This window comes from Microlunatus antarcticus, from assembly GCF_014193425.1.
GTDB lineage: Bacteria > Actinomycetota > Actinomycetes > Propionibacteriales > Propionibacteriaceae > Microlunatus > Microlunatus antarcticus.
Genome location: NZ_JACHZG010000001.1, coordinates 2,049,648 through 2,105,233, shown reverse-complemented (window position 1 = coordinate 2,105,233; position 55,586 = coordinate 2,049,648). Strand labels below are relative to the sequence as shown.

60 protein-coding genes and 1 pseudogene (2 of these 61 cut by a window edge) are annotated in these 55,586 nt (G+C 71.1%); 34 read left to right on the top strand and 27 right to left on the bottom strand.

Annotated elements, in window-relative coordinates:
• On the top strand, positions 1-192 hold the 3' portion of the coding sequence (locus FHX39_RS09795) for a sulfatase family protein (protein WP_183337959.1). Its footprint begins 1,320 nt before the window's first position; 192 of the gene's 1,512 nt are visible here — the last part of the coding sequence; its start codon lies beyond the left edge, outside the window; the stop codon is at positions 190-192.
• Positions 193-229: 37 nt separating this feature from the next.
• On the opposite strand, the gene FHX39_RS09790 is transcribed toward FHX39_RS09795, so the two are convergent.
• Positions 230-1,324 (bottom strand): sulfite oxidase, encoded by a 1,095-nt coding sequence (locus FHX39_RS09790; RefSeq protein WP_198423339.1) that lies wholly within the window; start codon positions 1,322-1,324, stop codon positions 230-232.
• A gap of 49 nt (positions 1,325-1,373) precedes the next feature.
• Positions 1,374-1,715 carry a YidH family protein gene (locus FHX39_RS21755; RefSeq protein WP_183337957.1) on the bottom strand — a complete coding sequence of 114 codons (342 nt, stop codon included), beginning with the start codon at positions 1,713-1,715 and terminating at the stop codon, positions 1,374-1,376.
• A 476-nt stretch (positions 1,716-2,191) separates the two neighbouring features.
• Between FHX39_RS21755 and FHX39_RS20685 the strand changes: the two genes are divergently transcribed.
• Both FHX39_RS20685 and FHX39_RS09775 read left to right on the top strand, forming a co-directional pair.
• Entirely contained in the window at positions 2,192-2,701 is a 510-nt protein-coding gene (locus FHX39_RS20685; protein WP_198423338.1) for a DsbA family protein, read from the top strand.
• On the top strand, positions 2,698-3,678 hold the full coding sequence (locus tag FHX39_RS09775) for a cytochrome c biogenesis CcdA family protein (RefSeq protein WP_183337953.1): 981 nt from the start codon (positions 2,698-2,700) through the stop codon (positions 3,676-3,678). Before FHX39_RS20685 ends, FHX39_RS09775 begins: the two co-directional genes overlap by 4 nt.
• On the opposite strand, the gene FHX39_RS09770 is transcribed toward FHX39_RS09775, so the two are convergent.
• The 5 genes from FHX39_RS09770 to FHX39_RS09750 all read right to left on the bottom strand — a co-directional run bounded on the left by FHX39_RS09770 (position 3,565) and on the right by FHX39_RS09750 (position 7,114).
• Positions 3,565-4,455, bottom strand: coding sequence for a sulfite exporter TauE/SafE family protein (locus FHX39_RS09770; protein WP_183337951.1), 891 nt, complete (start codon positions 4,453-4,455; stop codon positions 3,565-3,567). The genes FHX39_RS09775 and FHX39_RS09770 overlap by 114 nt on opposite strands.
• On the bottom strand, positions 4,452-4,784 hold the full coding sequence (locus tag FHX39_RS09765) for a rhodanese-like domain-containing protein (protein ID WP_183337949.1): 333 nt from the start codon (positions 4,782-4,784) through the stop codon (positions 4,452-4,454). The genes FHX39_RS09770 and FHX39_RS09765 overlap by 4 nt, the downstream gene beginning before the upstream one ends.
• The gene (locus FHX39_RS09760; RefSeq protein WP_232530608.1) at positions 4,781-5,596 is read right to left on the bottom strand and encodes a GntR family transcriptional regulator; all 816 of its coding nucleotides are present in this window, start codon (positions 5,594-5,596) and stop codon (positions 4,781-4,783) included. The genes FHX39_RS09765 and FHX39_RS09760 overlap by 4 nt, the downstream gene beginning before the upstream one ends.
• A gap of 160 nt (positions 5,597-5,756) precedes the next feature.
• Positions 5,757-6,620 carry a sulfurtransferase gene (locus tag FHX39_RS09755; protein WP_183337944.1) on the bottom strand — a complete coding sequence of 288 codons (864 nt, stop codon included), beginning with the start codon at positions 6,618-6,620 and terminating at the stop codon, positions 5,757-5,759.
• Positions 6,621-6,652: 32 nt separating this feature from the next.
• Entirely contained in the window at positions 6,653-7,114 is a 462-nt protein-coding gene (locus FHX39_RS09750; RefSeq protein WP_183337942.1) for a hypothetical protein, read from the bottom strand.
• 235 nt (positions 7,115-7,349) lie between these two features.
• Between FHX39_RS09750 and FHX39_RS09745 the strand changes: the two genes are divergently transcribed.
• From FHX39_RS09745 to FHX39_RS09715, 7 genes are all read left to right on the top strand, one after another.
• The gene (locus tag FHX39_RS09745) at positions 7,350-7,844 is read left to right on the top strand and encodes a DUF2243 domain-containing protein (RefSeq protein WP_332836758.1); all 495 of its coding nucleotides are present in this window, start codon (positions 7,350-7,352) and stop codon (positions 7,842-7,844) included.
• A gap of 78 nt (positions 7,845-7,922) precedes the next feature.
• Positions 7,923-8,849 carry a cytochrome c oxidase assembly protein gene (locus FHX39_RS09740; protein WP_183337940.1) on the top strand — a complete coding sequence of 309 codons (927 nt, stop codon included), beginning with the start codon at positions 7,923-7,925 and terminating at the stop codon, positions 8,847-8,849.
• Positions 8,846-10,675, top strand: a complete 1,830-nt coding sequence (gene ctaD / locus FHX39_RS09735) for an aa3-type cytochrome oxidase subunit I (protein ID WP_183337938.1) — start codon at positions 8,846-8,848, stop codon at positions 10,673-10,675. Before FHX39_RS09740 ends, ctaD begins: the two co-directional genes overlap by 4 nt.
• Positions 10,672-11,067 (top strand): cytochrome c oxidase subunit 4, encoded by a 396-nt coding sequence (locus FHX39_RS09730; RefSeq protein WP_183337936.1) that lies wholly within the window; start codon positions 10,672-10,674, stop codon positions 11,065-11,067. The genes ctaD and FHX39_RS09730 overlap by 4 nt, the downstream gene beginning before the upstream one ends.
• Positions 11,068-11,367: 300 nt before the next feature.
• Positions 11,368-12,573 carry an NAD(P)/FAD-dependent oxidoreductase gene (locus FHX39_RS09725; protein ID WP_183337934.1) on the top strand — a complete coding sequence of 402 codons (1,206 nt, stop codon included), beginning with the start codon at positions 11,368-11,370 and terminating at the stop codon, positions 12,571-12,573.
• Between the two features lie 82 nt (positions 12,574-12,655).
• A complete protein-coding gene (locus FHX39_RS22105; protein WP_183337932.1) occupies positions 12,656-14,032 on the top strand; it encodes an MBL fold metallo-hydrolase in 1,377 nt (458 codons plus the stop codon).
• 485 nt (positions 14,033-14,517) lie between these two features.
• Positions 14,518-15,111: a rhodanese-like domain-containing protein gene (locus tag FHX39_RS09715; protein WP_183337930.1), complete on the top strand. Its 594-nt coding sequence runs from the start codon at positions 14,518-14,520 to the stop codon at positions 15,109-15,111.
• A gap of 126 nt (positions 15,112-15,237) precedes the next feature.
• On the opposite strand, the gene FHX39_RS09710 is transcribed toward FHX39_RS09715, so the two are convergent.
• The 3 genes from FHX39_RS09710 to FHX39_RS09700 all read right to left on the bottom strand — a co-directional run bounded on the left by FHX39_RS09710 (position 15,238) and on the right by FHX39_RS09700 (position 16,909).
• Positions 15,238-15,903, bottom strand: coding sequence for a class I SAM-dependent methyltransferase (locus FHX39_RS09710; RefSeq protein WP_183337928.1), 666 nt, complete (start codon positions 15,901-15,903; stop codon positions 15,238-15,240).
• Positions 15,904-16,022: 119 nt separating this feature from the next.
• Positions 16,023-16,589 carry a hypothetical protein gene (locus FHX39_RS09705; RefSeq protein WP_198423337.1) on the bottom strand — a complete coding sequence of 189 codons (567 nt, stop codon included), beginning with the start codon at positions 16,587-16,589 and terminating at the stop codon, positions 16,023-16,025.
• Complete coding sequence (locus tag FHX39_RS09700; RefSeq protein ID WP_183337926.1) at positions 16,586-16,909, bottom strand: hypothetical protein; 324 nt, start codon at positions 16,907-16,909, stop codon at positions 16,586-16,588. The genes FHX39_RS09705 and FHX39_RS09700 overlap by 4 nt, the downstream gene beginning before the upstream one ends.
• A 265-nt stretch (positions 16,910-17,174) precedes the next feature.
• On the opposite strand from FHX39_RS09700, the gene FHX39_RS09695 reads away from it, so the two are divergent.
• The 5 genes from FHX39_RS09695 (at position 17,175) to FHX39_RS09675 (ending at position 20,415) form a co-directional block, all read left to right on the top strand.
• Positions 17,175-17,858, top strand: a complete 684-nt coding sequence (locus FHX39_RS09695) for a hypothetical protein (RefSeq protein ID WP_183337924.1) — start codon at positions 17,175-17,177, stop codon at positions 17,856-17,858.
• Between the two features lie 26 nt (positions 17,859-17,884).
• The gene (locus tag FHX39_RS09690) at positions 17,885-18,397 is read left to right on the top strand and encodes a sigma-70 family RNA polymerase sigma factor (protein WP_198423336.1); all 513 of its coding nucleotides are present in this window, start codon (positions 17,885-17,887) and stop codon (positions 18,395-18,397) included.
• Positions 18,394-19,050 carry an anti-sigma factor family protein gene (locus FHX39_RS09685; protein WP_183337922.1) on the top strand — a complete coding sequence of 219 codons (657 nt, stop codon included), beginning with the start codon at positions 18,394-18,396 and terminating at the stop codon, positions 19,048-19,050. Before FHX39_RS09690 ends, FHX39_RS09685 begins: the two co-directional genes overlap by 4 nt.
• A gap of 134 nt (positions 19,051-19,184) precedes the next feature.
• Positions 19,185-19,547 (top strand): DsrE family protein, encoded by a 363-nt coding sequence (locus FHX39_RS09680; protein WP_183337920.1) that lies wholly within the window; start codon positions 19,185-19,187, stop codon positions 19,545-19,547.
• Positions 19,534-20,415: a molybdate ABC transporter substrate-binding protein gene (locus tag FHX39_RS09675; RefSeq protein ID WP_183337918.1), complete on the top strand. Its 882-nt coding sequence runs from the start codon at positions 19,534-19,536 to the stop codon at positions 20,413-20,415. The genes FHX39_RS09680 and FHX39_RS09675 overlap by 14 nt, the downstream gene beginning before the upstream one ends.
• 62 nt (positions 20,416-20,477) lie before the next feature.
• Here the strand turns inward: FHX39_RS09675 and FHX39_RS09670 are convergent, their stop codons facing one another.
• A complete protein-coding gene (locus FHX39_RS09670) occupies positions 20,478-21,146 on the bottom strand; it encodes an OBAP family protein (RefSeq protein ID WP_198423335.1) in 669 nt (222 codons plus the stop codon).
• A 615-nt stretch (positions 21,147-21,761) separates the two neighbouring features.
• Between FHX39_RS09670 and FHX39_RS09665 the strand changes: the two genes are divergently transcribed.
• Positions 21,762-22,091, top strand: coding sequence for an HAD family hydrolase (locus FHX39_RS09665; RefSeq protein WP_183337914.1), 330 nt, complete (start codon positions 21,762-21,764; stop codon positions 22,089-22,091).
• A 66-nt stretch (positions 22,092-22,157) separates the two neighbouring features.
• Here the strand turns inward: FHX39_RS09665 and FHX39_RS09660 are convergent, their stop codons facing one another.
• From FHX39_RS09660 to FHX39_RS09640, 5 genes are all read right to left on the bottom strand, one after another.
• The gene (locus tag FHX39_RS09660) at positions 22,158-22,301 is read right to left on the bottom strand and encodes a hypothetical protein (protein WP_183337912.1); all 144 of its coding nucleotides are present in this window, start codon (positions 22,299-22,301) and stop codon (positions 22,158-22,160) included.
• A 164-nt stretch (positions 22,302-22,465) separates the two neighbouring features.
• The gene (locus FHX39_RS09655; protein WP_183337911.1) at positions 22,466-23,155 is read right to left on the bottom strand and encodes an SDR family NAD(P)-dependent oxidoreductase; all 690 of its coding nucleotides are present in this window, start codon (positions 23,153-23,155) and stop codon (positions 22,466-22,468) included.
• Positions 23,156-23,314: 159 nt separating this feature from the next.
• Positions 23,315-24,634, bottom strand: coding sequence for an SGNH/GDSL hydrolase family protein (locus FHX39_RS09650; RefSeq protein ID WP_183337909.1), 1,320 nt, complete (start codon positions 24,632-24,634; stop codon positions 23,315-23,317).
• A gap of 467 nt (positions 24,635-25,101) precedes the next feature.
• Positions 25,102-25,317, bottom strand: coding sequence for a hypothetical protein (locus tag FHX39_RS09645; protein ID WP_183337906.1), 216 nt, complete (start codon positions 25,315-25,317; stop codon positions 25,102-25,104).
• A 32-nt stretch (positions 25,318-25,349) separates the two neighbouring features.
• The gene (locus tag FHX39_RS09640; protein ID WP_183337904.1) at positions 25,350-26,192 is read right to left on the bottom strand and encodes a prenyltransferase; all 843 of its coding nucleotides are present in this window, start codon (positions 26,190-26,192) and stop codon (positions 25,350-25,352) included.
• A gap of 20 nt (positions 26,193-26,212) precedes the next feature.
• Between FHX39_RS09640 and FHX39_RS09635 the strand changes: the two genes are divergently transcribed.
• Positions 26,213-26,908, top strand: a complete 696-nt coding sequence (locus FHX39_RS09635; protein ID WP_183337902.1) for a carotenoid biosynthesis protein — start codon at positions 26,213-26,215, stop codon at positions 26,906-26,908.
• Positions 26,905-28,398, top strand: coding sequence for a phytoene desaturase family protein (locus FHX39_RS09630; protein WP_183337900.1), 1,494 nt, complete (start codon positions 26,905-26,907; stop codon positions 28,396-28,398). Before FHX39_RS09635 ends, FHX39_RS09630 begins: the two co-directional genes overlap by 4 nt.
• A 39-nt stretch (positions 28,399-28,437) precedes the next feature.
• On the opposite strand, the gene FHX39_RS09625 is transcribed toward FHX39_RS09630, so the two are convergent.
• A complete protein-coding gene (locus FHX39_RS09625) occupies positions 28,438-30,030 on the bottom strand; it encodes an FAD-dependent oxidoreductase (protein WP_408631486.1) in 1,593 nt (530 codons plus the stop codon).
• A gap of 343 nt (positions 30,031-30,373) precedes the next feature.
• Entirely contained in the window at positions 30,374-32,047 is a 1,674-nt protein-coding gene (locus FHX39_RS09620; RefSeq protein ID WP_232530606.1) for a ribonuclease J, read from the bottom strand.
• 385 nt (positions 32,048-32,432) lie between these two features.
• On the opposite strand from FHX39_RS09620, the gene FHX39_RS09615 reads away from it, so the two are divergent.
• Positions 32,433-34,277 (top strand): hypothetical protein, encoded by a 1,845-nt coding sequence (locus tag FHX39_RS09615; RefSeq protein ID WP_183337898.1) that lies wholly within the window; start codon positions 32,433-32,435, stop codon positions 34,275-34,277.
• 89 nt (positions 34,278-34,366) lie between these two features.
• Positions 34,367-35,038, top strand: a complete 672-nt coding sequence (locus FHX39_RS09610; protein WP_183337896.1) for a DsbA family oxidoreductase — start codon at positions 34,367-34,369, stop codon at positions 35,036-35,038.
• A 267-nt stretch (positions 35,039-35,305) separates the two neighbouring features.
• Here the strand turns inward: FHX39_RS09610 and FHX39_RS09605 are convergent, their stop codons facing one another.
• Both FHX39_RS09605 and FHX39_RS09600 read right to left on the bottom strand, forming a co-directional pair.
• Positions 35,306-35,896: a DUF1349 domain-containing protein gene (locus tag FHX39_RS09605; RefSeq protein WP_183337894.1), complete on the bottom strand. Its 591-nt coding sequence runs from the start codon at positions 35,894-35,896 to the stop codon at positions 35,306-35,308.
• A 66-nt stretch (positions 35,897-35,962) separates the two neighbouring features.
• A complete protein-coding gene (locus tag FHX39_RS09600; protein ID WP_232530605.1) occupies positions 35,963-36,274 on the bottom strand; it encodes a winged helix-turn-helix transcriptional regulator in 312 nt (103 codons plus the stop codon).
• Positions 36,275-36,324: 50 nt separating this feature from the next.
• On the opposite strand from FHX39_RS09600, the gene FHX39_RS09595 reads away from it, so the two are divergent.
• Positions 36,325-38,445 carry a beta-galactosidase gene (locus tag FHX39_RS09595; protein WP_183337890.1) on the top strand — a complete coding sequence of 707 codons (2,121 nt, stop codon included), beginning with the start codon at positions 36,325-36,327 and terminating at the stop codon, positions 38,443-38,445.
• 11 nt (positions 38,446-38,456) lie between these two features.
• Here FHX39_RS09595 and FHX39_RS09590 read toward each other — a convergent pair whose 3' ends face one another.
• Positions 38,457-38,939 (bottom strand): hypothetical protein, encoded by a 483-nt coding sequence (locus tag FHX39_RS09590; RefSeq protein ID WP_183337888.1) that lies wholly within the window; start codon positions 38,937-38,939, stop codon positions 38,457-38,459.
• A 166-nt stretch (positions 38,940-39,105) separates the two neighbouring features.
• Between FHX39_RS09590 and FHX39_RS09585 the strand changes: the two genes are divergently transcribed.
• Both FHX39_RS09585 and FHX39_RS09580 read left to right on the top strand, forming a co-directional pair.
• Positions 39,106-39,780, top strand: coding sequence for a response regulator transcription factor (locus FHX39_RS09585; protein WP_183337886.1), 675 nt, complete (start codon positions 39,106-39,108; stop codon positions 39,778-39,780).
• A 65-nt stretch (positions 39,781-39,845) separates the two neighbouring features.
• Positions 39,846-41,258, top strand: a complete 1,413-nt coding sequence (locus tag FHX39_RS09580; RefSeq protein WP_198423334.1) for a sensor histidine kinase — start codon at positions 39,846-39,848, stop codon at positions 41,256-41,258.
• On the opposite strand, the gene FHX39_RS09575 is transcribed toward FHX39_RS09580, so the two are convergent.
• The gene (locus FHX39_RS09575; RefSeq protein ID WP_183337884.1) at positions 41,211-41,774 is read right to left on the bottom strand and encodes a TetR/AcrR family transcriptional regulator C-terminal domain-containing protein; all 564 of its coding nucleotides are present in this window, start codon (positions 41,772-41,774) and stop codon (positions 41,211-41,213) included. The two genes, FHX39_RS09580 and FHX39_RS09575, sit on opposite strands and share 48 nt — an antisense overlap.
• A gap of 67 nt (positions 41,775-41,841) precedes the next feature.
• Between FHX39_RS09575 and FHX39_RS09570 the strand changes: the two genes are divergently transcribed.
• Positions 41,842-43,542 carry an FAD-dependent monooxygenase gene (locus FHX39_RS09570; RefSeq protein ID WP_183337882.1) on the top strand — a complete coding sequence of 567 codons (1,701 nt, stop codon included), beginning with the start codon at positions 41,842-41,844 and terminating at the stop codon, positions 43,540-43,542.
• Positions 43,543-43,614: 72 nt separating this feature from the next.
• Here FHX39_RS09570 and FHX39_RS09565 read toward each other — a convergent pair whose 3' ends face one another.
• Positions 43,615-44,355: a TetR/AcrR family transcriptional regulator gene (locus tag FHX39_RS09565; RefSeq protein WP_183337880.1), complete on the bottom strand. Its 741-nt coding sequence runs from the start codon at positions 44,353-44,355 to the stop codon at positions 43,615-43,617.
• On the opposite strand from FHX39_RS09565, the pseudogene FHX39_RS09560 reads away from it, so the two are divergent.
• Positions 44,249-45,685, top strand: a pseudogene (locus FHX39_RS09560) (MFS transporter); the annotation flags it as partial. The gene FHX39_RS09565 and the pseudogene FHX39_RS09560 sit on opposite strands and share 107 nt — an antisense overlap.
• A 112-nt stretch (positions 45,686-45,797) precedes the next feature.
• Here the strand turns inward: FHX39_RS09560 and FHX39_RS21110 are convergent.
• Positions 45,798-47,054, bottom strand: a complete 1,257-nt coding sequence (locus tag FHX39_RS21110; RefSeq protein WP_332836757.1) for a benzoate/H(+) symporter BenE family transporter — start codon at positions 47,052-47,054, stop codon at positions 45,798-45,800.
• A gap of 45 nt (positions 47,055-47,099) precedes the next feature.
• Here FHX39_RS21110 and FHX39_RS09555 point away from each other — a divergent pair, with 45 nt between their 5' ends.
• The 6 genes from FHX39_RS09555 (at position 47,100) to FHX39_RS09535 (ending at position 50,820) form a co-directional block, all read left to right on the top strand.
• Positions 47,100-47,642 carry a helix-turn-helix domain-containing protein gene (locus tag FHX39_RS09555; RefSeq protein ID WP_183337876.1) on the top strand — a complete coding sequence of 181 codons (543 nt, stop codon included), beginning with the start codon at positions 47,100-47,102 and terminating at the stop codon, positions 47,640-47,642.
• A 201-nt stretch (positions 47,643-47,843) separates the two neighbouring features.
• Positions 47,844-48,458 (top strand): RNA polymerase sigma factor, encoded by a 615-nt coding sequence (locus FHX39_RS09550; RefSeq protein WP_198423333.1) that lies wholly within the window; start codon positions 47,844-47,846, stop codon positions 48,456-48,458.
• Between the two features lie 165 nt (positions 48,459-48,623).
• On the top strand, positions 48,624-48,857 hold the full coding sequence (locus FHX39_RS09545; RefSeq protein ID WP_183337874.1) for a hypothetical protein: 234 nt from the start codon (positions 48,624-48,626) through the stop codon (positions 48,855-48,857).
• 99 nt (positions 48,858-48,956) lie between these two features.
• Entirely contained in the window at positions 48,957-49,589 is a 633-nt protein-coding gene (locus FHX39_RS20680) for a hypothetical protein (protein WP_198423332.1), read from the top strand.
• The gene (locus tag FHX39_RS21105; RefSeq protein WP_198423331.1) at positions 49,586-50,203 is read left to right on the top strand and encodes a molybdopterin-dependent oxidoreductase; all 618 of its coding nucleotides are present in this window, start codon (positions 49,586-49,588) and stop codon (positions 50,201-50,203) included. The genes FHX39_RS20680 and FHX39_RS21105 overlap by 4 nt, the downstream gene beginning before the upstream one ends.
• Positions 50,200-50,820, top strand: a complete 621-nt coding sequence (locus tag FHX39_RS09535; protein WP_183337872.1) for a hypothetical protein — start codon at positions 50,200-50,202, stop codon at positions 50,818-50,820. Before FHX39_RS21105 ends, FHX39_RS09535 begins: the two co-directional genes overlap by 4 nt.
• Positions 50,821-50,836: 16 nt before the next feature.
• On the opposite strand, the gene FHX39_RS09530 is transcribed toward FHX39_RS09535, so the two are convergent.
• Together FHX39_RS09530 and FHX39_RS09525 are read right to left on the bottom strand one after the other, a co-directional pair.
• Positions 50,837-51,865: an LLM class flavin-dependent oxidoreductase gene (locus tag FHX39_RS09530; RefSeq protein WP_183341196.1), complete on the bottom strand. Its 1,029-nt coding sequence runs from the start codon at positions 51,863-51,865 to the stop codon at positions 50,837-50,839.
• Between the two features lie 35 nt (positions 51,866-51,900).
• The gene (locus tag FHX39_RS09525) at positions 51,901-52,515 is read right to left on the bottom strand and encodes a TetR/AcrR family transcriptional regulator (RefSeq protein ID WP_332836756.1); all 615 of its coding nucleotides are present in this window, start codon (positions 52,513-52,515) and stop codon (positions 51,901-51,903) included.
• A 105-nt stretch (positions 52,516-52,620) separates the two neighbouring features.
• Between FHX39_RS09525 and FHX39_RS09520 the strand changes: the two genes are divergently transcribed.
• On the top strand, positions 52,621-53,034 hold the full coding sequence (locus FHX39_RS09520) for a nuclear transport factor 2 family protein (protein WP_183337870.1): 414 nt from the start codon (positions 52,621-52,623) through the stop codon (positions 53,032-53,034).
• A gap of 89 nt (positions 53,035-53,123) precedes the next feature.
• The gene (locus FHX39_RS09515) at positions 53,124-53,780 is read left to right on the top strand and encodes an alpha/beta hydrolase (protein WP_183337868.1); all 657 of its coding nucleotides are present in this window, start codon (positions 53,124-53,126) and stop codon (positions 53,778-53,780) included.
• A gap of 128 nt (positions 53,781-53,908) precedes the next feature.
• Here the strand turns inward: FHX39_RS09515 and FHX39_RS09510 are convergent, their stop codons facing one another.
• Positions 53,909-54,598: a TetR/AcrR family transcriptional regulator gene (locus tag FHX39_RS09510; protein ID WP_183337867.1), complete on the bottom strand. Its 690-nt coding sequence runs from the start codon at positions 54,596-54,598 to the stop codon at positions 53,909-53,911.
• Between FHX39_RS09510 and FHX39_RS09505 the strand changes: the two genes are divergently transcribed.
• On the top strand, positions 54,597-55,586 hold the 5' portion of the coding sequence (locus tag FHX39_RS09505) for an amidase (protein WP_183337866.1). It continues 510 nt past the right edge of the window; only the first 990 of its 1,500 coding nucleotides appear in the window; its start codon is at positions 54,597-54,599; its stop codon lies beyond the right edge, outside the window. The two genes, FHX39_RS09510 and FHX39_RS09505, sit on opposite strands and share 2 nt — an antisense overlap.

The window sequence follows — 55,586 nt, the reverse complement described above, 5'->3', positions numbered from 1 at the left end:
GCGATCACCAACAACCGGCTGACCTACGTCGAGTACACCGACGGAGAGCGCGAGTACTACGACAACGCCCGCGACCCGCAACAGCTGCTCAACCGCTGGCAGGACCTCTCCGCGGCGCGACGAGCCGAGCTGAAAGCCGCCCTGCACGACCTGCAGACCTGCAGAGGAGCCACGGACTGCTCGACGAGCTGACCATGACGTCGCGAGAACCTGGCCAAGCGGCCATGCGTCAGACGACGTCGAGCTGCAGGCGGTCCCACGAGGTGTTCGCGTAACCCTTCGGGTTCCACACCGCTTCGGGTGACTGCGGCTGTTGGGCGCCGGTGTTGTCCCAGGCCCGCACGGCGAGGACGTGTCGGCCCGGCTCGAGGTCGAGGTCGAGGTCGAGGGTCCACGTGGTCCAGGTCCAGCGGTCGTCGGAGTGGGTGAGCTCGGCCTGGGTCCAGGTGGCGCCGTCGTCGGCGGAGACGTCGACCCGGGCGACGGTGCGGTCGCCGCCGGCGTAGGCGTATCCGCTGATGTGGGTGCGACCGGCAGGTGGGTGGCTGCTGTCGGCGGGTGTGAGGATCGCGGCGTTCACGGGGACGGGGCCGAGCGAGATGCCGTCGGCGGGGCCGGCGTGCTTGGGGTCGGCGTCGGGCGGCACGATCCGGTACGCGGTGGCTTGGAAGTAGTTGTCGGACGGTCCGGGCTGGACGGTGACGTGCTGGACCCACTTGACGCTGCGCGCGCCGATGTAGCCGGGCACCACGACACGCACCGGGGCGCCGTGGACCTGGGTGAGGGGTTCGCCGTTCATCGCCCAGGCCAGCAGCACCTCAGGACCTCGTGCCTTCGTCAGCGGCACCGAGCCGCCGTACGGCTGGGGCGGGTCGGCGATCGGAGAGACGTCGGGTGCGTCGAACGCCACGTGCCCGTCGGTCAGGGTCGGGTCGAGCCCGGCGGCGTCGAGGACGTCACGCAGCCGCACGCCGGTCCACGTCGCGGTCGAGGTCGCGGCGCGTCCCCAGGGGTGCTCGCCGGGGATGTCGCGGACGCGGATGAGGTCGGCGCGTCGGTTGCCGGCGCACTGCAGGGTCGCGCTCAGGGTCACGTGCTCGAAGGCCTGCAGCTGGTCGAGGGTCAAGGTGAGCGGCCGCGACACCTGGCCGTCGACGCGCAGCGACCAGGTCTCGGGGTCGAGGTCGGGGATTGGTCCGTGGTTGCGGCTGTAGAAGACGTCGGTCGGGGTGATGAAGGCGTCGGCGAGCAAGCCGGGCGGCGGCTCGGCGTTGTACGGGTCCTGCTCGTGGACGATCATCTCCGCCCGCTTGCCCCAGCTCATTGCCGTCCTGCTCCTTCCGTCGTGCTGATGTTGTCGACCCGCGCCCGCTTCACAGCAGGAGCAGCAGCACCAGCGCTGCGGCCACGGTGAGGACGAGCACGGTGGAGACGACGGTCATGGCCCGGCCGCTGTCGCGGCCGGCGATGTCACCGCGCTCGATGAGGGCCGCGGCCACGCGGGACCTTCGGGTGGCGTAGGCGACGCCGACCGCGCCAACGGCGGTGAGCAGGATTCCCGCGACCAACGGCCCGATGTGACCGGGGTCGAGCAGCCGGGCCACGGCGAGACCGACGACCATCAGGCTGACGGCGGTGCGCAGCCACGCGAGGTAGGTCCGCTCGTTCGCCAGCAGGTCACGGGTCAGGGTGCCCAGGTGCTCGCTCTCACTCACAATGCGGCTCCTGCCTGGTCGTGACCTCGCCGGTCCGTTCATCGGCCTCCTTCGCCGGTCCTTCGGTCTCACTGTCGCACCGCCTGTTCTTATCCGTGGCGCGCGTCAGCGACTGGGAGCTGGAATGTCCGTACACCTATGGTGGCGTGATGGTTGAGCAGAGCGACACGGGGGGCCCGGGCGTCCGGACCGGTGGCCGAACGACGCGGCGGTACTGGGTCATCGCTGCGATCGCCGTGGTGGCGGCGCTGCTGGTGGTGGTGAGCCTGCTGCGTCCGTCACCCTCTCCCGGGGCAGACAGCCCTGCGACGGGAACGAGCCAGGCGAGCAGCCCGTCGCCGGCCCCCTCGCAGGCACCGACAGACGAGGTGGCGCCGGACGGGTCGAGCACGTCGGACGAGGGGTCGACGGAGGCCGGCTCATCGGCGCGTCCCGGGGAGGACCAGGACCTGTCGCGTCGTGTCGAGGGGGACCCGATGGCGCTGGGCAGCGTGAACGCGCCAGTGGTCCTGGTGGAGTACGCCGACTTCCGGTGCCCCTTCTGCGGGGTGTTCGCGCGGGAGACGAAGCCGGCGCTGATGCACTACGTCGAGGCGGGCACGTTGCGCATCGAGTTCCGTGACATGCCGATCTTCGGCGAGGAGTCGGCGCAGGCGGCGCTGGCGGGTCGGGCGGCGGCGGACCAGGGCCGGTTCTGGCCGTTCTACGACGCCGTCTACGCAGCCGCCCCGGCGCGGGGGCACGCGTCGCTGACCCGGGCGAAGCTGGTGGACCTGGCCCGCACGGCGGGGGTGCCGGACCTGGCTCGGTTCGAGTCCGACCTGGACGGCCAGACCGGGATGGCGGGGGTGCAGGCCGACGAGGACGAGGCGGGGCAGCTGGGGGTGCCGAGCACGCCGGCGTTCTTCGTGAACACCGAGACGGTGCTGGGTGCGCAGCCGACGGCGGTGTTCACCGAGAAGATCGACCGACTGGCGCGTTCGTGACCACGATCGGGTACGCCGGGGCTCTGCTGGGCGGGTTGTTGACCGTGCTCAGCCCGTGTGCGGCCCTGCTCGTGCCGAGCTTCTTCGCCTACGCGTTCACGGCCAAGACGCAGCTGCTGGGCCGGACGGCCGTGTTCTTCGCGGGGCTGCTCGTCACGATGGTGCCGCTGGGGCTGGCGGCGGGGGCGTTCGGGATGGTGGGAGGTCCGCGGCGCACGGTCGTGGTGACGGTGCTGTCGTGCGTCGTGATCGTGCTCGGCGTGCTGCAGGCGTTCCAGGTCCGACGCCCGCGCCTGCCACGCTGGGCAGCGATCCGGGGCCGGCGGTACTCGCCACCCGTACCGGACCAAGAGCGACGTCGTGACCCGCGGGGGGTGGTGGCGGTGTTCGTGCTGGGCGCGACGTACGGGGTGGCGGGCGTGTGCTCGGGCCCGGTGCTGGGATCGGTGCTGGCCGTCGCCGCCGTCGGGGGCGACCCGGCCTACGGGGCTGCGGTCCTGGCCGTCTACTCGGTCGGCATGGTCGTGCCGGTCTTCTGCCTGGCGCTCGTGTGGCCGCGCTGGACGTCGGCGCGACGGTGGCGTTGGCTCCGTCCGCGCACGGTGCGGGTGCTGGGCCAGACCACCACGGTCGTCAGCCTGGTCTCAGGAGCCCTGTTCGTCGCGATCGGTGTGCTGCTGCTGGCGACCGGCGGGACCGCGGACCTGGGCGGCCTGCTCGGTGTCGACGCGCAGTTCCGGTTGGAGTCGGCGTTGCTGGGGTGGACCGCCCGGGTGCCCGACGTGCTGGTCGTGGCGGGAGGGGTGCTGCTGGTGTTGGTCGTCTTGGCCGGGCGCCACTGGTCCAAGCGCCGATCGAGCGGGTCAGATGAGCCCGCGGACCCCCATGTAGAGGGCGACGAGCAGGACGAGCATCGCGAAGGCGCGACTCAGGACGCGTTGCGGAAGACGGTCAGCGACCCGTTTGCCGGCGAGTGAGCCGAGGACGGCCGCCAGGCTGACCGGCACGATCACCGACCAGTCGAAGTGCTGGTGCCCGACCCGCGACATCAAGGACACCGCCGAGTTGAACACGATGATCAGCAGCGAGGTGCCGACGGCGACGCACATCCGGTAGCCGAGCAGCATCGTCAGGGCGGGCACGATCAAGAACCCGCCACCGACGCCGAGGAAGCCGGTGAGGAAGCCGACGACGACGCCGGCCACGACGAGCTGCACCGCGCTCAGCCTACGGGCCCGGCGCGCGTTGTCCGCCCTCGCCTCCGCGCTGTCGGGGGCTCCAACGGCAGACCGGGTCTCCAGCACGGGGAGCGTGGATCCCGAGGTCGCGGCCGAACCGGCCCGTCCGGCGGTGACGAGGTCGCGGGCCAGGACGGGACGCCGGGTGGCCGGGCGCCGCAGGCTCTTGACCAGCATCGCGGCGCCGGCGAGCAGCATCAGCCCGGCGAAGGCGAGGAGCAGGAGGTTCTCCGGGACGCTGCGGTTCAGCAAGGACCCCGCATAGGAGGCGCCGGCACCGGTGACGCCGAAGAGCAGCCCGGTGCGCCAGCGCACGTGGCGGTCGCGGGAGTAGGACGCCACGCTGATCGCGGAGCTGATTCCGACGATGACGAGGCTGGCGGTGGTCGCGTCCTGGCCCGACTCCCCGAGCACGTAGACCAGGGCCGGCACGGTCAGGATCGACCCGCCGCCGCCGAGCGCGCCCAGGGTCAGTCCGATCACCAGCCCGATGAGCAGCCCGAGGGCGAGGCTCACCCGAGGGTCCCGGGCTGTCCCGCGTCGTCGACCAGGGGCAGACCCTGCTCGGCCCACGCGGTCAGCCCGCCGGCGACGTTGCGTACCTCGTGGGTGCTGCTCAGGCGGTCGGCGGCCTGGCCGGAGCGCCTCCCCGAGCGGCACACGGTGAGCACGGGCCGGTCGTCCGGTACAGCATCGGCCGTGACGTCGCCGAGCGGGAGGTGGTCGGCCCCCTCGGGGTGTCCGTTGGCCCACTCGTGGGGCTCGCGGACGTCGAGCATGCGGATCTCGCCGCGGCGCAGCAGGTCGAACGCGTCCTGCGGGTCGAGGTCGGCCTCGCGACTCATGGGTTCTCCGATCCACAGAACTGGTTGGTGCCGGGCTGGCCAGGGGCGTCGGCGCCGGCAGCCGAGGAGCTCGGCTGGGTGCCGAGGTGCAAGGTGTAGCCCGACCCGGGACTGAAGCGGCTGAGGAGACGGAAGCGGTCCCCGCGGATCACGGTGTGACGCCACTCGAGCGGGGCGCCGCGGTGGCAGCCGAGCCGGGACAGGGCGAACGCGGCTGCGCCGATCCGTGTGTCCAGCCGTGCGGCCTCGGTGCGGTTCAGGGTGACGGCGACGATCTCCTCCTGCCCCCCGCCCAGGTGTAGGCCGAGTCGTCGGAACATCTCGGCGTAGAGGGCGGTGTGGGTGAAGTCCACGTCGAGCAGCGGGCGGGCCAGTCGGGCCGGCAGCCAGACCTGGTCGACGGCCAGGGGTTCGTCGTCGGCCAGGCGCAGCCGCTCCAGAAAGACGAGAGGCTCCGTCGCCGGGAGCCCGAGGTGGGTGGCCGCGACCGCGTCGGTGCGTTCGTCCAGGGCAAGGACCACGCTGCGCTGGGTCCGTCCCGAGGCCTCGACCGACGCGAACAGGCTGTACAGGGTGCCCATCGGCTGGGAGATGGTGTGCACCACCTGCGGCGGCTTGCCCTTCTCCGCGCTCAGCACTCCGGCCTCGCGCAGGCTGCGCAACGCCAGACGCACGGTCTGGCGGCTGACCTGGTACTCCTCGGCCAGCGCATGCTCGCCGGGGAACGCGTCGTCGTACTCGTGGGCGTCGATGCGGGCGCTGATGTCGTCCTGGAGCTGCGCCCACAGCGGCCGGCTCGACGTCCGCTCCAACCGAGGAGGCTGAGCGGCACCGGGCTCCGACGTGGTCACTGCACTGTCTGCTGGCACACCTCCATGATGTACGTACATTTCCTCTCGTGCAAGGAGCCCGAGCCTCGAGCCGGAGAAGGAGTCCTGCGCGGCCCTGATGCAGACCCGCTCAGCCGACCGTCTACCAGGGGGTCGGGCCGGCGAGGTCGGGAAGGTGTCCCGGGTCGGGGCCGAGCTGGATGGGCATCCCGGTCATGCTTCCCCTCTCGGTCCACGACCCTTCGTAGTTGGTGGCGTTGCGGTAGCCGAGCAGGTCGTGCAGCAACAGCCAGGTGTGGGCGCTGCGTTCACCGACGCGGCAGTAGAGCACCAGCGGCCGGTCGCGGGTGACGCCGGCGCCGGCGAACAGCGACTCCAGCTCGTCCTCGGGACGGACCAGGCCGTCGGGAGTGATCATGGCGTCCCAGGGCAGGTTGCGGGCCGCGGGGATGTGCCCAGGTCGGTGGGCGGCCTCCCCTGGGTACTCGGGCTCGGTCAGCCACTCCCCGACGTACTCCTGCGGCGTGCGGACGTCGAGCAGGGCGCCGTGGCGGGCGGCGTCGACGACCTGGGCGCGGGTGGCGCGCACCGTCGGGTCCAGTCGTGGGACGGGTACGGGGCCCTCGTCCGCGGGGTCGGGCGGCCGGGTCGTGAGCGGCAGCGCCTGCGCGATCCAGCTGCCCCGTCCGCCGTCGAGGAGACGGACGTCGGCGAGACCGTAGGCGCGGAAGAGCCAGCAGCCGTAGGCGGCGAGCCAGTTGTGCAGGTCGCCGTAGAAGACGACGGTCGAGGTGGCGCGGACACCGACCCGACGCCAGAGGGAGGCGATCGCCTCCGGGGTAGGCAGGTCTCGACGAACAGGGTCCTGGAGGTCGCGGGCCCAGTCCAGGAGTTGCGCCCCGGGCAGGTGGCCGCGGTGGTTCAGCGCCGGCCGGTCGTCGACCTCGAGCAGCACCACGGACGGGTCGTCGAGGTGGTCCACCATCCAGGCGGCGTCGACCAGCACCCGCGACCTGTCGACTTGCGTCGAGCCGGCGGTCACGAGGCGTCGTTGAGGTAGCGGTCCAGCAGCCGGTGGCCTTCGGCGCTGAGCTGCACGCCGGCGGCGACGTGGGCGTCCGCGGGCTCCGCAGAGGCTGATCCGGCGGTGAGGGCGGTGGCTCTGGTGGGAGGTCGGCGTAAGGGCGCTCGTCCGCCGACGAAGAACCCGCCGAGACCCCGGGCGTCGTAGCCGCGCTCACGACCCAGAGCGGCGAACACCTCGGCAGGGACGCCGTGCCGGCCGCGCTCGTAGACGTCGACGAGGAGCTGGTAGTAGCGCTCCGGCCGGCGGACGGACGTGATGCTGCCGGGCTCACGCTTGGCTGCTTCCATCGCCGTCAAGGCCGCCTCGGCCCGGTCCAGGATCCGGTGCGCTTCGCTGAGCTCGAGCCGCAGAACCGCGCCGGGCGTGGGGACGGCACTTCGAGCGGACGACGCGGGCAACCTCTGCTTTGCCATCAGCGAACGCTACCGGCGTCCGCAATCCGTGCTCTCTTGACTCTTCGGCGATCGCTGGGATCAAATGTACGTACACCACGCATCTCGCCGGGGCGCGCTCCCGCGCCGCAACCTGCTTGGTGCCTACGATGGCCTCTTGCTCGCTCGATAGCAAACGTTATGGTGAGAGCAAGTTGGTTCTTCCGGCCAGCTCTTCTGCCCGTCCGACCGCTTCGTCCCCCCAGGAGGGTTTGCTGTGACCTCAGCTTCTTTGCTGCGGCGGCAGACGAGTGCAGCCAGCTCGCTGTCGCACAAGGCGCGCAACACGGCCTCCGGCACCCTGGCCGGGATCGGGCTGGCTGCCTTCATCGACGAGACGGTGTTCCACCAGCTGCTGCACTGGCACCACTTCTACGATAAGTCCACCCTCGAGGTCGGGCTGGTCTCCGACGGGCTGTTCCACGCCCTGGGGTTCTTCGCCGTGGTCGCGGGGCTGTTCCTGCTCGCCGACCTGCGTCGTCGTCAAGGCCTGTGGTGGACCCGCTGGGTCGGAGGAGTGCTGATCGGCACCGGCGGCTTCCAGCTCTACGACGGCCTCGTGCAGCACAAGTTGATGAAGCTGCACCAGATCCGCTACGACGTCGATCTGTTGCCTTACGACCTGACCTGGTCGCTCACCGCAGCGGTGATGGTCGCGATCGGGACGGTGCTGACCGTACGCACTCGGGCCGGCGACAGCCGCCAGCGGTGAGCCCAGCAGGCCGGGTGCCGAGCCGGAGGACCGTCTCGGTGCTCCGCACGCTCCTCGTGGCGCAGTAGGCAGAGGGCCATGGATCAGCACGCGATGCACTCCATGGCTTCCGGGGCTGCTGTCCTGGAGGTCCTTGGCCTGGCCGCGGCCGTCGTCGGGACGGTCGGTTATCTGTGGCTGGTGACGGCGAGCCGTGAACGGGGTTGGCCGGCCGGGCGGACGGTGTCCTGGCTGGGCGGCACGCTGCTCGGTCTGGCGGCCGTCACCGGCCCGCTGGCTGCTGCGGCGCAGACCAGTTACGTGGCGCACATGGCGGCGCACCTGCTTCTCGGCATGGCCGCACCTGTGCTGCTGGTCCTCGGGGCGCCGGTGACGCTGCTGCTGCGTGCTCTCCCGGTGCCCGCTGCCCGACGGGTCAGCGCCGTCCTGTCCAGCCGGCCGGTGAGGGTGCTGACCGAGCCGGGCGTGGCCGCGGTGCTCGACGTGGGCGCGCTGTGGCTGCTCTACACCACCGGGCTCTACCCAGCGATGCACCGCCACGCCTGGCTGCACGTGGTCGTGCACGTGCACATGTTGTCGGCCGGGTACCTGTTCAGCGCCGCGATCGTCAGCGTCGACCCGATGCCGCACAGGCGCGGCTACCCGCACCGTGCCCTGGTTCTCGTGCTCGCGCTCGCCGCGCACGACATCTTGGCCAAGCTGCTGTACGCCGGCCCGCCCGAGGGCGTGGCGCCAGCTGCGGGGCGGACCGGCGCGATGCTCATGTACTACGGCGGGGACGCCGTCGACCTGGCCCTGATCGTGCTGCTGTGCGCACGCTGGTACCGCTCGACCCGGCCCCGGGCACACCGCGCCGACCCGACGCCGGCACCTGCTGCGACGGACCTCCTCGCTGCCCACCGACGCGTGAACACCTCGGCCCCATGGCCTCGCTCGAACGACATCGTCACCACCTCGAGGGTCTTCCCCGAGGCCGCGCCCGGCCGGCAGGAGATCAGCAGATGACCACGTTGCAGCGCACCGCGACCGAGGTCGCCATCCCCCGACGCCAGCTGGGCACGGTGTCGTGGAAGTGGATGGTCACCACCGACCACAAGGTGATCGGGAACCTCTACTTCGTCACCACGTTCGCGTTCTTCCTGCTGGGCGGTCTGCTGGCGCTGGGGATCCGCGCCGAGCTGGCCTACCCGGGCATGCAGTTCATGTCGTACGAGACCTACAACCAGTTCTTCACGATCCACGGCACGATCATGCTGCTGCTGTTCGCGACCCCGCTCTTCGCCGGCTTCGCGAACGCGATCATGCCGCTGCAGATCGGCGCTCCCGACGTCGCCTTCCCGCGGCTGAACATGTTGTCGTACTGGTTCTACCTGTTCGGTGCGCTGGTTGTGGTCTCAGGTTTCCTCTCGCCGTCGGGCGCGGCCAGCTTCGGCTGGTTCGCCTACGCGCCGCTCAGCGACGCGGTCAACTCCCCTGGTGTCGGCGGGGACCTGTGGGTCATGGGCCTGTACATGTCGGGGATCGGCACGATTTTGGGCTCGGTCAACTTCATCACCACGATCGTCACGATGCGCGCGCCCGGGCTGACGATGTTCCGGATGCCGATCTTCACCTGGAACGTGCTGGTCACCTCGGTGCTGGTGCTGGTCGCGTTCCCGATCTTCGGCGCCGCCCTGCTGGTCCTGGAGGCCGACCGCAAGCTCGGCGCGCACGTGTTCGACGCCGCGAACGGCGGCCCGATCTTGTGGCAGCACCTGTTCTGGTTCTTCGGCCACCCCGAGGTTTACATCATCGCGCTGCCGTTCTTCGGCATCATCACCGAGATCCTGCCCGTGTTCAGCCGCAAGCCGGTGTTCGGCTACGTCGGTCTGGTCGGGGCGACGCTGTCCATCGCTGCTCTGAGCGTGGCGGTGTGGGCGCACCACATGTACGTGACCGGTGCGGTGAACCTGCCGTTCTTCTCGTTCATGTCGTTCCTGATCGCGGTGCCGACGGGGGTGAAGTTCTTCAACTGGATCGGCACAATGTGGGGCGGCAACATCGCCATGAGAACACCGATGCTGTGGGCCATCGGGTTCTTGATCACGTTCTTGTTCGGGGGTCTGACCGGGGTGGTCCTGGCCTCGCCGCCGCTGGACTTCGCGCTGTCCGACTCCTACTTCGTGGTCGCCCACTTCCACTACACCGTCTTCGGGACGGTGGTGTTCGCGATGTTCGCCGGCTACTACTTCTGGTGGCCCAAGTTCACCGGCAGGATGCTGGACGAGCGGCTCGGCAAGATCCACTTCTGGCTGCTGTTCATCGGCTTCCAAACCACGTTCATGGTCCAGCACTGGCTCGGCGTCGAGGGCATGCCCCGCCGCTACGCCGACTACCTACCGAACGAGGGCTTCACCGTCCTCAACCAGGTCTCCTCGGCCGGCGCGTTCCTGCTCGGTGCCTCGATGCTGCCGTTCATCTGGAACGTGTGGAAGAGCCTGCGCAGCCCGATGGTGGGCGTCGACGACCCGTGGGGCTGGGGCCGTTCGCTGGAGTGGGCGACGTCGTGCCCGCCGCCGCGGCACAACTTCACCTCGATCCCGCGTATCCGATCGGAGTCCCCCGCGTTCGACCTCCACCACCCCGAGGTCTCCTTGTCCGAGTACAACGACATGGAGGGCGAGCTGCGCGACACCCTGGTCGACTCCGCCGACGACACCGGGCGACGGGCGCTGCTCGAGGAGCGCGTCAGCGGCCAGTCGGATGATCCGGTCGAGGCGTACGACGACGAGCACCCGAACCAGTCACCGCCCTCGTCCGACATCAACGACGACGAGGCCGGGCGCGGATGAGAGCCGAGAGCTGGGTCTTCGTGGCCCTGACCGTCTTCTACGCCGCCATCACCCCGATCTACTGGCTCATGAGCAGCGACCCCGCCGGCACCGCGGCCCTGACCCTGACCTTCTTCCTGTCGTTGATGATCGCGCTCTACCTGAGCCTGATCTCGCGCCGCATCGACCCCCGCCCGGAGGACAAGAAGTCCGGCGAGATCGCCGAAGGCGCCGGCGAGCTCGGCTTCTTCCCCCCGCAGAGCAAGTGGCCGCTGTTCGTGGCCCTGACCTTCACCCTGGTGATCCTCGGCCCGGTGTTCGGCTGGTGGTTGATGATCCTTGGGTTCGGGTTCGGGGCCGTCACGCTCAGCGGGTTGATCTTCGAGTTCTACCGGGGAGACCACGCCCACTGACACTTCCGCAGCCCGAGATCGAAGCGGGAAGTTCTGACCAGGGCGGCCCCGACGGCGATCCAGGCCGGTGGCTGTCCTGCCGCCTGCGGCTCACGTGGTTCTCGATCCACCGCATTGCCCGCCTGTCGATGCCTTGCCCCAGCTGGTCCCAGCGCTCCTCTTGCCCCAACGCCGACGTGTGCGTACATTTAGAGTTAGATGTACGGACATTTCAACTGTGTGCGTCGCGTCGCCCGCGGAGCGGGCTCACCAGCAGGACGCGCAGGTCGACAAGCCATCGAGCACGAGGACGTGAGCAGCATGAGCCAGGCACCGATGCACCACGAGGTTCTGATCGTCGGGGGCGGGAACGCCGGGATCTCGGTCGCGGCACGTCTGCAGCGCGAGGGCGTCACCGACATCGGGATCATCGAGCCGAGCGACTCGCACTACTACCAGCCGCTGTGGACGCTGGTCGGCGGCGGGTGCGCCCCGGACTCGGAATCACGGCGTACGCAGGCCTCGGTGATGCCGCGCGGCGTCGGCTGGGTGAAGGACCGCGCGGTCGACATCGACCCCGACCAGCAGCAGGTCACCACCGCGTCCGGCGCCCGGGTCGGCTACGACTACCTCGTCGTGTGCCCCGGCACCCAGCTGGACTGGGGCGTCGTGCCCGGCATGGCCGACGCGATGACTAGCCCGGCTGCGTCCAGCAACTACACGTACGACCTCGCGCCGAAGACGTGGGAGAACATCAAGGCCCTCAAGTCCGGCCGTGCGCTGTTCACCCAGCCGTCCGGACCCATCAAGTGCGCGGGGGCACCGCAGAAGATCGCCTACCTCGCCGCCGACTACTGGCGCCAGCAGGGCGTCCTCAAGGACATCGAGATCACCCTCGTGCTGCCGACCCCCGGCATGTTCGGGGTCAAGGTCTTCTCCGACGAGCTCGAGCGCGTCGTCGCGCACTACGGCATCAACGTCCGCAAGAGCAGCGAGATGGTCGAGGTCGACCCCGACTCCCGTCGCGCGATCATCGCCGACAACGCCAACCAGACGAAGGAGTCGCTGGACTACGACCTGCTCCACACCGTCCCGCCGATGTCGGCGCCGGACTGGCTGAAGCAGACCTCGCTGGCCGACCCCGAGAACCCCGCCGGCTACGTCCAGGTCGACAAGAACACGATGCAGCACACCCGCTACCCCAACGTCTTCGCCCTCGGCGACGCCGGGTCGACGCCGAACTCCAAGACCGGCGCGGCCATCCGCAAGCAGGCGCCCGTCGTCGTGGCGAACCTCGACGCGGTGATGAAGGGCAAGGACATGCCGGGCAGCTACCAGGGCTACGCCTCCTGCCCCCTGACCACGGCGCGGGACAAGATGCTGCTCGCCGAGTTCGACTACTCGATGCAGCCGGCGCCGTCGTTCCCCATCATCGACACCACCCGCGAGCGCAAGGACATGTGGTTCCTCAAGCGCCGCGGGCTGCCGTTCCTGTACTGGAACTTCATCCTCAAAGGCCTCGCCTAACCCCCGCCCGGGCCTGCACGATCATCCGACAGGCACGGCCCTCGAGCAGAACCCGTACCACGACTGAAAGAAGGGACCCTCAGTGAAGGTCGACGTCATCTCCACCGCCGATCTCGGTGACCGCAGCTACCTCATCGCCGCCGGCGACACGGCAGTGGTGGTCGACCCGCAGCGCGACATCGACCGGGTCGAGACGCTGCTGGCCGAGCGGAACCTGCGCTGCGTCGTGGTCCTCGAGACCCACATCCACAACGACTACGTCACCGGCGGCTTCGAGCTCGCCCGCCGCACCGGCGCGGCCTACGTCGTCAACGCCGCCGACCCGGTCACCTTCGAGCGGACCGCCGTCGTCGACGGCGACACGATCACCGCCGGGCCGATGACCATCACCGCGGTCGCGACCCCAGGACACACCCTGTCCCACCTCGCCTACGTCATCACCGACCCGACCGACGACAGCACCGCGGTCTTCACCGGCGGGTCCCTGCTCTACGGAAGCGTGGGTCGGACCGACCTGCTCGGCGACCACCTGACCCGCGAGCTCACCCACCACCAGTTCCACTCAGCGCACCGGCTCGCCGACCTGCTCGACGACGCGACGCCCGTCTACCCCACGCACGGCTTCGGCAGCTTCTGCTCCGCCGGCTCCGCCACCGGTGGCGACGCCTCGACGATCGGCGACGAGAAGCGCATCAACGACGCGCTGACCACCGCGGACGAGGAGACCTTCGTCGACACGCTCATCGCCAACCTGACGGCCTACCCGGCCTACTACGCCCACATGGGGCCCGCGAACCTCGCCGGTCCCGGGCCGGCGAACCTGGCCGCGCCCAGCACCCTCGGCCCGGACGAGCTGCGCAAGCAGCTCGACGCCGGTGAGTGGGTCGTCGACCTGCGCGACCGCACCGCGTACGCCAGCGACCACCTCGCCGGGACCGTGAGCATCGCCCTCGGCACCCAGTTCTCGACCTACCTGGGCTGGCTGATGCCGTGGGGCAGCTCGTTGACCCTGATCGGCGACACCCCCGAGGACGTCACCGCCGCGCAGCGCCAGCTCTCCCGCATCGGCATCGACGACCTGACCGGCGCCGCCACCGGCTCGCTCGACCAGATCGCCGGCGACCACGAGCACAGCCACTACCCCGAGGTCACCTTCGCCGACCCCGCCTTCCAGCCGGGCTCCACGCTGCTCGACCCCGAGGTCACCGACCAGGTCGTCCTCGACGTCCGTCGTGACGACGAGCGTGCCGGGGGCTTCATCGAGGGGTCGGTGCACGTCCCGTTGCACGCACTGCTCGAGCGCCTCGACGAGCTCCCGGCGGCCCAGCTGTGGGTCCACTGCGCCAGCGGGTTCCGGGCCAGCATCGCCGCCAGCCTGCTCGACCGGGCCGACCGCGACGTCGTCTACATCAACGACAACTACTCCGCGGCCGTCGACCGCCACCTCACCACCACCTGAGGTCCTTCGGCCCGGCAGTCCGAACACCTCCGCCTACGTCGGCTCCACGCCGAGGCACGTCCTTCTCAGAACCTCACGTCCCACGAAAGTCGAGCCACCACGATGTGCCGAGCAGTGACCTGCCGAGAGTGCGGCAAGACGACCTGGGCCGGTTGCGGCCAGCACATCGCCAAGGTCGAGCAGAAGGTGCCGGCCGCCGACTGGTGCGGACACCCCGACGGCGGAGCCAGGCGCGGCGGGGCGGGCCTGCTCGGGAGGATCTTCGGTCGTCGGTAGGACGACGTCCGTGAGCCGACCTGGTGCTCGTCAGGGCTGACGTCAGCAGGGGATGAGGAACGCTCGGCGCCATCACTCGTCGGCTGCGCGTACCCCGAGCACCTGCGGGCACTCTTGGGCTCAGCACGACGTGGGGGCACCGCATCGCGCCGAATCCGCCCCACCCTCAGACCGTCGCGCAGCGAGACCGACCCCAAGGAGACATGACCATGCCCACGACACCCACTGCCGACCAGATCGACGCGACCACTCTCCTCGCCTGGATGCGTGACCTCGGGTCCGTCAGCGTCGTCGACGTCCGCAGCCCTGCGGAGTTCGAGACCCGTCACATCGCCGGCTCGTACAACGTGCCGCTCGACCTCGTCGACGAGCACGCGCCGCTCCTCGCCGAGCGGCTCGAGGGCAAGGTCGTCCTCGTCTGCCAGTCGGGCGTACGGGCGGAGCAGGCCCGCCAGCGCCTCAGCGGCAGCGGCATGGACGACCTGCACGTCCTCACGACCGGTGTCCCCGGCTACGCCGCGGCCGGCGGCCAGGTCGTCCAGGGCCAGAGCCGCTGGGCGCTCGAGCGGCAGGTCCGCCTGGTCGCCGGCGGTCTCGTCCTCGTCGGGGTCCTCGCCAGCCGCTGGGCACCCAAGGCCGTCCTGCTGGCCGGTGGCATCGGCGCCGGGCTCACCGTCTCAGCCCTCACCGACACCTGCACCATGGGCCGGCTGCTGTCCGCACTGCCCTACAACCGCAGCGTCCAGACGAACCCCGAGCACCTGCTCGACCAGCTCCCGACCTCGAGCGGGACGAGGTCCTGACACCGAGCCTGCTCGCCACGGACTGAGCGGCCACCCTGGTGGCCTTCCGTGAGGGGAGGCCACCCCCGGGCATCGTTTTCTCCCACGTCGCCCAAGCGCGAGCGCCCATGGACGAGCAGCGAGCAGTCAGGGCTTCCTCGCGGTCAGACTGACGTGGAACGACACCGGGCTGGCGCGTCGGGGCAGCCGGTAGGGCTCTTCGGAGACGATCTCGAAGCCGCCTCTGACCAAGGCGGCACGGGGATCGCGGCCGAGGTGGCATCCACCGCTGATCCGCGGCCAGATCGTGGCGTCGAGCACATCCTGCACCCGGGCCCATCCCCGGCCTGGCGCGCGGACGTGCTCGGCGAGGACCAGTCGTCCGCCGGGGCGCAGGACGCGGAACGCCTCGTCGACGGCGCGGTCGAGCTGGTTCACCGAGCAGAGGACGAGCGTGAACACGACCGCGTCGGCGCGGGCGTCGACGATCGGCAGATGCTCGGCGACGCCCGCCACCACGACGACGGGGACCGGCGCACGAGACCCCGCCGATCCGGCCGCTGCCCGGAGTCGGGGTTCCGGCTCGACCGCGACCACCTGGGTGACCGCTGCCCTGTAGTGGGCGAAGTTGCCGCCGTCGCCGGCCCCGACCTCCACCACCACTCCACCCAGCTCCGCGAGCAGGCGCTGGCGCCGCGCGGCGAAGCCGGCACGGTCGAGGATCCGCCTTACCGGCGCGTAGAGCCGGGCGAACACCGGGTGCGCGGCGTTCCCCCGCAGGTCGGGTGCGGCTGACCGCCCGCTGCTGGGCATGTTCACTTCTCGGTCTCGTGCGCTGGTGCGACCACGGGGCCTCGGCTGAGCATGACGGAACCGTGCTCAGTCCGAGCGACCGGGCAGGAACGAAGGCCGTCGCCCGGTTCCGGCGGTTCTCACCGCCGGCACACCCCGCTCCCTCTCGACGGAACGCACCGGCCCGCGCTGAGCCGACGGACGAGGGCCCAACCGAGCAGGAGCACCGACGCGGCCGCGATGAACGGCTGCAGGGGCTCGAAGAAGGTGACGGTCCCGGAGCTTCCCAGCACCATCAGCACCACCTTGTTGCACACGGGGCAGCCGACCGCCAGGAAGGTGAGGACACCGCCGACCATGCCGCCGCGCTGGCCCTCGGACCGGGGTGCCTCTCGCGCGGTGAGGCTGCTCAACCCGATCAGCAGACCGCCCAGCGCCGAGGTCACCACCCAGACCGGGTAGGACCACGTCGTGGGCGGGATCTCCCGGCTGAACCAGGGGGTGTCGATCAGGTCCGTCGGGACCCCCACCACCACGGCGATGAGCACGCTGCTCGCGGCCACCACCAGCCAGCCGCGCCCCCGAAGGGCGCTCAGGGACGACCTGGCCGCCTCGACCCGCCCCGAGGTCGCCGGCCGTGGCTCTGCGTCCCGCGGCCCACGGGTCAGCTCGACGGCGGTCAGCGACCCGTCCTCCTCGGCGATCACCGGTCCCGCTCGTCGTCGACGAGCTCGCGGCGGGATGACTCGACCTCGGCCTCGTCGAACGTGGCCGGAGCACACCCCGACAAGACCCCGCAGAAGGGGCAGGGGAAGTCGGCGTGCTCCACGAGCACGACCGGAGCCTGGACCGCTTCCAGAGCCATCGGGTCGTTCTCCCAACGCCTCGCCGGATCCACGCCGATGCCGTACGGGCTCTCGCTGCCCACCGAGGCCGCAGGAGCCTCCGCGCCCTCGGTCGCCGCGGAGGGGTTCGGTCGCAGCACGGTCGTCAGACCCAGGGCCAGGACGACCATCACGAACACCACGCTCTGATCAGCGCAGATCCCCGTCGCCCCGCCATGGAACCTCCCTCGACGCCGGTCCAGACCGACCAGCACTCAGTGCCATCACTCTAACGAGGTGTACGTACATTCGGCTTAGGGGTGACCTCCCTTTCTCCTCGGTGTTCCTCAGGCGGGCCACCGAGATCGCCGGCAGCGCATCGACCGAACCGCGGGGCCCCTGGCGACGTACACGAGGGTGGAACCGGATCCACCAGCGACCCGGGCCACCACGCGACGGAGCCCACGCATGAAGCTTCACCTCTCCACCCGACTGGCCGCATCGCTCGCGGGCGGTACGGCCGCGGTCCTCGGCCTGACCGGCGTCGTTCCCGCGGTCAGCTCCGCCTACGCGCACGGCCACCGGCCGGTCACGGTCGAGATCACGACTCCCAGCCGTCACGACGACGCGGGGATCTCCGGGGCGGCGTGGCTGGTCGACCTGAAGCTGGACTACCGCGGGAAGGACCCGCTGAAGAGCGCGGGGTTCACCGCACCTCAGCTGACCGGACCGGCCGCCCACAACAACACGGCCCCGTTCCCGGGCTCGTTCTCGACCGGTCCTGACGACCGGCTGCCCGGGCTGGTCGTGCTCACCTCCACGACGAACGCCACGCTGCCCGGCTTCTCGGGGCCGGGCACGAACCTGGCCAACCTGTTCAACCTCACCGGCGTCACCGACCGCTCGGGTCGGTCCGCGCAGATCGGTGACAGCTGGGTCGTCGGCGCGCCGATCGCCGGCCGCGACGTCGACACCGTCCTCACTGTCGCCGTCGTCGCCGACCTGAACCACAACGGGGTCTACGACGACGCCCCGGCCGTGGTGGTCGACGCCAACCACGACGGCAAGGTCGACTCGCGCGACCTGAAGGACCTCGGCGTCGCCTCAAACGTCGAGACCGTCCGGTTCCACATCAACGGCGCCGCGGTCTGACCGGCCGGCGGGCGGCGGAGGACACCGTGACGGAGCACGTCGACGAGCAGCTGATGGCCGCCCTGTGCGACGCCCACGCCGACGCGCTGCTCTCCTTCGCCCGCCGCTACACCACCGACGTCGCCCAGGCCGAGGACGTCGTGCAGGAGACGTTCCTCCGCGCCTGGCGGCACCTCCACCGGCTCGACCCCCGCGCCAACCCGCGGGCCTACCTCTTGACGACCGCCCGCAACGTCATCACCGACCAGTGGCGCAAGGACCGCCGGCGACCTCGCCTCGTGACCGACGAGACCGTCCTGTCCAACCAGCCCGCACCGGAAGACCTGGCGACCGCGATGCAAGGCTGGGTCGTGGCGGAGGCCCTCGCCCGGCTGAGCAAGGACCACCGCGCCGTGGTGCAGGCCCTGTACTACGACGGCTGCACCGTCAACGAGGCAGCGCTGCGGCTCGGCGTGCCGGCGGGGACGGTGAAGTCACGCAGCTACTACGCGGTCCGCGCCCTGCGAACCGCGCTCGAGGAGATGGGAGAGCTCCGATGAGCCAGGACCACCGCGAGATCCGCCACCTGCTCGGCGCCTACCTGCTCGGCGGCCTGGAGCCTGCCGACCGCGACGTCTTTGAGGCCCACCTCCCCGACTGCCCCTCGTGCCGCGACGAGCTCAGCCGGTCCGCCTCGCTGCCCGGCCTGCTGCGGCGCGCCGCCCCGACCGTGCCGCAACCCCCGGACGAGCTGGCAGCAGCAGCCGACGCGCGCCAGCACCGCCTCCTCGCCCAGCTGACGGCACGACGGCTGAGGCGGCGACGCCGGACCCTGCTCGGCGTGGTCGCGGCCGCCGTCCTCGCCGCCGCACTGGTCGTCACCCCTCCCCTGCTGCGACCACCCGCCACCACGGCGACTGCCGCCGTCATCGAGCTACGCCCCGCGACCAGCGGTGCGGCCGGAACCGGCACGGCCCTGCTCGACCCACGACCCTGGGGGACGTCCGTCACGCTGACGGCCACAGGACTGCCGGCGACCGGACCGTTCACCCTCGAGATCACCGACCGGTCCGGCGGTCACGAACGCGCCGCGTCGTGGGGAACGACCGCCGACGGGCACGTCCAGGTCACGGGCGCGACCTCGGTGACCCCCCAGTCCATCAGCCGGATCCAGGTCGTCGGACCCGACGGCGTCATCACTCAGTCCCCCTGAGCCCGGTCTTCGCCCTCCGGGCCGACGTCAACCCCCAGAGTGGGTGTACGTACATTTAGGTCGTGGCTGCAGGGACCGTACTCGACGGCACTCGTGGCCCTCGACCGACGAGCACCACTGAGGGAGTACCCATCGTGACCAGCGCACCCCACCACGCGACCCCGGGGGTCGTCTTCCACCTCGACGAGGGTGACCCCGCCAAGCACGAGTCGGTGCTCCGCAACGTCGCGAACGTCCTCGACGCCCTCGGGGACGGCACCGTGGTGGAGCTCGTCACCCACGGACCTGGCCTGCGGGCCGTCCTCGCCGGCGCCCCGCACGAGACCGCGCTCCGGACGCTGATCGAACGCGGGGTCCAGGTCGACGCGTGCGCGAACACGATGCGCCGCGAGCACGTCGGCGAGGACCAGCTCGCCGCCGGGGTGACCATCGTGCCCGCCGGCATCGTCCAGCTCATCCACCGCCAGCGTGACGGCTGGTCCTATGTCCGGCCCTGAACACCGGCCCGCCCCCGACCACGAGCCCGCCTCGACGCACCGGTCCGCCGAGCCGGTCGAGTTCCAGGTCGAACCTCACGACCACGTCGAGGACCTGGTCGGCGACCCCCTCCACGCCGACCTGCGCCTGCTGGTCGCCGGCAACCAGTTCATGGCCATGCCCGACCTCGTCGCCGGCTTCATCGCCGGACGCGACCCCACCCCGACGGTCTTCTACGAGACGCTCCCGCCCGGCATCCTCGTCCAGCAGCTCCGACGCGGCAGCCTCCGGATGGGCACGCTGCTGCTGCCGTTCACCGCCGACGTGATCGCCGCCAGCCCGGCGGTGCTCGCCGAACTGCACAGCGACGGGCTGACCGACGTCGCCCGCCCCTACGCCAGCAACGGCCTCTCCCTGCTCGTGCAGCAGGGCAACCCCAAGGACGTCACCGACTGGCGCGACCTCGCCCGCCCCGGCGTGCGGGTCGCCTTCCCCGATCCGAGGACCGAAGGGATCGGTCAGCTCGCCATCACCGCGCTGGAGACGCTCGGCGGCACCGGCCTGCGTGACGCCGTCCTCGACGAGGCCGTCCGACGCGGCGACGTGCGGCTCACCGCCATCCACCACCGTCAAGGGCCGCGGTGGCTGCTCGACGACGACACCGACATCGCAGTGGTCTGGCAGACGGAGGCGCTGCACCACCTCCACCTCGGGCGCCCCCTCGCCGAGGTCGCCTTGGCCGCACCGGCCAACCCGACCGGTCACTACGCGGCAGCTGTCGTGACCGACGCCCCTCACCACGACCTCGCGGTCAGTCTCGTCGAGCACCTCGTCGGACCCGACGGTCAGCGCGCCCTCCGCCGCCACGGGTTCTCACCCCCCGGCTGACCCCGTCGCTGCCTTTGCGCAAGAGCGGCTCCCCGTGGCGGGGGCGACCCGCTCGTGCCTTCCTACCGCTTGAAGTCGACCTGCTCGAGCCTGGTCTGCACGCTCTTCCCGCTCGTCCAAGGGTTGGCGCCGGGCACCACCTGCGGCGTCGGGATGTCGGCGCGGGACTGCCGGGTGTGCGGGGTGGAGACACCCAGCCGGCGGTCCCGATCCGCGATCGGGCCCTCGACGGCCTGGCCGTCCTCGGTGAGCGCCATCATCAGCTGCGGGATGCCGTACGGGAAGTCGTCACGGTCGTACTGCCAGGTGTGGAACGTCTTCCCGTACGTCGTGACCAGGTCCTCGAAGTACCAGTGCTCGGCCCAGCCCGGGACACCCGGAGTGGTCAGGATCCCCGACTTCGTCTCGTAGTTGTGGCTGTGCCACAGCTGCTTCTCCTCGTCCGGCAGGCTGCGGAACCGGTCCTCGCTGATGATGTACTCGATCCCGATCAGCCGGGCGTCCGCGGCGTTGCTGTCGAAGATCACGCACTGGTGCAGGTCATGACGCAGGTGGATGCAGAAGTGGGTCGCCTCGACCTGGCGGCCCATCTCGTCGGCGTAGATGTGGAAGCCGTTCAGGTACGTGCTCATCGCGTCCAACGGGTACTTGTGCTGCAGCAACGCACACGCGAGGTCGAGCACCCGGTGCTTCAGCGAGTGGCCCTTCCCCACCTTCAGGGTACCGACCACCTTGTGCCCGACCCCCACGCCAAGTCCGAGCACGATCCCAGCTGCTAAGCCGGCACCGTAGCCACCCGCCCGAACCCGCTGGCGAGCCGGAATCACCTTGTCTAGTACAGAATCCATATCTGGCACCTACCCATCGCGCGACGGTGCGACACCACAAGGGGCGTCACGCCCACGACAGCAGCAGATGGCGATCGGCGGTGTCGTGCGACCAGAGACCGCGAACTCATACCGTGCATCCCGCACCTGCTCCCAACCGGCGAATCGGTTAGCGGCACTCCCCCGGCTACGCCCGGGCAACCGTCCGTATGGCCGTCGCCGACTGTCCCGTAAGACTCCGGCGAAGCGTTTCGGTTGAGGCGGTCGTGCGCCATCACCAGATGACCCTTCCACACCATGGTCGTCCGGCTAGTGACAACTTGGCTGTCAGAGATTCCGTGTGCTGACAACTTGCCTGTCACGGAACCAGCCGGAGGCCACCTCCGAACTTGTCAGCGTGAGCAGGAGGTCGCTGACAAGCTCGATGGCAACGGACAGGAGGACAGCTTCGCCCGCGTCCCGCCGCACCTCGATATAGCGCCGGGCGTCCGCCACCTGGCAGCCGCAGGTCTCCGCCTCGTGTCGCTGTCCAACGGCTCCGCGGCGACCACCACCAAGCTGTTCGAGGCCGTCGGCATCGGCGAGCACTTCGAAAAGGTGCTGTCGGTGGAGGACGCACCGCCGTGGGAGACCGGCGCAAGCTCGTACTGGTGGGCGGCTAAGAGATGCGACGTGGGCCTGTCGGACACGATGCTGGTCGCCGTACATCCGTGGGACAGCCACGGTGCCCACCACGCCGGTCTCCGCACCGCCTGGATCAACCGGGACCACCGCAGCCACCCGTCCTACTTCGCCCCGGCCGAGCTCCAGGTGTCGTCGGTGGCAGCCCTTGCACGGCAGGTGATCTGAAGCAGCGGGCGGACTGCGTTGTCGACCTGCTCGTCAGCACACGGGGGGGCGGGTGCGGCGACGACCTCAGCCGTGGGCGCGGGGGTTGGTCACGGTCATCACCGTCAAGATCATGTTCCCGGCGAGGCCGGTTAACGCCACGGTCAGCAACAGCCGACCCTGGTCCAGCAACGACCGGCGGGCGGGGCGGGCGGGCAAGGTGGAGGTCACGGTGCGGGCTCCTGATTGTGCGAACTGACTCACGACCGCATGGCCCCCGACGGCTGTGCAGGACGACCGTACGACAACCTGGATTTGTCTGCGTGGGCTTGCAGTCACTCACACGATTGCTTTAGATGAGGGCAGTGTTGGGACGCTACGGGCAGCGCACCCTGCTACCAGGGTGTGCTGCCGTGGCGATCCATGAAGCGGCCGGTCGGGCCCGCGGTGTCCAACGCAGCGGAGACGATGACGTCAGAGCCCTCTTCAACCGAATGGCCGGCGTTGTCGGTGAACTCCGTGGCAGTCAGCCCGGGATCGACGGCAGTGACGAGCACGTCGGGCAGCGCTTTGGCGTACTGCACCGCGAGCATGTTGAGGGCCGCCTTGGATGCCGGGTAGGGAAGGTGCGCGATGTCGCGGTAGGTGTCGTCGCTCGACTGGAGCGTGAGTGAGCCCATCCCGGACGACACCATCACCAGCCGTGGCCGGTGACCACGCCGCAGCAGCGGCAGGAACGCCTGGGTGACCCGAACCGGACCGAGCAGGTTCGTGGCCAGGACGTGGGCGAAATCTGCGGGCTGCACCTGCTCGGCGGGCGCCCAGGTGCCCGGGATACCGGCATTGTTGACGAGGACGTCGAGGGAACCGACGGCCTCCTCGACCTCACGAACGGCAGCGGCGACGGAGTCGTCATCAACGACGTCGAGGCCGATCGGGCGCATGTCGAGCCCGCTCGAGCTCGGCCGGCCGGAACGATCGGGCTTGCGGCTGGCCGCGAACACGGTGCACCCCTGCCCGGCGAGCCGCTGAGCCGTCCGTGCCCCGAGTCCACGACTCGCCCCGGTGATCAAGACGATGGTCATGGCCCCAGCCTGCCCGACGGACTCTCTAGATCGCTGGGCCTCGGGGGTCACCCCGTTGCTGTGCAGCAGGCGGCCGAGCGCTATCCAGGTCCCCCGGGAACTCCGGGAGCCCGTCCAGGTGATCCACACCCCAATCGGTCGTGCCGGCTGGGATTGCGGTCAGGCTGCGGCCGCGTAGTCGCCGCGCGAGGTGACGCCGGCCTGGGTCTTGCTGGTCGAGGTCGTCGTCCAGAAGTAGGTCCCGGGGCCCGTCACGATCACCTTGGTCGACAGGTTGCCCTTGCTGTCGGTGGTGGCACTACCGATCTTGACGGCCGGGTCGCCCGCCCTGGTCTGGAAGTACAGGGTCGCGTCTTTGCCCTTGTAGGCCTTGCCCTCGCGCTTCACCGTGCCCTTGACGGTGATCTTCGAGCCGGGCCTGGTCGACTCCGGCGTGGCGTTGACCGTGACCGCGACCTCCGCCCGCGTGTCGAGGAGCTGGTCGCGACCGATGATCGCGTGCGCGAACGTCGGCTCCACGCTCGGGCCGGCGTCGGCCTTGATCAGGCCCACCTCGATGTTGCCGGTCTCGAAGCCGTCCCCCTCCTGCTCCTGGAGGACGACCTCGGTGACGTGCTGCGCGCCGTCGCAGGTGAAGGTCGGAAACTCCCCCGTGCTGGGGTCCTCCAGGTCCGTGTACGCGGCCGCACTCCGGTCGGCGTAGACGGTCTGGAACGCGGCCGGGTCGTACTCCACGCCCCTCGGGTCGGCCTTGGTGCCGCAGGTGTATACGAACGGCACCACGACCTCGTCGGGCGTCGAGGCGATGATCTTGTGGTCCAGGACCGTCCAGGTGATGTCGTCGTCGGGATCGGCGACGCCGGAGTCGTGCGTGGTCGACCAGTAGGAGTGGGGTCGTCCGTCCTCGCCGCTGATGCCGGAGAACTTCTTCACGTCCGCGACGAACCGACGGGCCATCAGCTCGTATCCGAGATCGTTGGGGTGGCCGTTCTCCACGTTCGCGTAGCGCTCGCCATCCCCCGGGACGAACCACTGCTCCCCGATCGGGTCGATGAAGGGGATCCCGTTCCCGGCGGCAGCCGCTCTGAGCTTGTCGTTGACCATGGCGTACTCCGCGACGTTGGCCCAGGGATTGGTCGGGCCCATCAAGATGATCTGAGCCTGCGGCCAGAGCTTCCGGCTCGTGCGGATGGTCAGGTTGATCCTTCCGGCCACCTCACCCATCGTGTACTTCCGGTCGTTGGAGCTGCCCTGGATCACCACGAGGTCGTAGGCGACATCGGGGGCGTTGTGCGAGCGCAGCCACATCCGTTCGGGATAGGTGTCGGCGCCGTCGCCGGACGGGTCGATGTAACCGGTCCCTGACTTGCCGTCGATCGTCAGGTCCCAGCCGAGTGGTTCGGCGACCTTGTAGGCGTAGGCCTTCTTCTTGCTGGTGGCGCCGATCCCCTTCGTGTAGGAGTCGCCGATCAGCAGCACCTTCGGGTGATCCGGTAGGACGAGAACGGGTGACGCGGCTCGTGCCGGCGTAGGACCGAGAAGGGCCAGGAGCAGACTCAGCGCGAGAACGCACACGACGTTCTTGCTCGTGCTCTTCGCCTGCAGGAGAAGATGATCCGACACGGTGTTGGCCCTTACGAGTCGCGCAGGTGCGGCTTCCTGAAATTTCGATGAAGGTAGCAGGGCGTTACTCGGTTCGTCCTCGGCTTCAGCGAATTGGCATCACTCCCCCGCTCGCCCTCGACCCGCGGGTACGAGGAACCCAAGATCATCCGATTGCTGAGCACGTGCCCAGGACGAAGCCGGCTGCGGACAACGGCGTCGACGCAGCACGCGCCTGGTCTGTCGCGCTCTCAGAAGTCTGGTGCGAGATCAGAACGGGCACGTCCACCCCTGAGTGGGCACATCACCTCGGCTGTGCCCAGCGCTCTCCAGGTACTCGACGGTCAGTGCGCGAGGACCCTCTGCACCGCGTCGTACGCGGGCGTCGGCTCTCCGCCGGCGAACAGGAGGTCGTGCCCCTGCCGCAGGTCACCGTCATCGTCGGTCCACCAGTCGAACCGGTCATCCACACCCCACGTCGTCCAGGACACGCAGGCGTCGGAGCGGAGGCAGGTGTCGAGGCCACTAGCCCGATGGCTGTCGCGACGTGGGTGGCTCATGAGAAGGACGTGGTGGTCGAGCCGAGGCTCGATCAGCCCCGCCAGTCGAAGGGCCAGGTCGCGTGCCTCAGCCCGATCACCACGAACAGCGCCCCGCCCAGGGCGGTGTTGAGCACGGGGAAACGGCGGTAGAGCGCGAAGAGCTGCTCGGCGCCGCGGCTGCGGAGGGAGAGGGCGATCATCACGAGGTAGGCCAACCCGCCCACGAGAGCGAAGGCCCCGACCGAGGGGAAGGCCAGCAGGGCCGCCACCGCGTAGGCGAGGCCGCACAGCAGCAGGGTCCTCCCCGAGCCGAAGTAGGTGGCGACGGTGCTCAGGCCGGCGGCACGGTCCGCGGCGATGTCCGGGACCGCCGAGTACGCGTGCATCGCCATGCACCACAGCAGGGCCGCGAGCAGCACGGTGACCGGCGGCTGCTCGCCGCTCACGGTGGCGTACGCGGCGAGCCCGGGGGCCACGTAGAGGATGTTGAAGGCGGCGTCGACGACGGGGCGGGCCTTGGCCCGCAGCGGCGGCACCGAGTAGCCGATCCCCGTGACCAGGAACAGCAGCAGCCACGGCCAGGCGTGCGGCAGGAAGGGCACGAGGGCGAGGAACGGCACGTTCAGCACGAGGATCGCGATCACGAGGTTGCGCCGCTGGCTCTGCTGGAGCAGCTGCTCGTAGTCGCGCTTCTTGGGGTTGAGCCGGTCGGTGTCGGCGTCGAACAGGTCGTTGACGCCGTAGATCAGCAGGTTGGCCGGCAGCGTCAGGTACAGCCCCAGCAGCCAGACCTCCAGGGGCGGGCGCAACGACGTCGCTGCGAGGGCCACCATGTAGGGCCCGAGCAGGTACATCCAGAAGCGGGGCCGAGACACCCGGAGCAGGTGGCGCATCGGCCGTCATGCTAGTTCGGGTGGACCAAGCCATCCGGGGTCGTCGCTGGCTGCTGGCCGCGCTGCTGGTGGCTGCGGCGGCGGGGCTGGTCCGAGCGCCGCTCGAGCCGCGCTGGTGGTGGGCCTCGGCGCTGGCCATCCTGCTCTTCTCGGCGCCGGTGATCGTCGGCGCGGTGCGGTGGCTGGGCGTCCGCCGCGGCGTCGCGCTGCTGCTCGGGCTGGGGCTCTACGCCGTGGTGTTCGAGTCGGTCGCCGTCGCCACCGGCGTGCCGTACGGGAGGTTCTCCTACAGCGGCGTGCTGGGTCCGCCGATGCTCGGGCTGGTGCCGCCGACGGTGCTGCTGGCCTGGACGCCGCTGCTGCTCGGCAGCCTCGCGTCCACCCGCCGTGCCTGGCAGGCGGTCGTGCTCGTCGTCGTGTGCGACCTCGTGCTGGACCCGGCCGCCGTGAGCCTCGGCTTCTGGGCCTGGGACGACCCGGGCCGCTACTACGGCGTCCCGCTGGTGAACTTCCTCGGCTGGGTGGTGTCGGGCGGGATCGCGGTGCTCGCGCTGCGTCGGCTGCCGCGGCCGCTACCGGCGCTCTTCGCGCGCAACCTGTGGCTGGTGCTGGTGTTCTGGACGGCGGTCAACGCCTGGAGCGGCCAGTGGCTCGCGGCGCTGGTCGGCGTCGTCGCCGTCGCGGCTTTGTCGCGGGGCTATGGTCGCGCCCCGTGAGCACTGCACTGGTCATCGGTGGCGGCATCGGTGGGCTGGGCACCGCGGCCCTGCTGGGCCGGCGCGGGTACGAGGTGACGCTGCTGGAGAAGAACGCGCTGCTGGGCGGGCGGGCGAACCACTTCGAGGTCGACGGGTTCCGCTTCGACATGGGCCCGTCGTGGTACCTGATGCCGGACGTCTTCGAGCACTTCTTCGCCCTGCTGGGCGAGCGGGTCGAGGACCACCTCGACCTGCAGCGGCTCGACCCGTCGTACCGGATCGTCTTCCGGGGCACCGAGCTCGAGGTCGACATGTACTCCGACCTCGACCGCGACGTGGAGACCTTCGAGCGGCTGGAGCCGGGCAGCGGCCAGGCGCTGCGCACCTACCTGGACAGCTCGGCGGAGCAGTACGAGATCGCCATCGACCAGTTCATGTACCGCAACCACGACAGCTTCTTCGACTTCATCGACCGGAAGACGGCGAAGCAGGGCCGGCAGCTGCACGTCTTCGAGAACATGCACAAGTACATCAGCCGGACGTTCTCCACCGACGCCGTGCAGAAGATCCTGGAGTACCAGCTGGTCTTCCTCGGCTCCTCGCCGTACAACACCCCGGCGCTCTACAACATCATGAGCCACATCGACTTCAACATGGGCGTCTTCTACCCCCGCGGCGGTATCTACTCGATCATCCGCGCGCTCGAGGCGATCGGCACCAAGCACGGGGTCACCTACCGCACCGAGGCGCCGGTCGAGCAGATCCTGACCGACGGCGGGCGCGCGTCCGGGGTCCGGCTGGCGTCGGGCGAGGAGCTGTACGCCGACCTCGTCGTCTCCAACGCCGACATGGCGCACACCGAGACGACGCTGCTGCCCAAGGCGGCCCGGACCTACCCCGACCGCTACTGGGCCAAGAAGACGCTGGCGCCGAGCGCGTTCATCCTCTACCTGGGCCTGGAGGGCCGGGTGCCGAGCCTGACCCACCACAACCTGGCCTTCGGACAGGACTGGAAGCGCAGCTTCGGGCAGATCTTCGACGACCCGACCTGGCCCGACGACCCCTCGTACTACGTCTGCGCGCCGAGCCGGACCGACCCGACCACGGCCCCCGAAGGCCAGGAGAACCTCTTCGTCCTCGTGCCCGTCGCCCCGGGGCTGTCGATGACCGACGACGACATCGCGCGCTACCGCCGCAAGGCCCTCGACCTGCTGGCGACCGACTTCGACGTCCCCGACCTCGAGTCCAGGATCGTCTTCGAGCGGACCTACACCTCGCGCGACTTCACCGCCGACTACAACGCGTACGGCGGGTCCGCGCTCGGGCTGGCCCACACCATGAAGCAGACGGCGTTCCGGCCCAACAACATCAGCAAGAAGCTGTCGAACCTCTACTACGTCGGCGCCGCCACCAACCCCGGCATCGGGATGCCGATCTGCCTGATCTCGGCCGAGCTGGCCTACAAGCGGATCATCGGCGACACCAGCAGCGGACCGCTGCCGGTCTGAGCCCGGCCCGACCGGGCCGGGGCCCCCTCAAGGCCTGGGTCAGGCGCTGACGCGGTCGAGCAGCGTCCTGGCCTTCAGCAGTCCGGGCTGGCGGGTGCTCATGGGCACCGTCCACAGGTCGTGGCCGGCGAGGCCCCAGCCGGCGAGCAGCCGGTTGGCCGCCAGGAAACCCGTGGTCGCCGCCCGCTCCATCAGCGCCACCGGGTAGTCGCACCGGATCCCGTCGCCGGCGAGGACCAGCCGCAGGTCGGGGGTCGCAACCTCGGGTCGGAGCACCCAGGGAGTGGTGCCGACCAGCGGGCAGTCGTCCGACAGCAGCCACTCCTCCCCGACGACCTCCGCGTCCGCGGTCTCGGGGTAGACGCGGGCCAGCTCGGCGCGCAGCGTGCGCCGGACCTGCGCCTCGTCGCCGTCCTCGGGCTGGAGGGCGTACGCGTGCACCTCGACGACGGACGCGTCGTGCGCGTCGGACCAGCGGCGCGCGCCGGCCTCGAACCGCTCGAGCACGGTGATGTTGTCCATCGGGCCGTAGCCGCTCGTGCCCAGGAAGGCCGGGCGGTCCGCAGCGACCTTGCGGTCGAGCCACAGACGCCAGACGGCGAACGGCGGGGCGTCCCGCGTCTCCGCGATCCGGCTCCGCCACCCCGGGTCGTCGAGGCTCCCCCGCGTGGTCTCGACCAGGCTGCGCGTCGTCCGGAGGTCGGTGGCCAGGACGACGGTGTCGGCGGTGAGGGTGCCCCGGTCGGTCGTCACGCTGACCTGGTCCCCGCCCAGGTCGAGGTCCTGGACGGTCTCCCCGGCCCGGACCTCGACGCCGAGCCGCTCCAGGTAGCCACGGAGCGGCCCCCAGAAGATGGTGTCGTAGTCGTCGACGGGGACGTCGAAGAGCAGGCCCTCGGACGAGCCGAGGAAGTAGCTGTGGAACATCCCGACCAGCTCGCCGGCCGAGAACTCGTCGGGCGCGGCGAAGAAGCTGCGGGCGAAGACCTCGAGCGCCAGGTGCCGGGCGGCGTCGGGGAAGCCGAGCCGGTCGAGGAAGGCGGCCGCGCTCTCGCCGTCGTGCGCCGAGAAGGTCGCGGGGAAGTCGACGTCGAGCAGCTCCCAGACCGCCACCTCGTCGATGTTCTTCAGGTCGCCCGCGGTGAAGCTGGGGCTCTGGGCCACGAAGGCCGCCATGTTGAGCGGCGGCGTACGGGGCACGCCGGCGAACGAGTCGCGGTGGCCGCCCGCCAGGACCAGTGGGTAGTCCTCGACGGCGGTCAGGCCCTCGAGGGCCGGGTCGACGCGGCGCAGGAGGGCACGCAGGTTGTAGTACTGCCGGAAGAAGGCGTGGAAGCCCCGGCTCATGGTGACCGGCGCGCCGGCGGCGCTGTCGTGCTCGACCGGCCAGGAGCGTACGCGGCCGCCAAGCTGCGCCTCGCGCTCGACGAGGGTGACCTCGACGCCGCGCTCGGCGAGGCCGACGGCGGCCGCGATGCCCGCGATGCCCCCGCCGAGGACGAGGGTCGACCGCTGCGGCTGGTCGGGCGACGGGCGCAGGGCGCCGTGCTCGCCCGGATGACGGACGGCCTTCTTGTCGCGCCCGGGCAGCCAGGCCTGCTTCATCGTGCGCACCGCGTGACGGACGCGCACGTCGCGGCGGTGACGCGGGCGGAGGACCTCGCGCCGAACGGGTTTGCGGGGCTCGACATCGTTCACCGATCGTTCTGCCGACGACGGCTTCGAGCGGCTTTTCGACTATAGCCAGCAGTCCTGCACCGGCCCCCGTACGCGCTCGGCCTCACGACCGGGGGCAGGCTCGACAACCGCTGACGACGTGGTCCTGCCGGCCTGTCACGAACTCCTCGGCGCAGATCTGTCCAGTTCCGGCGATGTCCGAGAGTGAACGCTCACCAGGCTGGGCGATGTGCGCCGTCGAGGTGAAGATGGTGATGAGCGGCGAGGGAATGAACCCCCGAGCATCTTCTCGCCGCTCTCACTCCTCGACGACGACCGGGATCACCAGGGGTGTCCGGCGGAACCGCTTGCTGATCCAGCGGGACACGGTGTCGCGGAGGACGGCCTCTGCGTCGTCCTGGGTCAGCGGGCCGGCCTTGCGGAGGGCGCTGCGCACCGCCGGCGTGACGTCGTTGAAGTCGGCCGGGTCCTGGGTGAAGCCGTGCACGATGAAGTCCAGGTCCTCGGCGAGCCGGCCGGTCCGCAGCTCGACGATCCCGACGACCGTCACGGCTCCCTCTTGCGACAGGGTCCGGCGGTCGGCCAGGGAGGCCTCGGTGGCGCCGCCGACGGTCTGACCGTCGACGTAGATGTGCTGGGCCGGGACCGTTCCGACGACCGAGGCGCGCCCGGCGACGAGGTCGACCACCATGCCGTCCTCGCCCACGACGATCCGATCGCGCGGGACCCCGGTGCGCTCGGCCAGAGCGGCGTTGGCCTGCAGGTGGCGCCACTCGCCGTGCACGGGCATCACGTTGGCCGGCTTCACGATGTTGTAGCAGTAGACGAGCTCGCCGGCGCTGGCGTGCCCGGACACGTGGACCTTGGCGTTCCCGGTGTGGACGACGTTCGCGCCGAGCCGCGACAGCCCGTTGATCAAGCGGTAGATGGCCGACTCGTTGCCCGGGATGAGGGAGCTCGCCAGGAGCACGGTGTCCCCCTGGCCGACGCGGACCATGTGGTCGCGGTTGGCCATGCGGGCCAGCGCCGCCATCGGCTCGCCCTGCGACCCGGTGCAGATCAACGTCACCTTCCGGTCGGGCAGCCGGTCGAGCTGCTTGAGGTCGACGACGAGGCCCTCGGGGATGGTCAGGTAGCCGAGGTCACGGGCGATGCCCATGTTGCGGACCATGGAGCGCCCGACGAAGGCCACCTTGCGGCCGCTGGCCTGCGCGGCGTCGAGGACCTGCTGGATGCGGTGCACGTGGCTGGCGAAGCTGGACACGATGATGCGCTTCGGGGCGGTCCGGAAGACCGTCTCGATGGCGGGTGTGAGCTCGCGCTCGGACGTGGTGAAGCCCGGCACCTCGGCGTTGGTGGAGTCGGTGAGGAAGAGGGCGACCCCCTCCTCGCCCAGGCGGGCGAAGGCCCGCAGGTCGGTGATGCGGCCGTCGAGGGGGAACTGGTCCATCTTGAAGTCGCCGGTGTGCAGCAGCATCCCCGCGTCGGTCCGCACCGCCACGGCCAGGCCGTCCGGGATCGAGTGGTTGACGGCGACGAACTCGCAGTCGAACGTGTCCAGGTCGATCCTGCGCCCGGCCTCGACCTCGATGGTCTTGGGACGGATGCGGAACTCCTCGAGCTTCGCCTTGATGAAGGCGAGGGTCAGGCGGGAACCCACCACGGGGATGCTGGGACGTTCGCGGAGCAGGTAGGGAACGCCTCCGATGTGGTCCTCGTGGCCGTGCGTGAGGACGATCGCGGCGACGCGGTCGAGACGGTCCCGGATCCAGGTGAAGTCGGGCAGGATGACGTCGATCCCGGGCTGGTGCTCCTCGGGGAAGAGCACCCCGCAGTCGATGACCAGCAGCCGGCCCCGGTACTCCAGGACCGTCATGTTGCGGCCGATCTCCCCCAGACCGCCGAAGGCGACGACGCGGAGTCCCGCGCGATCGAGGTCGGGCAGGGTCGTGCTGGGTGCAGGTGGGGTCAAGGTGAAGCCTTCTTCTCGGTGATCTGATCGATCGAGTCAACTGGTGCCCGGTGTCGAGCCTGGTGCGCGACAGGTTCTACGTGTCCTCGTACGCAGGCCACGGAGCCGTTGGGCAAGGCCTCCAGAGTACCGACGGCCCTGGCCGAGCTCTGGAAGACGTGCGAAGGCGTAGGCGACGAGCTGATCTGAAGGACCGTGACCCAGGATGAGCACCGGACCAGACGCCCAGATCAGCCGCGCGACGCATGACGAGCAAGCTCACAAGTCACCCCGCTGAGCGCTGGTGCGCCGTGCGTGCCCAGACCGTTGACGCTGTGGGCGTCCGGGCGCAGGATGAGGCCACCGCACGCGTGCGCGTCCGTGTTCTCCCCCGAGGCGGCTGACCTTGACCAGATGGCGGCGTTGGTGGGTTGCTCTGCTGCTCTGCGGCGCGGGTGCCGGGCTGGTTCCGATCTCCACGGCTGCGGCCGCGCCCGCGAGCGACGCCGGGGTGGGGACCGTCGTCGCCGACCTGGGCCCGGACAGCCAGCACGGCAAGCCGGGTTTCAGCCACGGCGGGGCGTACTACAGCCACCTCGTCCCGTCGGGTGACCAGTGCGACCTGCACCTCTACGACGTCGCGGCCCGTCGGGATCTCGGGCTGGTCCACGCGCACGTGGTCTGCGACAGCTCGCTTACCCGCTGGGCGGCGCAGGCCGACACCTTGCAGTGGCAGGTGAACGTCAGCGCCGGAGAGATCACGGTCTACGCGTGGGACGCCGCCAGCCGCCAGGTCTCCGTGCTGGCGCCCGACGCCCACGTCACCGGGGTCACCGGTCTCTCCGCCGACGGTGCGTACCTGTCCTTCACCGGCCGTTCCGACCTCCACCCCGCTCCGCCCGGGAGCTCCACCCAGTCCGCCCCCTTCACCTACGACCGTGCGGCCCGGTCGAGTGTTCCGCTGTCCACGACCCAGAAGGAGATCCGGTTCCACTCCTGGAGCCCGACGGGTCACCGCTTCGTCGCCGAGGTGTACAGCGGCGCTCCCGACTACTCCGAGGACGGCTGCTTCGGCTCCGGCACCTCCTGCCAGGTCCCGCCCGGGGCGCGCGTCTACAACGACAGCGCCAGCTGGTCGGGCGACGGCACGGCGGTGATCGTGAACCGGTGGTCGGACTCCAGGCCCGTGGTCTACGACTTCGGCAACGGCTCCGTGGTCTCGCTCCCGACGACGTACGGCTTCCCCTTCTTCACCTTCTTCGTCGGCCGGAGCGCCCGGTGGGTGGTCGGCTACTACGCCTACCCCGGTGCCTTCCTGTGGGACCGGCAGACGGGCAAGGCGGTCGAGATCCCCACCCAGGACGCGGTCTGGGCCTCGCCGGACGGGAAGTACCTGCTCTACCGCAGCGCGCCGTACGCCTACCACTACCGCAACGTCGCGACCGGGGCCGACGCGCTCGCCACCTACCGAGGCACCCGGTACCCGGGCAGGATCGACGGCTACTGGACCAAGGACGGCTCGTCCCACCTCGGCATCGGCCCGGGCGGGTGCTCCTCCGTGCGGCAGTGGTCGCCGGCGACCAACACGGTGAGCCTGTTCGGGCCGCCCAGCCCCGAGGCCTGCTACTACGTCCCGGAGAAGTTCGAGACCGACCCGCTGCCGTCCTCGGCGTCGGGCCGCTTCGGCGTCGTCTACAAGGGCCCCTCGGGAAGCGCGTCGACCGAGTACATCGCGGACCTGCGCCGGCACGTCCTGCTCGGCCCGGTCAAGGGGCACGGCGAGGACTTCGCGCCGGCAGGCTCCGAGCTCCTGGCGATCCGTCAGCCGATCTCCGAGGGTGTCGAGCGGCTGCTGCTGGTCGACCCGACTCCCGTGCCGGACGTCGACGACAAGCCCCGCTGGAGCTCCGCGACGCCGTCGACGGGCACGGCGTCCACCGTCGAGGTGGGCCAGCAGGTCCACGTCGTCCTCGGGGCGTCCGACCTGCAGGGGACCCCGGTCAACCTGTACTTCCGCTGGCGCACGACCGACGGCACACCGGTCGCGTCGCCGCCGCGCGGGTGGTCGTGCGAGCGTCGTCGCCTCGCCGCCGGGGCGACGGTCTCGGACTGCACGTTCGCGCCGCCGAAGGACTACACCGCCGTCCGCTTCCTGGACGTCAGCGCCACCAACTACGTGACCGGCGCGCAGAGCGACACCCGCAGCTACCGGCTGGCGGCGAAGCCGACGCCCAGGTCCAGCGGAGGCTGAGGGCCGTGGCTCCGCCCGTCGGGCGGGCCTCGCGTACCGGGCTCCGCGCCGTGGGAATACGCGTTCCACCGGTCCTGGTTGCGTGCTGCATGAGCGAAGCCGTGAAGGTCGACATCTGGTCCGACGTGCAGTGCCCCTGGTGCTACATCGGCAAGCGCAAGTTCGAGGACGGGGCTGCCCAGTTCGGCGGCGGCGTCGAGGTGGAGTACCACTCGTTCGAGCTCGCCCCGGACACCCCGGTGGACTACGAGGGCACCGCGCTCGAGTACTTGAGCGAGCGCAAGGGGATGCCCGTCGCCCAGGTGACGGAGATGCTGGAACGGGTCACCGGCATCGCTTCGAGCGTCGGGCTCGACTTCGACTACGAGCACGTCCACCAGACCAACACGGTGAAGGCGCACGAGCTGGTCCACTTCGCGAAGAGCAAGGGCCGCCAGCTCGACATGAAGGAGCGCCTCCTCAAGGCGTACTTCGTCGAGGGACACCACGTCGGGCGCGTCGACGACCTCGCGGACCTCGCCGCCGAGATCGGGCTCGACCGGGCCGAGGTGGTCACCGCCCTCGAGGCAGAGACGTTCCTCGCCGACGTCAAGGCCGACGTCGCCCAGGCGGAGGTGTACGGCATCCGCGGGGTGCCGTTCTTCGTGATCGACGGCAGGTACGGCGTCTCCGGGGCGCAGGATCCCGCGACCTTCACCGACGTCCTGCGGCAGGCGCGAGCCGAGCGCGACCAGGTCTCCGCCGAAGGCGTGGCGAGGTGACGACCGCTCCGGTGAGTCCTCTCGTGCTCGTCGGCGACCCGACGGCCGCCGCGTGCGAGGGCGACTTCTGCCCGGTTCCCGAGGTTCCGGAGCGGGTCTCAGCTCCCGAGGATCAGGAGCGGGACCTCTCTCCTGCCTGGAAGGTTCCCGCCCTCACCTCCTCAGGGTGAGGCGTCGGTTCGAGGTACCCGCGGAGACCGGGCGGCGCCCGCAGCTCGTCGCGGCGAGCGCGTCGCCCTCGGCTGCGTGGTCCGACGTGAACCCGGGTCAGGCGTCTGGGTGCAGGCTGTCGTCGGGCTCGGTGACGCGCCAGGACGTGAAGTGGACGGTGAGGTCGGCTCGGGTCGGCGCACAGCAGAAGGGTCCCGCTGCGACCGTGGCCTCCGGGTCGAGCGGTGCCACGCGTACGAGCCGCCAGGGCTCGTCGTCGACGCGGGCGCGAACGGTGAATGCGTTGCCCGATCGGCTGCCACGGATCGTCACCAGGCGTCCCGCCCAGCCAGGAACTGGGGACAGCGACCAGTCGGAGGTGCCCTGCGTGACGACAGCTCCGAGGCTCTCCTCGCCGTCACTCAGTTCCACGCCGGCCTTGATCCAGGTCTCGTCGTCGACCCTGACGTAGATGCCCGCCTGGTCGAACTGTCCCGAGAAGTCGAGACGGAACTGCACCTCGACGGCCGACTCCGGCTCGAGGCCGGCTAGCAACGCGTGCTCCGAGGCGTGGACGAAGCCGTAGGACGTGGTGCGCCAGGCGTCGCTGCCCTCGCGCGCGGTGGCGTAGAGGCCATCCTCCTTGCTGATGACGTGGGCGGGCTGGTGGGTCCAGGTCCCGTCGGTCCAGGCGATGGTGTGCGTCACGGTTGCCTCTCGGTCTGTTCACGGTCAGTGCCTGATCTGGACGACGGAGCACATCGGCCACGGTCATCAGTAAGCCACGGAGGACTCGTGCGGGCCGAGGGTGTGCGCACACCGCCAGGTGGCCATGGCGAGCAGGACGGGGAAGGTGTCGCGACCTCCCGCGGTGAGCCGGTACTCGTACCGGGTCGGCCGCTCCTGGTACGGGGCCCGCTCGGGCAGCCCCTCCCCGACGAGGGTGCCGACCCGGTCGGTGAGGATGTTGCGGCCGATCTCGAGGGCGCGCTGCACCTGGTCGAAGCGGCGCCTGCCGTAGACGCCTCGCGCAGGATCAGCAGGTTCCAGGAGTCGCCGAAGATCATGAGGGGCAGCAAGCTTCATCGCTAGGTTGTCGAAGCATCGGCACGTCATCGACAACAGGGAGGTCGACGGTGGCTCACATCCCCTTCTCCGGCGTGCTGTTCGGCGCTGCCTACTACGCGGAGTACCAGCCCGCCGGGACGGTCGAGCGCGACCTCGACCTGATGAAGGCGGCAGGCTTCTCCGTGATCCGGGTGGGCGAGTCGGTGTGGTCGACCTGGGAGCCGCGCGAGGGCGTGTTCGACCTCGATTGGCTCCAGCCGGTGCTCGACGCGGCCCAGGCCCGCGGGATCGGCGTGATCCTGGGGACCCCGACGTACGCCGTCCCACCCTGGTTGCAGCGGCTGCACCCCGAGATCGCCGCCGAGACGACGACCGGGCAGCGGGTCGGCTGGGGTGCGCGGCAGGAGATGGACCAGAGCCACCCGGCCTACCGGTTCTACGCCGAGCGGATCGTGCGGAAGGTCGTCGCCCGCTACGCGGACCACCCGGCCGTGATCGGCTACCAGGTCGACAACGAGCCGGGCCTGCAGCTCCCGCACAACGACCACACCTTCGCCGCGTTCGTCGCCTGGCTCCGCGACCGCTACGGCGACGTCGAGACGCTGAACGAGGCCTGGGGGCTCGTCTACTGGTCGCACCGCCTCTCCGACTGGTCCGAGCTGTGGCGTCCGGACGGCAACCTCATGCCCCAGTACGAGCTCGAGTGGCGCCGTTTCCAGTCCACCCTCGCCACCGACCTGATCGCCTGGCAGGCCGACCTCGTCCGCACCTACGCCCGCGAGGGCCAGTTCGTCACCACCTGCATCTCCTACTCGCGCCCGCAGGTCTCTGACGACGAGCTGGTCCGCTCGCTCGACGTCGCGGCCGGCAACCCCTACTACAAGATGCAGGACGGTCTGACGCTCGGGGCCGAGAGCGTGGAGACCGACACCTGGTGGCACGCGGACGTGCCGTCGTTGTTCGCCTGGGGCGACCGCGCCTGGTCGTCGGCCCAGGCCCCGTTCCTCGTCACCGAGACCAACGCCCAGTCCATCGGCGGGTCCTGGCAGAACCACCCGCCCTACCCGGGCCAGATCAGGCAGGCCGCGTTCGCGTTGCTGGCGCGGGGGTCACGGATGGTGGAGTACTGGCACTGGCACACCCTGCACTTCGGCGCGGAGACGTACTGGGGCGGCGTGCTGCCCCACAGCCAGGTCCCGGGCCGCATCTACGCCGAGGTCGCCGCGCTCGGCGCGGACCTGGCCGCGCTCGGGACGTCGCTCGACGACTACGTCCCCGACGGCGAGGTGCTGCTGCTCTACTCCAGCGACACCAGGTGGTCGTTCGAGTCCTCCCCACCGCTGGCCCTGCCGTCGGGCGCGCCCGACCCGAACGCGTACCTCAGGATCTTCGACGCGCTCTACCGCGGCCTGTTCGACGCCGGCGCCCAGATCCGCGTCCAGCACGTACGCCAGTTCCTCGACCACGATCCCGCGGCCCTTGCCGAGCAGCACCCCGTGCTGGTCGCCCCCGCCGTCTACGTCGCCGAGGACGCCGTCCTGGACCACCTGGAGGCCTACGCGGCAGCAGGCGGCCACCTCCTGGTCGGGATCCGGACCGGCTACGGCGACGAGCTGGCCCGAGCCCGCCGCGCGGTCGCCCCCGACCGTCTGGCCGAGCCCGCGGGCGTGCACTACGACGAGTACAGCAACCTCTCGGCACCCCTGCCGGTCTCCGCCGCCGGAGCCCGGCTCGACCTCGCGGCGGGTGCGGCCGGGACCGACTGGGTCGACGTGCTGAAGGTGGACTCGGCCGACGTGGTCCTCGAGTTCGACGACAACGAGCTGGGCGCCCGGGCCGCACTGACGACCAAGGCCCTCGGCCGGGGTCGCATCAGCTACCTGGCGACCGTGCCGAACCCCGCCCTCGGTCGCAGCGTCGGGCGCTGGCTGCTGCCCGATCCGACGTCGGCCGCCTGGCGCGCGGCTGGCTCGGTGACCGTCTCGACCGGCACCACCCCGGCTGGAGCGGTCGCCTTCGTCGCCAACTGGTCGGGCGAACCCGCCAGCGTGGTCGCGCCGACCGACGTCACCGACCTGGTCCGCCAGACCAGCCTCGCCGGCGGCAGCACCATCTCGCTCCCACCACGGGCGGCACTGGTCCTTCGCGTCACGGCCGACTCGTCCGACTCCGCCGTCGGCTCCCGCTGAACGGGGTCGTCCTACTCGGTGCGGTCGACGATGCGGGTCGCGGTCAGGGTCTGACCGTTCTTGGCTGCGACGACCCGGACGTGGTCCCCGGTCGACACGTCGCCGATGCCGGCCTCCTTCTTCGCCTCACGGACCTTGGTCTGCGGTCCGACCGCGTAGGTGCCGACGAAGCCGTCGGCGCTCTTCACCGACACGGAGCTGCCGCTGACCGCGGAGACCACGCCCCGCTGGAAGGCGACCACCCGAGGCTTCTTGGCCCCCACCGTGACCTCTCCGTGCAGAGCGCGCCGGGTCAGGTCGCGCTTCTTCTTGGCCCCCTGGTCGGGCTTGGTGGCGCTGCGGCCGGGTCCCGGGGTGGGAGCGGCCGAGGCGGTGGGGGCCGGGCTCGAGGTCGGCGCCGGGGTGGGGTCGGCGGAGGCGACGCCGGCACCGACGGCACCCGCGAGAGCGAGGGTGGCGGCAGCGGTCGCGAGGAGGACGAGGGGCTTCTTCATGGGGCTTCTTCCGCTCGGTGGGGACCGCGTCGGCCCCCTGCTGACGCCAGTCTCGGAGCGCTCGTGGACCGATCGGCAGCACGAGCGGAAGACCTTCAGCGGTCGTTCAGCCGGTGAGCGCCGTTCGAGGGCCCGGGATCGTCGGAGCGCTGGGCATCATGAGGGCATGAGCGCGTCGCGGATCCTCGTGGTCGAGGACAACGAGACCATCCGGGTCGCGGTGCAGACCGCCCTGCGGTCCCGGGGCTTCGTGGTCGAGTCACAGGCGGACGGTGACGACCTCGAGGACCGGCTCGGCGCGTTCGGGCCCGATCTCGTCGTGCTCGACCTGATGCTTCCGGGCCGAGACGGCTTCACCCTCCTCCCGGTCCTGCGCCGCAGCAGCCGCGCCGCCGTCCTGGTGCTGACCGCGCGCGACGGGCTGGACGACCGGCTGACCGGGCTCGCCGCCGGGGCCGACGACTACCTCGTCAAGCCCTTCGCCATGGCCGAGCTCGTCGCCCGCATCGGTGCCGTGCTCCGACGGACGCAGCCGGAAGGCGGTGCGAGCGCGGTCGGCGACCTCACGCTCACCCAGGACGCCGCCGTGGTGCGCCGGGCCGGCCGGACCCTGGACCTCACCGACACCGAACGGCGCCTGCTCGCCTACCTCGCCGCCCACCGGGAGCGGGTGGTGACCAAGACCCAGCTCCTCACCTCGGTTTGGGGCTACGACGGCTTCGACCCCAACCTCGTCGAGGTGCACGTCTCCTCGCTGCGGCGGAAGCTCGAGGCCGGCGGACAGCCGCGGCTGGTGCACACCGTCCGCCACCGCGGCTACCGGCTCGCGGAGACCGAGTGAGGGGCCCGGTCCCGGCGCCCGCGACGGTCGCCGGCACCGATCCCGCCCGCCCCCGGCTCGGTACCGTGTCGATCAGGACCCGGGTCATCGCGGCCGTCATGGTGGTCCTGGTCGTCGTCCTGCTGGTGCTGTCGCTGTCGGTGCAGTCGGTCTTCGCCACCCAGTCCGAGCGCAACGTCGACGCCCTGCTCAGCGGGCGCGCCCAGCTGGCCCGCCAGCTCGCCCGGTCCGGCGTCCGCCCCCAGCAGATCGTCAACCGGGTCGGCGTCGACGGCGTCCTTGCCTCGCTACAGCTGCGCGACGGCACCGTCATCGGCAGCCCGCTCCCGGTGGGCGGCGGCGTGCAGACGGTCACCACGCGGCTCAACGGTCCAACCCGGGTCGACGGCGCCGAGCTCACCCTGAGCGTCAACTCGTCGCTGGCGACGGGGGCGCTGCAGTCTCTGCGCCGCATCCTGCTCGTGGGCGGGCTCGTGGCGCTCGCGCTGAGCGCGGCGCTCGTCGCCCTGGCCGTACGGCTCGCGCTGCGACCGCTCGACGCGATGGCCGCGCTCGCCCAGGGCATCGCCGGAGGGGCCCGCGGTCGACGCCTCTCCCCGACCAGGACCCACACCGAGATCGGCCGGACCGCCCAGGCGTTCGACGAGATGCTCGACGAGCTGGAGGGCGCGGAAGCGCAGTCGCGGACGGCCGAGACGGACGCACTGCGCGCCGAGGAGCGGGTCCGGGCCTTCGTGGCCGACGCGGCGCACGAGCTCCGTACGCCGCTGACGGGCGTACGGGCGGCGGCCGAGACGCTGCTCGAGCACGGCGGCACCCTCGACGTGGGCGACCGCGAGCACCTGGAGGTGCTGCTGATCGCCGAGGCCCAGCGAGCAGGCCGGCTGGTCGACGACCTCGTCGCCCTGGCTCGTCTCGACACCAGCCCCGCGCTGGACCTGGCCCCCGTGGAGGTCGCCCGGCTGGTGGACGACGAGGTCGTCCGGGCCCGCCTCCTCTCCCCCACCGCCACCATCACGGCAGCCGGGGCCGCTCCTGTCGTGAGCGGCGACCTCACCTCGCTCCGCGGAGCGCTGCGCAACCTCATGGACAACGCCCGTCGCGCGGCCGGACCCCGTGGCACGGTCACGGTGACGTCCGCCGTCCACGGTGACCTCGCCGTGGTGCACGTACGCGACGACGGCCCCGGCGTCCCGGCCGCCGATCGCGAGCGGATCTTCGACCGGCTCGTCCGGCTCGACCCGGCGAGGAGCGCCGACTCGGGCGGCATCGGCCTGGGACTGGCCATCGCCCGCGGCATCGCCAGGGCTCACGGTGGTGACCTCGTCTGCGTGCCGGTGGAGCCGACCGGTGGGGGCGCTGACTTCTGCCTGACCCTTCCTCTGCGGGTCACGACCGACCCGGCCGGACAGCCGGCCGAGCCCCGGCCGTCACCCGGGCGGCCGGGTACGGGCGAGACCGCCGACCAGGAGGCGTAGTCCCGCCTCGAACGCCCGGTCGTGGTCGATCGGAGGCAGGTCGGCGGACGGCTGGCTGTCGTTCTCGGACTGCTCCTCGAGCGCGCTGCCGACGGTGAAGCGGCTCGCGGCCAGCATCCCCATCTGCGCGTCCTGCTCCGGCAGACCGGCGTCGCCGAGGAAGGCGAACTTGCGGAGCAACCGGTCGAGGCCCTCGGCGCTCGGGAAGGTCCCGGCGTGGAGCCGTGCGCCGTCCCGGTGCTGCAGCAGCACCCGGCGAAAGCTGCGGTAGTTCTCGAGGAACCACTCCTGCCAGTCGTCACCCGGCTCGGGCAGCGCCGCTGCGCCGTGGGGCGCGAGGGTTGCCTCGGCCATCGCGGTGAGGAGGTCCTCCTTGCGCTTGAAGTGCCAGTAGAGCGTCGGCTGCTCCACCCCGAGCCGCTGCGCCAGCCGTCTCGTGCTGAACCCGTCGAGCCCCACCTCGTCGAGCAGGGCGAGCGCCTCGTCGACGATCTGCTGCCGGTTGATCTTCGTCACGTTGTGAACTCTATCGCCGATCGGTAACGTGGTCAGAGTTCCCGTTCACCGATAGATTCGAGAGACCATGACTGCGTCTGCGACCACCTCTCCGCCCGTGGTTCCGTCCGAGCTCGACCACCAGGTCGGCGTGGTCGGCGCGGGTCCGACCGGGCTGCTCGTCGCGGCCGAGCTCGCCCTGGCCGGGGTGGACGTCGTCGTGCTGGACCGGTACGAGACGCCGGACACGACGATCAAGGCGGGTTCGATCAACGTCGCCACGGCCGAGATCCTGGACCGGCGCGGGCTCCGCCCCGCGGCTGAGGCGGCGCAGCGGCGGTTCGGGGAGGAGCTCAAGGCCTTCGCCGCCGCGAACGGCACGCCGCTGCCGCCGATGGGCGGCCGCCCCCCTGCCGGTGGTCGTCCGCCGTTCCCGAGCACCGGCCACTTCGCCGGACTCTTCTTCCGTCCGGACCTCGTCGACCAGGCCGACCCGGACATCACGGCCCACGCCGGGTCCGGCGGGTCCACGCTGGTGAGGCAGAGCGAGGTGGAGGCGCTGCTGCTCGCACACCTGGCCGGGCTCGGGGTCGAGGTGGTGCGCGGCGTCGAGGTGACCGCGATGGACCCGCTCCTGAACGAGGAGGGGGTCGAGGTGGGCCGACGGCTGTCGACGAGCCGCGGTCCGCTCCGGGTCGGCTGGGTGATCGGCGCCGACGGCGGACGCAGCAGCATCCGCCGGACGGCGGGGATCGACTTCGTCGGCACGGACGCGGAGATCACCGGCTACCAGGCGATCGCGGACCTGGACGGCACCGACGGGTTGGGGCGCGGCTGGCACCACACGCCCACCGGGGTCTACAGCCTCGGCCCGGTCCCCGGCCGGATCCTGACCGTCCAGTTCACCGGCGCTCCTGACCGGGCGGTCCGTGACCGGCCGGTGACCGCGGCGGAGCTGCAGGCCAGCATCCGCCTGGTCACCGGGCAGGAGGTCACCGTCCGCGCGATCCACGGCGCGGCGACCCGCTGGACCGACAACGCCCGCCAGGCCACCACCTACCGCGCCGGCCGGGTGCTGCTGGCCGGCGACGCCGCCCACGTGCACTCCCCCTTCAGCGGGCAGGGCCTCAACCTCGGCGCCGGTGACGCCGTCAACCTCGGCTGGAAGCTCGCCGCGACCATCCACGGCTGGGCGCCCGAGGGCCTGCTCGACACCTACACGACCGAGCGGCACCCGATCGGCGCCCAGGTGCTCGACTGGACCCGCGCCCAGGTCGCCCTCATGCGCGGCGACGACAAGACCATCCAGCTACGCCGGATCGTGGCGCAGGAGCTGCTGGCGAACACCGCCACCACCACGCACCTGGTCCTGGTCACCTCGGGTGTCGCGCAGCGCTACGACCTCAACCCGACGGCGGACCACGAGGACGACACGTCCCGGCACGCGCTGGTCGGGCGCCAGGTCGGCGACACGCCCCTGGCCGACGGGGGCCGACTGGCCGACCACTTCCACACCGGCCGGTTCGTCCTGCTCGACCGCCTCGGCGGCGACCTCGCCGCGATCTCCGACGCCTGGAACGACCGCGTCGAGACCGTGACGGAGCGTGCGGCATCGACCGCCTGTCCCGACGCCTATCGGACGGCGACCGGACTCCTCGTCCGCCCCGACGGGGTGATCGCCTGGGCGACCGACAGCACCGACGCCGCGGAGGCTGCCGCGGGGCTCACGGCGGCGCTGGACCGTTGGGCGGGCGAGTCCACCCAGGCCGCCCCGGCGACGGCTGGCTGACTTCGTTCGGTCGTCGCGCCGCCCCGTGCTCCCCGTACGCGACGCCAGCGCTGCTCGTCGTCGCCTAGCGGTTCATCGTGTCGATCCGGAGCCGGCCTGGAGGCGTAGCCCGGCCAGCAGCAGGTCGAGCCCCGACCGGAACACCTCGAGGTCGTCGTGCGTCGCGAACTCGTCCGCGACCTGATGCGCGAAGGGGTACCCCTCCGGGTCGAGCGCACGCCAGCGTTCGGCGTACATGGCCAGGAACTCCCTGGGCTCCATGCCGCTCTCGAGGAACTCGCGCGGCGGCGGTTCGGCGAGGTCGACCGCGACCCCGACGACGTAGCTGACGATCGACGACACCGCGTGGAACCGCTGCCGGGGGGTCAGGTCGAGCTTCATGAGCTGCTGGCCGAGCCGGTCGAACATCAGCATCGAGTGCGGCTGGAGCCCGTTGTTGCGCAGCATGAGCTGGCCGAACCACGGCCGTCGGACGAACTCGTCGAAGAGGGCGAGGGCGATCGCCCGCACGTTGGCGATCGGGTCCGGCCCGTGCGTCAGCGGCTCGGTCTCGGCCACGACCCGGCCCATCACCTCCTCCGTCGCCCGCTCGAGCAGCTCGTCGCGGCTGGCGACGTACCAGTAGATGCTCGCGACGCCACCGCCGAGCCGTGCCGCCAGGGCGCGGAAGGTCAGGGCCGGCTCGCCCGACTCGTCGAGGATCGCGATGGCCTCGCCCAGCACCGTGTCGAGCGAGTGCGACGCCCGCCGACGACCGCGGCCCCGGGCCTCGGTGGGGTCGGGACCGGTCGTCGTCGATCGATCTGCAGCCATGGCTTGCATCCTACCGAACAGCGTTCTATCGTCTAGAACGTCGTTCGATAGTCGTACGGCGTTCGAGAGACAGGCCGCCATGAGCACCACGATCGTCACCACCACGAAAGCTCCCACGTACACCTCGCTGCGCGCCGCGGCGATCCCTCTGGCCGCGCTCTGCCTGGCCTTCTTCGTCGAGATGGTCGACAACACGCTGCTCTCGATCGCCCTGCCCACGATCGGACGCTCGCTCGAGAGCGGGACGACCGGGCTGCAGTGGGTGACCGGGGCCTACTCCCTCACCTTCGGTGGGCTGCTGCTCACCGCCGGGTCCGCTGCGGACCGGTTCGGCCGACGGCGGGTGCTGCTGACCGGGCTCGCCGCGTTCGGCCTCATCAGCCTGGCCGTCGTCCTCGTCACGAGCATCGGTCAGCTCATCGCCCTGCGCGCCGCCCTCGGGCTGGCCGCCGCGGCGATGGCGCCGGTCACGATGTCGCTGATCTTCCGGCTCTTCGACGACGAAAAGCTGCGGATGCGCTCGATCACCGTGGTGATGATCGTCGGCATGTCGGGCTTCGTGCTCGGTCCCCTGCTGGGCGGGACGGTCCTCACCCACCTCAGCTGGCAGTGGCTGCTCGTGATCAACGCCCCCATCGCCCTGATCGCCTGGCTCGGCGTCCGCGCCGGGGTCCCGGCCGACCGACGTGCCGACCTGACGTCCGAGCGCCTCGACCTGCCCGGCACCGCGCTCACCGTGGCCGCCATCGGTCTCGGCTGCTACACCCTCACCAGCGGCGTCGAGCACGGCTGGCTCTCCCCGCTCACCGTCGCCTGCGCGGTCGGCACCGTCGTGGCCGTCGTCGGCTTCGTCCTGCGCGAGCGCCACGCCGAATCGCCGATGATCGACCTCGCGATCTTCCGCACGGGTCCTGCGCGCGGCGCGGCGATCACCCAGCTCGGGGCCTCGGTCACCATGGCCAGCGTCATGTTCGGCCTGATCCTGCACTTCCAGTACGCGTACGGCTGGAGCCCGATGCGCGCCGGCCTGGCGAACCTGCCCCTGATCCTCACGATGATCGCGGCGACACCGGTCGCCGAGCAGCTCGCCGCCCGGCTCGGCCACCGCCTGGCCTGCCTCACCGGGACGGCGCTCCTGGTCGGCTCGCTGGTCGGCATGTCCTGGGCCGTCTCGCACGGCTACCTCGCCATCGCCGTCTGCATGGTGGTGCTGACGACCGGGCTGCGGACGATCATGACGATCTGCGCCGTCGCTCTCGTCAAGGCGATGCCGGAGAACCAGACCTCCATCGGGGCGGCGCTCAACGACACCTCGCAGGAGATCGGCAGCAGCCTCGGCACGGCCGTCGTGGGAACGCTCATCGCGGCCCTCGTCACCACGCGGCTGCCGGTGGGCGTCTGGAGCCCCGACCTCGTGCACGCCTACTTCGACGGCGAACGCGTCATCTACCTGGCCGTCGCCGTCCTGGTCGGGGTGATCGCGACGATCGGCTCGCTGTCCCTGACCGACTCGCACGCCACCGAGGAGCCCGTACCGTCCGAGCCCGAGCACGCCACGGTCTGAGCACCCCGCAGGCCACCAGGCCGACGACCAGGGCCCAGAAGGCGGGTCCGATCCCGAGCACGCTCGCTCCCCCGGCGGCCACCACGAAGGTCGCCACCGCGGGGATCCGGAGCTCCGGCCCCGCGAGCGCACCGGCCAGGGACGCGGCCAACGTCGGGAGCAGGGCGAGTCCGGCCGCCGTCTCCACCAGTCCCGCCGGCGCCCGCGCGACCAGCTCCACCAGGCCGGTCGAGACCAGACCGAGCGCGACGTACGCCCATCCTGCGGTCTGCGCGGCGATCCAGCGCCGCTCCGGGTCGGGGTGCACGTCGGGTGACGCCGAGAGGGCGGCGCTGATGGCCGCGAGATTGATGGCGTGCCCGCCGAACGGGGCGCCCAGCAGCGTGCCGACGCCGGTCACGGCCATGGCCGGCCGCCACGGCGTGCGGTAGCCGAACGAGGCGAGCACCGCCACGCCCGGGACGTTCTGCGAGGCCATGGTGACCACGTAGAGCGGCACGGCGAGCCCGATCAGTGCCTGGGTGCTCCACGTCGGGGTCGTCCAGACCGGCGTCGGCAGCAGGCTGCGGTCTCCGGGCAGGCCGCCGGTCACGGCGACGACGATCACGACCACGACCACGAACGCCGCCGGTACCGCCCAGCGTGGCGCCAGCCGCAGCAGGACCAGCCAGACCGCGATCACGGGCAGCACGAGCCACGGGGTCGAGACCGCCGCCCGGGCCGGGGCCAGGCACAACGAGAGCAGGACGCCCGCGAGCATGGCCTGGGCGACGGGAGCCGGGATGCGCGCGATCAGCCGACCCAGCCCGGGCCAGACCGCCGTGGCCGTGATCAGCAGGCCGGTGACCAGGAACGCCCCGACCGCCGCCGGCCAACCGCCGACGACGCCGCCCGTGCCGACGAGCAGAGCCGCCCCCGGCGTCGACCAGGCGAAGGTGACGGGCATCCGCGTACGGGCCGAGACCACCACGGTCGCCAGACCCATGGTGACGAAGAGCGCGAGCAGGCCGGAGCCGGCCTGAGCCGGAGACGCGCCGACGGCACGGAGCCCGGCCAGCACCACCGCGAACGAGCTGGTCGACCCCACCAGGGCCGTCACCAGCCCGGCCACCACCGGACGCAGGTGATCGGACATCTGCTCCTCCTCGTCGTTCTGTAAACAGAACGCTACCCTGAGCGCGTGAGCCCCGCCGGAAGCCGCGCGCCCGACCTTGCGGCGCTCGGCGAGCGCCTGCGCGAGCTGCGCGGCGACCGCGGGCTGAGCCTCTCGGCCCTGGCTGCGGCGGCCGGGATCGGGAAGGGGTCGCTCTCGGAGATCGAGGCGGGGCAGCGGAACCCGACGCTCGCCACCCTTTACGCCCTCGCGGGTCCGCTCGATGTCCCGCTCGCCACCCTGCTGGCGGACGAACCCGGCACCGAGGTGTCGGCCGACGGCCTGACCGCCACGCTGCTCAGCACCGAGACCACGGCCGACGGAAGCACCGTCGAGATCTACCGGCTCGCCTTCCAGCCGGACGCCGACCGCCGCTCCCCCGCCCACGGACCCGGGGTGCGCGAGCACGTGCTGGTCACCGCCGGCCGGCTCGAGGTGCGCCACCGGGAGGGCACGGCGGTGCTCGACCCGGGCGACTCGGTGTCGTTCTCCAGCGCGGGCGCTCACCGCTACCGCCCGCTCGACGGAGAAGCCTGCTCGGCGGTGCTCGTCATCACCTCGACGCGCTGACCCGCCACAGCGGCGGCCGCCCACTGCGCTGGCGGGCGTCCCATCGACGCCGAGGCTCACGGGCAGGGTCCGCTCGAGAGGCGGATAGGTTCACGACGATCGCGGGAAGGACCTCCCGGTGAGGCGTGACGATGCCGTCGCGCCGCGGGTGCCCGCCGATCGGTTCGGGACGACCGGCGCCGTGCCGAGGAAGGGATCGAGGTGAGCGACGCCGATTCGGAGCGCTGGGTGCGGGCCCTCGACGTGAGCTCGCCCACGCGTGACGACGCCACGGGCGAGCTGCACGCGCTCCTGCTGCGCGCGGCGCACGCCGAGGCCGCACGACGCTCGGGCTACAACGGTGTGGCCGGCGTCGAGCTCGACGACATCGCTCAGCAGGCCGCCGCGGACGCCGTCATGTCCATCCTGCGTCGCCTCGACTCCTTCCGCGGCGAGAGCCGCTTCACCACCTGGGCGTACAAGTTCGTCGTCCTCGAGGTCTCCTCCAAGCTCGCCCGCCATGCGTGGCGACGGGAGAGCCGCCACCTCGACGCCGAGGCCTGGGAACGGCTGCCCGACGCCCTGGGGGTGGCGCCGGACACGTCCGCCGAGGCCCGCGAGCTGCTGGCCGCCGTCCGCCGCGGCGTCGACGAGGCCATGACCCCGCACCAGCGCCGCATCTTCGTCGCCCTGGTGGTGGACGGGGTGCCCCTCGACGCGCTCGTCGCCGAGCTCGGCACCAACCGCAACGCGGTCTACAAGGCGATGTTCGACGCCCGGCGAAAGCTCCGCCTCTACCTGGGCGAGCAGGGTTTCCTGGAGGTCGCACCCGACTGACCCGAGCGCGTTCGGTCCCCGCGCTGCTCGACCGTCCGCCGCACGACGCGGGCCAGGTAAGAAGGTTTGGCCTGGGGGATGCGAACGAGGTGAAGTCGGCCGCGCTGCGGGAGACGGGCGCTAGGGTCGGCAGGGTCGTCGACTGCAGCAGGGCGGAGGTGGGGTGTGGGAGACCGGTCGGGTGGACTCCGCGCGCTCCTGACCACCGACCCCCGCGACGCCGGTTGCGAGGAGACCTGGCACCTCATCGACGTGTACGCCGAGCTCGTCCTGGCCGGGAACGACCCCGATCACACGCTGCCCGGCATCACGGCGCACCTCGAGAGCTGCGACCCCTGCGGGGAGGACTACCGCGGCCTGCTGAGCCTGATGCGGACCGCTTCTGAGCAGCGCACCTGACGGGAGCCGCAAACTCACGGTGGTCGGTAAGACGCCTGCTCCCCGGGCAACCAACGGCAGCAAGACCCTCAGCGCCACCAGCACCGATCGGATGGACCCATGAGCCTCCTGAGCGACGTCGTCAACGTCATCGGGCAACGCCAGGCCGGCCGGCTCCAGGCCCGGCTGGCCACCCCGGCCCGGACGACCCGGGTCACGGTGGTCCTCGGTCGGGTGCTCGCCGCCGGCTTCCTCGTCTGCTTCGGCACCGGCCTGTACAGCCACTTCCTGCAGAACCCGCTGCCCGGCATGCGGTTCCCCACCTGGCCGACGAACCTCTACCGGATCACCCAGGGCCTGCACGTCGTCACCGGAATCGCGTGCATCCCGCTGCTGCTCGCCAAGCTCTGGACGGTGTACCCGAAGCTGTTCGCCTTCCCACCCTTCCGCGGCCTGCTCCAGCTCGCCGAACGACTCTCGATCGCGGTGCTGGTGTCGAGCTCGTTGCTGCAGCTCGCGATGGGTCTGCTGAACACCTACCAGTGGTATCCCTGGCAGCACTTCGCGTTCCGCGACGTCCACTACGCCCTGGCCTGGGTCATCGTCGGCTCCATCGCGCTGCACGTCGCCGTCCAGCTGCCCAAGATCCTGCGCTACTGGCGTCGAGGCAGCGACCTGCGCGAGACCGGTGGACCACGGGCCGCTGCTGAGCACCCCGGCGAGCTCGAGGCCCCGCTGGAGGGACGACGGTGACCAAGCAGAACAAGATCACGACCAGCCGACGCGGCTTCATCGCCACCGTCGGCGTCGCGACCGCCGGCCTGACCGCGCTCACCGCTGGACAGAGCTTCGGGCTGCTGCACGGCAGCAACCTGTTCGCTCCGCGCACCCAGCGCGACAGCCCCCAGCAGGTCCCCGTCAACCGGACCGCCGCGGCCGCCGCCGTGGCCGACGCCGCCAACGACCCCGCCTGGCGCCTGCAGGTCACCGCCGGCGCCACCACTCTGGCCCTGAGCCGGGCCGACCTCGGCGACCTCCTCCAGACGAGCGTCACCCTGCCCATCGCCTGCGTCGAGGGGTGGAGCGTCAGCGCCCACTGGGTCGGAGTGCGCGTCCGCGACCTGATGGCCCTGACCGGCGCACCACCCCAGACGCGGGTGCGCTTCACCAGCCTCGAGCCCCAGGGCGTGTACCGGGTCACCGAGATGGGCCCCGAGTTCGTCACGAACGAGACCACCCTGGTCGCGCTCCGGCTCAACGGCGAGACCCTCAGCCTCGACCACGGCTACCCGGCCCGGCTGATCGCGCCCAACCGGCCCGGGGTCCTGCAGACCAAGTGGCTCAGCAGCGTCGAGGCGATCGCGTGAGGCCCTTGCGCATCATCGGGCTCGCCTGGGGTCTGGTGACGGTGGCCGGGGTCCTCACCACCAGGCACGCGCTCACCCGCTACGTCGACCGGCTCGAGACCGCCGCCACGCCCGCCCTCCCCGCGGCCGACGTCGCTCCACCCGTCGCCGAGCGAGCCCCCGCCGTCGCCGTACGACGGGTCCGGCTCGTGCTCGGCGCCCTCGGAGCAGTGGTGCTGCTCGTCGGTGCCTGGAAGGTCCTCCACGCGGTCCAGCCCGGCAGCTACCTCTGGCTCGCTCTGTGGCTCGGTGCCGCCGTGGTGCTGCAGGACGGCGTCCTCGCCCCCGTGCTGGTCCTCCTCCGGGCGATCACCCACCGGAGCCTGGGCCGGCTGCCCGACGTCGCGGTCGGCCTCGTCAAGGCCGGCTTCGTGATCGGCGGACTCCTGGTGCTCGTCGTCCTGCCCGAGATCTACGCCCAGCACCTCGGCACCGCCAACCCCACCGTCCTGCCCGGCGACTACGCGACGCGGCTCGTCGTCACCCTGCTGGTGATCATGGTCCTCACGGCGGCTGCCGTGGTGATCATCACCATCCGGGCCAGGCGCCGGCAGGGCCTTCCCAGCAGAATCGGCTGAGCAGCCGACCGCTCGGTCAGACGTCGGCGACGAGCGGTGCGACCTCGGTGCCGAGCAGCTCGATGCCGCGCAGCAGGTCGTCGTGGGCCAGGAGCGGGTTCGTCATCTGCAGCGAGAGGCGGTCGACCCCGCCGAGCTGCTCGGCGACGCGCCGGATCTTGTCCGCCACGGTCTGCGGGTCGCCCATGAAGAACGCGCCGTTCGGGCCGGCGGTCGCGTCGAACTGCGGTCGGTTCGGCGGGGCGAACCCCCGCTCACGGGACACGGAGGTGAACATCTTGTGCCAGCCGGGGTAGATCGTGTCGGCTGCGGCCTGGGTGCTCTCTCCCACGTAGCCGAAGACGTGCAGCCCGACCTGCAGCTTGTCCGGGGCGTGGCCCGCGTGGGCACCGGCCCGGCGGTAGAGGTCGACCAGCGGGGCGAACTGGCGCGGCTCCCCGCCGATGATCGCGATCATCAACGGCAGCCCGAGCAGCCCGGCGCGGGCGAAGGACTGCGGCGTCCCGCCGACGCCGACCCAGATCGGCAGCGGGTCCTGCACCGGGCGCGGAAACACGCCCTGCTTGACCAGCGGCGGCCGGAACCGGCCCGACCACGTCACCTCCACGTTGTCGCGCAGCTGGAGGAGCAGGTCGAGCTTCTCCTCGAACAGCGCGTCGTAGTCGGCGAGGTCGAGGCCGAACAGCGGGAACGACTCCGTGAACGAGCCGCGTCCGACGACGAGGTCGATGCGACCGTTCGAGATCAGATCCAGCGTCGCGAACTGCTGGAAGACGCGGACCGGGTCGTCGGCGCTCAGCACCTTGACCGCGCTACCGAGCCGGATGCGCTCCGTACGGGCGGCCGCGGCAGCGAGGATGACCGGCGGTGCCGAGTCGTAGTACTCGGAGCGGTGGTGCTCCCCGATGCCGAAGGAGTAGAGGCCGACGCGGTCGGCCAGCGCGATCTCCTCGAGCAGGTGCGCCATCCGTTCGGCGGGCCCGACGACGTGATCGGTCTTCGGGTCGGTCACCTCGGAGACGAAGCTGTCCACGCCGATATGCATGGACGTCACCTTCTCACGGAGCTTGACCGGCCGGGTCAGCCGCGGCCCAGCCCGAGCGCCTCCTGGAACGCGTCCTCGGCGGCTCGGGTCAGGCTCCCGGCTGTGCTCGCCCGTTGCCGGGCGCTCTGGTAGCAGGCCAGGGCGATCTGGGCGGCGAACACGGCCAGGGTCTCCTCGGTCCCGCGGCTGCGCAGGACGTCGCCGAGCCGGCCGGCGATCTGCTGGGTCTTGAGCGCGTCGCGGGCGCGGAGCTCGAGATGCTGCTCGAGCAGCTCGTAGTGGCGCTCGAAGGCTTCCTGGTCGCCGGCCGCCCGGTCGCACAGGTCGATCACGAGCGGGCGCAGCTGTGCGACGGCCTCCGCAGCGGTTCGTGCGGCACCGGCGGTGCGGTCACCCTCCGCCTCCGCGATCGCGTCGAGCATGGCCTGCTCCTTCGCGAACACGACCTCCGTCTTGTCCCCGAAGTAGCGGAAGAACGTCGAGCGGCCCACGTCGGCCCGGGCCGCGATGTCGGTGACCGAGACGTCGCCGAACCCGCGGGCGGAGAACAGCTCGTCGGCGGCCTCGACGATGCGCTGACGGACGAGCAGCCGCTTGCGCTCGACGAGCGAGGACGGCACCGGGGTCGGGGCTGGAGGCTGCTGCGTCACGGTCGAACCCTACCCCGGGTCAACCTAAGTCTCAGATGGTACTCAGTCTGCTACGGTACTGAGTACCACCTACAGTCGCAGGTGCACCGGAGGAAGAAGAGCCAGATGCTGAACGCCGACGACCGTCACCAGATCACGCAGACCCTCGCGCTCGTCGCGTACGTCACCGACGAGGACCAGCTGGACCGCCTCGACGAGCTGTTCGTCCCGGACGCGGTGTACGACATGAGCCACGTGGGGATGGGGGCCTTCGAGGGGCTGCCCGCCATCCGGGCCGCCGCGGCCGGGCTCCGGGCGAGCGGGCACGCCCCGACCGCCCACTTCCTGACCAACGTCGTGATCGACGAGCGCGACGAGCGCGACGAGGGCACGGCCGCCGTCCGGTCGCGAGGGCTGATGATCATGCACGACGGGGAGCTGCGTGCGGTGACGTACGACGACACCTTCCGTCACCACGAAGGACGGTGGCTCATCGGTCTGCGGGTCATCACGCCGCTCCACCCCGCGTCGGAGGCCTGACGTGGGTTGGCGGGCCGAGCCCGGGTAGCGCCTCAGCGAGGTCCGGAACGCGGTCGCGCGTCGACGAGTCTCGACGTACCTTGGCGCCGATGTCGTCATCGCCGCACCGCTGGGTCTTCGAGACCGGCAGCGACACCGCCTCTCCCCCGTTCGTCCTCCTGCACGGCTCCTACGGGACCGAGGCCGACCTGCTTCCGATGGCCGACCGCTTGGCGCCCGGTGCCTCGCGACTCGGCGTACGAGGCACGGTCGCCCTGGGCGATGGGTACTCCTTCTTCCGTCGACACCCCGATCGGCGGGTGGACGAGGCGGACCTCCGAGCCCGCGTCCCGGTGCTGGCCGATCTCGTCCGAGAGCTCACGGACCGTGGGCTCCTGGCGAAGCCGCCGGTCGTGGTCGGGTTCTCCAACGGCGCCATCATGGCCGCGGCGCTCCTGGCGGCGTGTCCCGAGGTGCTGGTCGGGGCGATCCTGTTCCGTCCCCTGTCCCCGTTCACCGCCGATGCCCTGTACCGCCGCAGCACGGTCCCTGTCCTGATCGTCGACGGAGCGCAGGACCGACGTCGGGATCCGGGCGACGGCCGCCGACTCGCGGAGCGGTTGTCGGTTGCCGGAGTCGCGGTGACCCACCGGGTCCTGCCGGCCGGCCACGCGATCACCGCCGAGGACGAGGAGGTCGCACGAGACTGGCTCGGGGCGATCCACCTCCCTCACGCCTCGCCCGAGCCACGAGGTGTGCCGCGCTGAGGATGGATCCGGCCGCTCTCCGAGAGCTCGCGCACCCTGTGGGAGCGGGTCGACGAGCTCGATGTGAGCTCGTGGCGCGGGACACCTCTTCTGCTCAGTTCTGTCCGTCACGCCTCACCTCGAGAGGATCAGCCGGACACGATCCGTTGCAGGCTCTCGGCCAGCCAGATCTCGATGTCCTTCCCGTCACCGACGTCCGACCTCAGGACCCGCCGCCGCGTGGAGAGGCCGAGCACCAGGGCGTCCACCGCCTCGGCTCGGTGCCGAGCGGCCAGGGGTGAGAGTCCGCAGGACCGGAGGTAGCGCTCCACCGGACCGGTGGAGTGCTCGTCGAGGAACCGGGCGAGCCCTTCGGCGGCCTCGGGGAGCTCGCCGGACGCACGGTGCAGCACGAGCAGCGGGTCCTCCCCCGCCTGGCTCGTCCACCGCCCCACGACGCTACGGGCCAGTCGCCTGCCGAACCCGGACAGCTCGCCCGCGTAGACGTCGTCCTCGTTGATGTCGACCTGCGACGCGGCGAGGAAGAGCCCGTCCTTGCCACCGAAGTACCGGGTGACCAGGTTGGGCGAGACCCCGGCCGCATCGGCCACGGCCTTGACCGTCGTCGGTCGGTAACCGTGTCGGGCGAACAGACCGCGTGCAACCGCCAGGATCGCGTTCCGGGTGCCTTCGGCGTTGCGAGGTCTCTGCTCCGCGCCGGACGTCTTCACCACGCCAGCATAAGGCTTGTATACGTCCAGACACTTATGTGTATCTTCGTGCACATAGTCCAGGCGCTCGCCGCCGGTCACTTCCACCACCGTCGAAAGGCTCGACATGTCCCTCCCCACGCCGACCAGCGCCGCGATCTCCGCCCTGGCGTCGGAGCTCGGCTACACCGCCGTCGCCGACGCGCCGGACGAGTACACCGCGATCATCACGGGACTGCTCGGGGTCTACGACGCCGTCGACAGCGTCCCGGAACCCCACGTCCTCCCTGGCCGCGCGGCGGTGGCCTACCGCGTCCCGTCGTCCGAGGAGGACCCGCACCACGCGTGGGAGGTCCGGACCTCCATCCCGGGCGCCGCGTCCGGCCCGCTCGCCGGCGTGCGGCTCGGGGTGAAGGACAGCATCATGGTCGCGGGGCTCCCGATGGCCAACGGGACCGACGTGCTGGCCGACTTCGTGCCGAGCGGAGACGCCACCGTCGTCACCCGGGCCCTCGCCGCCGGCGCCGAGATCGTGGGCAAGACGACCAACGAATACCTCTGCATGTCCGGAGGCAGCCACACCGCGCACAGCGGCCCGGTGCACAACCCGCACCGGATGGGGACCTCGGCCGGCGGTTCGTCCAGCGGGAGCGCGGTGGCCCTGGGCACCGGAGACGCGGACATGACCCTCGGCGCCGACCAGGCCGGGTCCATCCGGATGCCCGCGTCGTGGTCGGGCGTCGTCGGTCTCAAGCCGACCTACGGCCTCGTCCCGTATACGGGCATCGCCCCGCTCGAGGGGTTCTTCGACCACGTCGGACCGATGACGCGCACCGTCGCCGACAACGCCCGGTTCCTCACCGTCCTCGCCGGGTCCGACGGCATCGACCCGCGCCAGCGCGACATCCGGGTCGGCGACTACCTCAGCGCGCTCGACGACGGCGTACGGGGCCTGCGCGTCGGGGTCCTCGCCGAAGGCTTCGGCGGCCCGAACGCCGAGGCAGCGGTCGACCAGAACGTGCGCACGGCGGCGGAGTCGCTACGGGAGCTCGGAGCCGTCGTCGAGGACGTCTCGGTCCCCCTCCATCACCTCGGTCCGGCGCTGTGGACAGCGATC

Bases quoted from the DNA above. Each gene is read 5' to 3' on its own strand.
- FHX39_RS09790 (WP_198423339.1), bottom strand. From the start codon at position 1,324: ATGAGCTGGGGCAAGCGGGCGGAGATGATCGTCCACGAGCAGGACCCG.
- FHX39_RS20685 (WP_198423338.1), top strand. From the start codon at position 2,192: ATGGCGCTGGGCAGCGTGAACGCGCCAGTGGTCCTGGTGGAGTACGCC.
- FHX39_RS09765 (WP_183337949.1), bottom strand. From the start codon at position 4,784: ATGAGTCGCGAGGCCGACCTCGACCCGCAGGACGCGTTCGACCTGCTG.
- FHX39_RS09750 (WP_183337942.1), bottom strand. From the start codon at position 7,114: ATGGCAAAGCAGAGGTTGCCCGCGTCGTCCGCTCGAAGTGCCGTCCCC.
- FHX39_RS09740 (WP_183337940.1), top strand. From the start codon at position 7,923: ATGGATCAGCACGCGATGCACTCCATGGCTTCCGGGGCTGCTGTCCTG.
- ctaD (WP_183337938.1), top strand. From the start codon at position 8,846: ATGACCACGTTGCAGCGCACCGCGACCGAGGTCGCCATCCCCCGACGC.
- FHX39_RS09730 (WP_183337936.1), top strand. From the start codon at position 10,672: ATGAGAGCCGAGAGCTGGGTCTTCGTGGCCCTGACCGTCTTCTACGCC.
- FHX39_RS09725 (WP_183337934.1), top strand. From the start codon at position 11,368: ATGAGCCAGGCACCGATGCACCACGAGGTTCTGATCGTCGGGGGCGGG.
- FHX39_RS09715 (WP_183337930.1), top strand. From the start codon at position 14,518: ATGCCCACGACACCCACTGCCGACCAGATCGACGCGACCACTCTCCTC.
- FHX39_RS09710 (WP_183337928.1), bottom strand. From the start codon at position 15,903: ATGCCCAGCAGCGGGCGGTCAGCCGCACCCGACCTGCGGGGGAACGCC.
- FHX39_RS09695 (WP_183337924.1), top strand. From the start codon at position 17,175: ATGAAGCTTCACCTCTCCACCCGACTGGCCGCATCGCTCGCGGGCGGT.
- FHX39_RS09685 (WP_183337922.1), top strand. From the start codon at position 18,394: ATGAGCCAGGACCACCGCGAGATCCGCCACCTGCTCGGCGCCTACCTG.
- FHX39_RS09675 (WP_183337918.1), top strand. From the start codon at position 19,534: ATGTCCGGCCCTGAACACCGGCCCGCCCCCGACCACGAGCCCGCCTCG.
- FHX39_RS09655 (WP_183337911.1), bottom strand. From the start codon at position 23,155: ATGACCATCGTCTTGATCACCGGGGCGAGTCGTGGACTCGGGGCACGG.
- FHX39_RS09645 (WP_183337906.1), bottom strand. From the start codon at position 25,317: ATGAGCCACCCACGTCGCGACAGCCATCGGGCTAGTGGCCTCGACACC.
- FHX39_RS09640 (WP_183337904.1), bottom strand. From the start codon at position 26,192: ATGCGCCACCTGCTCCGGGTGTCTCGGCCCCGCTTCTGGATGTACCTG.
- FHX39_RS09610 (WP_183337896.1), top strand. From the start codon at position 34,367: ATGAGCGAAGCCGTGAAGGTCGACATCTGGTCCGACGTGCAGTGCCCC.
- FHX39_RS09600 (WP_232530605.1), bottom strand. From the start codon at position 36,274: ATGAAGCTTGCTGCCCCTCATGATCTTCGGCGACTCCTGGAACCTGCT.
- FHX39_RS09590 (WP_183337888.1), bottom strand. From the start codon at position 38,939: ATGAAGAAGCCCCTCGTCCTCCTCGCGACCGCTGCCGCCACCCTCGCT.
- FHX39_RS09585 (WP_183337886.1), top strand. From the start codon at position 39,106: ATGAGCGCGTCGCGGATCCTCGTGGTCGAGGACAACGAGACCATCCGG.
- FHX39_RS09570 (WP_183337882.1), top strand. From the start codon at position 41,842: ATGACTGCGTCTGCGACCACCTCTCCGCCCGTGGTTCCGTCCGAGCTC.
- FHX39_RS09565 (WP_183337880.1), bottom strand. From the start codon at position 44,355: ATGGCTGCAGATCGATCGACGACGACCGGTCCCGACCCCACCGAGGCC.
- FHX39_RS21110 (WP_332836757.1), bottom strand. From the start codon at position 47,054: ATGTCCGATCACCTGCGTCCGGTGGTGGCCGGGCTGGTGACGGCCCTG.
- FHX39_RS20680 (WP_198423332.1), top strand. From the start codon at position 48,957: ATGAGCCTCCTGAGCGACGTCGTCAACGTCATCGGGCAACGCCAGGCC.
- FHX39_RS09530 (WP_183341196.1), bottom strand. From the start codon at position 51,865: ATGCATATCGGCGTGGACAGCTTCGTCTCCGAGGTGACCGACCCGAAG.
- FHX39_RS09520 (WP_183337870.1), top strand. From the start codon at position 52,621: ATGCTGAACGCCGACGACCGTCACCAGATCACGCAGACCCTCGCGCTC.
- FHX39_RS09515 (WP_183337868.1), top strand. From the start codon at position 53,124: ATGTCGTCATCGCCGCACCGCTGGGTCTTCGAGACCGGCAGCGACACC.
- FHX39_RS09510 (WP_183337867.1), bottom strand. From the start codon at position 54,598: ATGTCGAGCCTTTCGACGGTGGTGGAAGTGACCGGCGGCGAGCGCCTG.